Source organism: Bacillus sp. N12A5 (assembly GCF_026790125.1).
GTDB lineage: Bacteria > Bacillota > Bacilli > Bacillales > Bacillaceae > Bacillus.
In genome coordinates this window covers 1-55,509 of the sequence record NZ_JALAMR010000015.1, presented here as the reverse complement: position 1 = coordinate 55,509, position 55,509 = coordinate 1, and the positions used below count along the sequence as shown (strand labels likewise).

The 55,509-nt window shown below is 44.6% G+C and carries 51 protein-coding genes and 1 pseudogene; 19 read left to right on the top strand and 33 right to left on the bottom strand.

Annotated features, from left to right (window positions below):
• Positions 1–47: 47 nt before the first annotated feature.
• On the bottom strand, positions 48–896 hold the full coding sequence (dat, locus tag MOC09_RS15620; protein ID WP_268359181.1) for a D-amino-acid transaminase: 849 nt from the start codon (positions 894–896) through the stop codon (positions 48–50).
• A gap of 284 nt (positions 897–1,180) precedes the next feature.
• Here dat and MOC09_RS15615 point away from each other — a divergent pair, with 284 nt between their 5' ends.
• Entirely contained in the window at positions 1,181–2,029 is an 849-nt protein-coding gene (locus MOC09_RS15615) for a polysaccharide deacetylase family protein (RefSeq protein WP_268371050.1), read from the top strand.
• A 24-nt stretch (positions 2,030–2,053) separates the two neighbouring features.
• Here the strand turns inward: MOC09_RS15615 and MOC09_RS15610 are convergent, their stop codons facing one another.
• The 3 genes from MOC09_RS15610 to MOC09_RS15600 form a co-directional block, all read right to left on the bottom strand.
• Positions 2,054–2,797: an NAD-dependent protein deacylase gene (locus MOC09_RS15610; protein WP_268359184.1), complete on the bottom strand. Its 744-nt coding sequence runs from the start codon at positions 2,795–2,797 to the stop codon at positions 2,054–2,056.
• Positions 2,798–2,869: 72 nt separating this feature from the next.
• Complete coding sequence (mscY, locus tag MOC09_RS15605; protein WP_268359186.1) at positions 2,870–3,985, bottom strand: small-conductance mechanosensitive channel protein MscY; 1,116 nt, start codon at positions 3,983–3,985, stop codon at positions 2,870–2,872.
• Between the two features lie 149 nt (positions 3,986–4,134).
• Positions 4,135–4,242: a YhdX family protein gene (locus MOC09_RS15600; protein WP_003224203.1), complete on the bottom strand. Its 108-nt coding sequence runs from the start codon at positions 4,240–4,242 to the stop codon at positions 4,135–4,137.
• A gap of 233 nt (positions 4,243–4,475) precedes the next feature.
• On the opposite strand from MOC09_RS15600, the gene MOC09_RS15595 reads away from it, so the two are divergent.
• The 3 genes from MOC09_RS15595 to crcB are packed head-to-tail and all read left to right on the top strand — an operon-like array spanning position 4,476 to position 5,942.
• Positions 4,476–5,207 carry a glycerophosphodiester phosphodiesterase gene (locus MOC09_RS15595; RefSeq protein WP_268359188.1) on the top strand — a complete coding sequence of 244 codons (732 nt, stop codon included), beginning with the start codon at positions 4,476–4,478 and terminating at the stop codon, positions 5,205–5,207.
• A complete protein-coding gene (locus MOC09_RS15590; protein ID WP_268359190.1) occupies positions 5,194–5,589 on the top strand; it encodes a fluoride efflux transporter FluC in 396 nt (131 codons plus the stop codon). Before MOC09_RS15595 ends, MOC09_RS15590 begins: the two co-directional genes overlap by 14 nt.
• Positions 5,586–5,942 (top strand): fluoride efflux transporter CrcB, encoded by a 357-nt coding sequence (gene crcB / locus MOC09_RS15585; protein ID WP_268359192.1) that lies wholly within the window; start codon positions 5,586–5,588, stop codon positions 5,940–5,942. Before MOC09_RS15590 ends, crcB begins: the two co-directional genes overlap by 4 nt.
• Before the next feature lie 14 nt (positions 5,943–5,956).
• Here the strand turns inward: crcB and MOC09_RS15580 are convergent, their stop codons facing one another.
• The gene (locus tag MOC09_RS15580; RefSeq protein ID WP_268359195.1) at positions 5,957–7,342 is read right to left on the bottom strand and encodes a hemolysin family protein; all 1,386 of its coding nucleotides are present in this window, start codon (positions 7,340–7,342) and stop codon (positions 5,957–5,959) included.
• Positions 7,343–7,628: 286 nt separating this feature from the next.
• Positions 7,629–8,810: a pyridoxal phosphate-dependent aminotransferase gene (locus MOC09_RS15575; protein ID WP_268359197.1), complete on the bottom strand. Its 1,182-nt coding sequence runs from the start codon at positions 8,808–8,810 to the stop codon at positions 7,629–7,631.
• Positions 8,811–8,965: 155 nt separating this feature from the next.
• On the opposite strand from MOC09_RS15575, the gene cueR reads away from it, so the two are divergent.
• The 3 genes from cueR (at position 8,966) to MOC09_RS15560 (ending at position 11,843) form a co-directional block, all read left to right on the top strand.
• A complete protein-coding gene (gene cueR / locus MOC09_RS15570; protein WP_268359250.1) occupies positions 8,966–9,397 on the top strand; it encodes a Cu(I)-responsive transcriptional regulator in 432 nt (143 codons plus the stop codon).
• A 60-nt stretch (positions 9,398–9,457) separates the two neighbouring features.
• Positions 9,458–10,792 (top strand): hemolysin family protein, encoded by a 1,335-nt coding sequence (locus MOC09_RS15565; RefSeq protein ID WP_268359199.1) that lies wholly within the window; start codon positions 9,458–9,460, stop codon positions 10,790–10,792.
• A gap of 151 nt (positions 10,793–10,943) precedes the next feature.
• Positions 10,944–11,843 (top strand): NAD-dependent epimerase/dehydratase family protein, encoded by a 900-nt coding sequence (locus MOC09_RS15560; protein ID WP_268359201.1) that lies wholly within the window; start codon positions 10,944–10,946, stop codon positions 11,841–11,843.
• 21 nt (positions 11,844–11,864) lie between these two features.
• Here MOC09_RS15560 and MOC09_RS15555 read toward each other — a convergent pair whose 3' ends face one another.
• The 3 genes from MOC09_RS15555 to MOC09_RS15545 form a co-directional block, all read right to left on the bottom strand.
• Positions 11,865–12,992: an NAD(P)/FAD-dependent oxidoreductase gene (locus tag MOC09_RS15555; RefSeq protein ID WP_268359202.1), complete on the bottom strand. Its 1,128-nt coding sequence runs from the start codon at positions 12,990–12,992 to the stop codon at positions 11,865–11,867.
• A 101-nt stretch (positions 12,993–13,093) separates the two neighbouring features.
• The gene (locus MOC09_RS15550) at positions 13,094–13,693 is read right to left on the bottom strand and encodes a 1-acylglycerol-3-phosphate O-acyltransferase (RefSeq protein WP_268359203.1); all 600 of its coding nucleotides are present in this window, start codon (positions 13,691–13,693) and stop codon (positions 13,094–13,096) included.
• A gap of 134 nt (positions 13,694–13,827) precedes the next feature.
• Positions 13,828–14,823: an aldo/keto reductase gene (locus tag MOC09_RS15545; RefSeq protein WP_268359205.1), complete on the bottom strand. Its 996-nt coding sequence runs from the start codon at positions 14,821–14,823 to the stop codon at positions 13,828–13,830.
• A 196-nt stretch (positions 14,824–15,019) separates the two neighbouring features.
• On the opposite strand from MOC09_RS15545, the gene sigM reads away from it, so the two are divergent.
• Genes sigM through MOC09_RS15530 form a run of 3 tightly spaced genes read left to right on the top strand, consistent with a single transcriptional unit; the run spans position 15,020 to position 16,855 of the window.
• Positions 15,020–15,511 carry an RNA polymerase sigma factor SigM gene (gene sigM / locus MOC09_RS15540; protein ID WP_003224177.1) on the top strand — a complete coding sequence of 164 codons (492 nt, stop codon included), beginning with the start codon at positions 15,020–15,022 and terminating at the stop codon, positions 15,509–15,511.
• Positions 15,501–16,577 carry an anti-sigma factor gene (locus MOC09_RS15535; protein ID WP_268359206.1) on the top strand — a complete coding sequence of 359 codons (1,077 nt, stop codon included), beginning with the start codon at positions 15,501–15,503 and terminating at the stop codon, positions 16,575–16,577. The genes sigM and MOC09_RS15535 overlap by 11 nt, the downstream gene beginning before the upstream one ends.
• Positions 16,565–16,855, top strand: coding sequence for an anti-sigma factor (locus MOC09_RS15530; RefSeq protein WP_268359207.1), 291 nt, complete (start codon positions 16,565–16,567; stop codon positions 16,853–16,855). The genes MOC09_RS15535 and MOC09_RS15530 overlap by 13 nt, the downstream gene beginning before the upstream one ends.
• A 34-nt stretch (positions 16,856–16,889) precedes the next feature.
• Here the strand turns inward: MOC09_RS15530 and MOC09_RS15525 are convergent, their stop codons facing one another.
• The gene (locus MOC09_RS15525) at positions 16,890–17,318 is read right to left on the bottom strand and encodes a GNAT family N-acetyltransferase (RefSeq protein WP_268359209.1); all 429 of its coding nucleotides are present in this window, start codon (positions 17,316–17,318) and stop codon (positions 16,890–16,892) included.
• 109 nt (positions 17,319–17,427) lie between these two features.
• Here MOC09_RS15525 and MOC09_RS15520 point away from each other — a divergent pair, with 109 nt between their 5' ends.
• On the top strand, positions 17,428–18,837 hold the full coding sequence (locus tag MOC09_RS15520; RefSeq protein ID WP_268371049.1) for a PLP-dependent aminotransferase family protein: 1,410 nt from the start codon (positions 17,428–17,430) through the stop codon (positions 18,835–18,837).
• 32 nt (positions 18,838–18,869) lie between these two features.
• On the opposite strand, the gene MOC09_RS15515 is transcribed toward MOC09_RS15520, so the two are convergent.
• The 4 genes from MOC09_RS15515 to citA form a co-directional block, all read right to left on the bottom strand.
• On the bottom strand, positions 18,870–20,225 hold the full coding sequence (locus MOC09_RS15515) for a sodium-dependent transporter (protein WP_268371047.1): 1,356 nt from the start codon (positions 20,223–20,225) through the stop codon (positions 18,870–18,872).
• A 117-nt stretch (positions 20,226–20,342) separates the two neighbouring features.
• A complete protein-coding gene (bcaP, locus tag MOC09_RS15510) occupies positions 20,343–21,740 on the bottom strand; it encodes a branched-chain amino acid transporter BcaP (protein WP_268359214.1) in 1,398 nt (465 codons plus the stop codon).
• Positions 21,741–21,993: 253 nt separating this feature from the next.
• Positions 21,994–22,863: an SDR family oxidoreductase gene (locus MOC09_RS15505; protein ID WP_268371046.1), complete on the bottom strand. Its 870-nt coding sequence runs from the start codon at positions 22,861–22,863 to the stop codon at positions 21,994–21,996.
• 74 nt (positions 22,864–22,937) lie between these two features.
• Positions 22,938–24,038, bottom strand: a complete 1,101-nt coding sequence (gene citA / locus MOC09_RS15500) for a citrate synthase CitA (RefSeq protein WP_268359219.1) — start codon at positions 24,036–24,038, stop codon at positions 22,938–22,940.
• Positions 24,039–24,146: 108 nt separating this feature from the next.
• On the opposite strand from citA, the gene citR reads away from it, so the two are divergent.
• Positions 24,147–25,022 (top strand): transcriptional regulator CitR, encoded by an 876-nt coding sequence (gene citR, locus MOC09_RS15495; RefSeq protein ID WP_268359221.1) that lies wholly within the window; start codon positions 24,147–24,149, stop codon positions 25,020–25,022.
• Between the two features lie 70 nt (positions 25,023–25,092).
• Here the strand turns inward: citR and lytE are convergent, their stop codons facing one another.
• Positions 25,093–26,097, bottom strand: a complete 1,005-nt coding sequence (gene lytE, locus MOC09_RS15490) for a peptidoglycan endopeptidase LytE (protein ID WP_268371044.1) — start codon at positions 26,095–26,097, stop codon at positions 25,093–25,095.
• 538 nt (positions 26,098–26,635) lie between these two features.
• On the opposite strand from lytE, the gene MOC09_RS15485 reads away from it, so the two are divergent.
• Positions 26,636–28,012, top strand: coding sequence for an alkaline phosphatase (locus tag MOC09_RS15485; protein ID WP_268359228.1), 1,377 nt, complete (start codon positions 26,636–26,638; stop codon positions 28,010–28,012).
• A gap of 105 nt (positions 28,013–28,117) precedes the next feature.
• On the opposite strand, the gene spoVR is transcribed toward MOC09_RS15485, so the two are convergent.
• Positions 28,118–29,524, bottom strand: coding sequence for a stage V sporulation protein SpoVR (spoVR, locus tag MOC09_RS15480; protein ID WP_268359230.1), 1,407 nt, complete (start codon positions 29,522–29,524; stop codon positions 28,118–28,120).
• A gap of 164 nt (positions 29,525–29,688) precedes the next feature.
• On the opposite strand from spoVR, the gene MOC09_RS15475 reads away from it, so the two are divergent.
• The 3 genes from MOC09_RS15475 (at position 29,689) to MOC09_RS15465 (ending at position 33,353) form a co-directional block, all read left to right on the top strand.
• Positions 29,689–31,200 carry a mechanosensitive ion channel gene (locus tag MOC09_RS15475; RefSeq protein WP_419901067.1) on the top strand — a complete coding sequence of 504 codons (1,512 nt, stop codon included), beginning with the start codon at positions 29,689–29,691 and terminating at the stop codon, positions 31,198–31,200.
• Positions 31,201–31,312: 112 nt separating this feature from the next.
• Entirely contained in the window at positions 31,313–31,753 is a 441-nt protein-coding gene (nsrR, locus tag MOC09_RS15470; RefSeq protein WP_268359232.1) for a nitric oxide-sensing transcriptional repressor NsrR, read from the top strand.
• A 151-nt stretch (positions 31,754–31,904) separates the two neighbouring features.
• A complete protein-coding gene (locus MOC09_RS15465; RefSeq protein ID WP_268371042.1) occupies positions 31,905–33,353 on the top strand; it encodes a peptidoglycan endopeptidase in 1,449 nt (482 codons plus the stop codon).
• 42 nt (positions 33,354–33,395) lie between these two features.
• Here MOC09_RS15465 and MOC09_RS15460 read toward each other — a convergent pair whose 3' ends face one another.
• Positions 33,396–33,719, bottom strand: a complete 324-nt coding sequence (locus MOC09_RS15460; protein WP_268359234.1) for a YqzG/YhdC family protein — start codon at positions 33,717–33,719, stop codon at positions 33,396–33,398.
• A gap of 200 nt (positions 33,720–33,919) precedes the next feature.
• Here MOC09_RS15460 and MOC09_RS15455 point away from each other — a divergent pair, with 200 nt between their 5' ends.
• Entirely contained in the window at positions 33,920–34,162 is a 243-nt protein-coding gene (locus tag MOC09_RS15455) for a YhdB family protein (RefSeq protein ID WP_003224139.1), read from the top strand.
• Positions 34,163–34,176: 14 nt separating this feature from the next.
• Here the strand turns inward: MOC09_RS15455 and MOC09_RS15450 are convergent, their stop codons facing one another.
• From MOC09_RS15450 to MOC09_RS15390, 13 genes are all read right to left on the bottom strand, one after another.
• A complete protein-coding gene (locus MOC09_RS15450) occupies positions 34,177–34,701 on the bottom strand; it encodes an NADPH-dependent FMN reductase (RefSeq protein WP_268371040.1) in 525 nt (174 codons plus the stop codon).
• Positions 34,698–35,345 (bottom strand): response regulator, encoded by a 648-nt coding sequence (locus MOC09_RS15445; RefSeq protein ID WP_268371038.1) that lies wholly within the window; start codon positions 35,343–35,345, stop codon positions 34,698–34,700. The genes MOC09_RS15450 and MOC09_RS15445 overlap by 4 nt, the downstream gene beginning before the upstream one ends.
• A complete protein-coding gene (locus tag MOC09_RS15440; RefSeq protein WP_268371036.1) occupies positions 35,342–36,484 on the bottom strand; it encodes a GAF domain-containing sensor histidine kinase in 1,143 nt (380 codons plus the stop codon). Before MOC09_RS15440 ends, MOC09_RS15445 begins: the two co-directional genes overlap by 4 nt.
• A gap of 150 nt (positions 36,485–36,634) precedes the next feature.
• Complete coding sequence (gene pgcA, locus MOC09_RS15435; RefSeq protein ID WP_268359241.1) at positions 36,635–38,380, bottom strand: phosphoglucomutase; 1,746 nt, start codon at positions 38,378–38,380, stop codon at positions 36,635–36,637.
• 132 nt (positions 38,381–38,512) lie between these two features.
• A complete protein-coding gene (glpD, locus tag MOC09_RS15430; protein ID WP_268371051.1) occupies positions 38,513–40,180 on the bottom strand; it encodes a glycerol-3-phosphate dehydrogenase in 1,668 nt (555 codons plus the stop codon).
• Between the two features lie 140 nt (positions 40,181–40,320).
• On the bottom strand, positions 40,321–41,811 hold the full coding sequence (gene glpK, locus MOC09_RS15425; protein ID WP_268359242.1) for a glycerol kinase GlpK: 1,491 nt from the start codon (positions 41,809–41,811) through the stop codon (positions 40,321–40,323).
• Positions 41,812–41,829: 18 nt separating this feature from the next.
• Positions 41,830–42,654, bottom strand: a complete 825-nt coding sequence (glpF, locus tag MOC09_RS15420) for a glycerol uptake facilitator protein GlpF (protein WP_003233386.1) — start codon at positions 42,652–42,654, stop codon at positions 41,830–41,832.
• Between the two features lie 168 nt (positions 42,655–42,822).
• Positions 42,823–43,401: a glycerol uptake operon antiterminator GlpP gene (gene glpP / locus MOC09_RS15415; RefSeq protein WP_268359246.1), complete on the bottom strand. Its 579-nt coding sequence runs from the start codon at positions 43,399–43,401 to the stop codon at positions 42,823–42,825.
• Positions 43,402–43,428: 27 nt separating this feature from the next.
• Positions 43,429–44,781: an aspartate aminotransferase family protein gene (locus tag MOC09_RS15410; protein WP_268359252.1), complete on the bottom strand. Its 1,353-nt coding sequence runs from the start codon at positions 44,779–44,781 to the stop codon at positions 43,429–43,431.
• A gap of 403 nt (positions 44,782–45,184) precedes the next feature.
• The gene (locus tag MOC09_RS15405) at positions 45,185–46,726 is read right to left on the bottom strand and encodes a bifunctional GNAT family N-acetyltransferase/carbon-nitrogen hydrolase family protein (RefSeq protein WP_268371034.1); all 1,542 of its coding nucleotides are present in this window, start codon (positions 46,724–46,726) and stop codon (positions 45,185–45,187) included.
• Between the two features lie 15 nt (positions 46,727–46,741).
• Positions 46,742–47,404: an HAD family hydrolase gene (locus tag MOC09_RS15400; protein ID WP_268359248.1), complete on the bottom strand. Its 663-nt coding sequence runs from the start codon at positions 47,402–47,404 to the stop codon at positions 46,742–46,744.
• Positions 47,405–47,525: 121 nt separating this feature from the next.
• Positions 47,526–47,948, bottom strand: coding sequence for a CBS domain-containing protein (locus MOC09_RS15395; RefSeq protein ID WP_003239592.1), 423 nt, complete (start codon positions 47,946–47,948; stop codon positions 47,526–47,528).
• Between the two features lie 137 nt (positions 47,949–48,085).
• Positions 48,086–48,481, bottom strand: a complete 396-nt coding sequence (locus tag MOC09_RS15390; protein WP_268366703.1) for a YhcU family protein — start codon at positions 48,479–48,481, stop codon at positions 48,086–48,088.
• Positions 48,482–48,591: 110 nt separating this feature from the next.
• On the opposite strand from MOC09_RS15390, the gene MOC09_RS15385 reads away from it, so the two are divergent.
• Positions 48,592–49,500 (top strand): RluA family pseudouridine synthase, encoded by a 909-nt coding sequence (locus MOC09_RS15385; RefSeq protein WP_268371032.1) that lies wholly within the window; start codon positions 48,592–48,594, stop codon positions 49,498–49,500.
• A gap of 31 nt (positions 49,501–49,531) precedes the next feature.
• On the opposite strand, the gene srtA is transcribed toward MOC09_RS15385, so the two are convergent.
• Entirely contained in the window at positions 49,532–50,125 is a 594-nt protein-coding gene (gene srtA / locus MOC09_RS15380) for a sortase SrtA (RefSeq protein ID WP_268362520.1), read from the bottom strand.
• A pseudogene (locus tag MOC09_RS15375) lies at positions 50,122–53,747 on the bottom strand (5'-nucleotidase C-terminal domain-containing protein). Before MOC09_RS15375 ends, srtA begins: the two are co-directional and overlap by 4 nt.
• An 82-nt stretch (positions 53,748–53,829) precedes the next feature.
• Here MOC09_RS15375 and MOC09_RS15370 point away from each other — a divergent pair.
• Complete coding sequence (locus MOC09_RS15370; RefSeq protein WP_268362519.1) at positions 53,830–54,486, top strand: spore coat protein; 657 nt, start codon at positions 53,830–53,832, stop codon at positions 54,484–54,486.
• Here MOC09_RS15370 and MOC09_RS15365 read toward each other — a convergent pair.
• On the bottom strand, positions 54,412–55,386 hold the full coding sequence (locus tag MOC09_RS15365; RefSeq protein ID WP_268362517.1) for a hypothetical protein: 975 nt from the start codon (positions 55,384–55,386) through the stop codon (positions 54,412–54,414). The genes MOC09_RS15370 and MOC09_RS15365 overlap by 75 nt on opposite strands.
• Between the last annotated feature and the right edge of the window lie 123 nt (positions 55,387–55,509).

The window sequence follows — 55,509 nt, the reverse complement described above, 5'->3', positions numbered from 1 at the left end:
AAAAACGGGGGTCAGTCCCTGCAAAGCGGGCTCTTTTTTATGCCTTACTATAAAATGCTTGCGGCCTGCTGGATGCTTTCCTGAAAAGCAGCCTGAAGCTGTTTTGTCACCGGTCCGGGTTTACCGCTTCCTACCGACTCTCCATCAAGCGTCACGACCGGAATGATCTCTGCTGTCGTTGACGAAATAAAGATCTCTTCCGCCTGTCTCAGCTCTTCCTCACTGACAGGCTTCTCATCAAGCTCGATCCCGTTCTTTTCAATTAGCTCTAAAATCTTCATCCGTGTAATTCCATTGAGAATGAGCCGGTTAGCCGGATGTGTTCGCACCGTCCCGTTGATAACGGCATAAACGTTAGAGGATGTGCCTTCTGTAACAATGCCGTCTCTTAATAAAACGGATTCAAATGCCCCCGCTTCATAGGCTTTTTGCTTCGCCATGACATTATACAGTAAATTCAGACTCTTAATGTCACATCTCAGCCAGCGAAGGTCCTCATCGGTAATGGCTGCCACTCCGTATGCCTGCTCTTGCTCCGGTTTTTTCACAGTAAATGTGTAAGCCGTAGTCTGCGGCTCAAGGCCTGCTTCATATTGGTGTTTTCGCGGCGCAACACCTCTTGTTGTCTGAATATATACCGCTCCCTCACTGACCGCATTCTCTTGTACAAGCTTTTGCAGGTCCCACTCAAGATCTTCTCTGCTGAACGGCAGTGAAATTCCGATTTCGGCAGCACTTCTGAAAAAACGCTCCACATGCTCGCGCAAACCGAACAATACGCCTTTGTACACTCTGATAACCTCATAGATACCGTCACCAAACTGATAACCGCGATCCTCCAAATCAATTGATGCTTCGCTGCGCGGGATCAGCTGGCCATTGACTAGAACCTTCATAAAAGCCCTCCCTTTTCGAGATTTCCCTGATGTCTTTCAAGCTGTCATTGTCACTTATTCTACCATACTGGACAAACTGAAAAACAGAAAGATCAAGAGATCTATAGCGGGAAGGAGTTTATTTTTTCCTTAAAATCTGACATTTCGACAAATTTTCTATGTTCTTTCCAGTTTTGTTCCTGTATACTTGACTGGTAATACATAGGTTGTTAACATATGGCATCTTCATAAGCTGCCTGCTGTACAGCGTTATGTAGAGATTTTATGCCAATGGAGAGATTGTTATGCGACAAACGAGAGGAGACGCTTCTCCTTCTGCCGTTTCGCTTGCTTTTAAATTTGCAAGTTTAGCAGTTTTATGTGTGCTGCTTTTGCTTATGGTGATACTGGGTTATTCCAATAGTTCAACAAAAGCAAAGGAAGTCACTGTCACAACAAACGGCCAGCTTCGTGATGAGAAGAAAAGCCTGAAACTCAAAAATGACTCCCCCGATCTGCTGATCAAACATCTGCAGACAAAGCAAACAATGGGAGATAAGACGGTTTACTTAACCTTTGATGATGGCCCGTCAGCCTTTACAAACCGCTTGCTTGACGTACTGAAAAGCGCTGATGTTAAAGCGACATTTTTTATGCTGTCACCGCGGATGAACGAATTCAAACAAGCTGTGAAAAGGTCAGAAAAAGAAGGCCATGCGCTCGGCTTACACGGCGTCACCCATAATAATAAGTTGTTCTATCAAACACCGACATCTCCGTTAAAAGAAATGCAGGAGGCGCGTGACACGCTGCAGGACATTACAGGATATAAAACCGACCTCGTCAGAACACCCTACGGGAGCAAGCCGTCACTGACCGCCTCACAAATCCGCAATCTAGAAAAAGACGGTTTTGTATACTGGGATTGGACGATTGACAGCATGGACTGGAAATACCGGAATTCAAAATATGTGACGGCCGTATTACAGCAGCTTGAGAATATGGAACACAGCCATTCCAGCCGCCCATATGTGATTCTTATGCATGATCTTCCTGCTACAGTAAATGCGCTGCCGGTGCTAATCAATAAACTGAAAGAAAAAGGCTATTCCTTCGGTGTGTTAGAGGATACAATGATTCCTGTTCACGAATAAAAAAGTGAGGCCATAAGTGCGGCCTCACTTTTTTATTCCCAAACTTCGGGCAAACTCTCCAATTTTTTGGTGGATGACCATGTCAAACAAGCTGTCGCAATACGTTGGCTCAAGGTTAATGATGACTTTCTTCATGCCGGGAATCCGGCTGGCGTCCTCAGGCACAAATCTCGCCGGAGCGACTTCAAGAGACGTGCCAATGACCAATAAAAGATCAGCTTGATCCAGCTTTTCATAAAGAGTGTCAAAGTGCAGGACCGCATCGCCAAAAAGAACAACATCGGTTTTTAATACCGTTCCGCATATCCCGCCATCTTTGGCGGCCGCCGTACACTCCGGCACCTCATGCTCAAGTAAATGCGGAAGCTCATATCGGGCGCCGCATGCCGGACAAGCTGCTGTTTGGATAGAGCCGTGCAGTTCGTATACATGTCTGCTCCCGGCTTTTTTATGAAGCCCGTCAATGTTTTGCGTAAAGAGATCGACCTGTTTTCCTTGCTTCTCCAGCTCAGCTAACAGCAAGTGCCCTTCATTCGGTTCAAAGCTGCCGCTCATTTTCATCTGGAACAATTCTTTGAATTTAGGCCAAAACAGACGCGGATGGCTTAAAAAATAATCAAGGCTCATCGCTTCCATTCTTGAGGCATCCTCCGTCCAAATGCCTCCTGCTGAACGAAAGTCGGGAATTCCTGATTCTGTGCTCATTCCCGCTCCGGTCAGCACGACAATTCGCTGCGCTTCCTGTAGAATATTTCTGAATGCTTCCAATTTAACACCGCCTTTTTTCTCTTATTTTACCACGAAAAAGACTCCGCCTTTATCAGACGAAGTCTTTCCCTTTTAAGCCCGTTCCTTTTCTTCTTTATTAAGATTCACTTGAAACGGATCGTTTTGGTGCTTTTGCTTTACAACAACCATTTGGCCGGGATATGCAAACTCGACACCTTCTGCACCGAGGATGTCAATGATTTTATAGTTGATGTCCTCTCTGATATCGAGGTTTTCAGCCCAAACTGTTGTTTTTGTATAGAAGTTGAAAAATAAATTGTAATAGCTGTCAGCAAACGTATCAAAGTTGACCATGATCGTTTCATTATCAACACCTTCATGCTCCAAGAGCATTGTCCTGAGAGAACGAATGGCCCGTTCTAGGTTCTCAATCGGCGTAGCATAGGATACATGGATGGAAAACGTAATCTGGCGTTTGGTCATTCTTGTCCAGTTCGTGATCGCTTCCATCGACAGCGTAGAGTTCGGCACCGTTACAAGCGCCCCCTGCGCGGTTCTGAACCTCGTGCTCCTGAAGGTAATATCCTCCACTGATCCGGTTACCGTTGACGTCTCCACCCAGTCACCGATCGTAAACGGCTTCTCAGTAATAATAATGATCCCGCCGAAGAAGTTGCTGATCGTATCCTTCGCGGCAAGCGCAAAGGCAAGTCCGCCAAGACCTAGGCCAGCTACAAATCCGTTGACATCATAATTGAATTCCTGAGCGATCACACTGACACTGAGCGCAATGATGACAAAACGTAGCAATTTAGATAAAAACGGCGCCAGAATGTCATCCATGTCAAGCTCGAAGCGCTGATTCACCTTATGGAAGATAAACGACGACGTGGCGGTCAAATTACAAAGCCCCCAGGACAATAGCGCCACAATCAGGGAACGGTATATTTTACTGATGACCGGCATTTGCTCATCAAAAAACGGTGAATAACGGATCGCTAAAAACAGCCCCAAGGCAACAAAAAACCATCTGGCCGGCTTGTCAAACGCCAGAACCACCTGTTTAAAAATTTCTGTTTTCGGGCGGTTTGTCAAATTAAACAGGAGGTTAAAGAAATATCTTGTGAACAATTTTCTAAGTATAAGAAACACCAGCAAAATCGCCAAGCTGATGCCGATTTGTATGATGTTATCAAGCGTGATATATTGCTGCAGATAATCTGGCATAACAGTCTCCCCTCTATCCCAATCGATTGTTTATTATACTAAAAGATTCGTAAAGATGCTCATGTAAATGTCTTTTTGCAGCACAAAACCCCGGCGGAACGCCGGGGCCAGTTCTCAATTCATTTATCAGCCAGATTCAATAGGGACAGTCACTTACTTTTTTTCGTTTGTGTCTGATCAAGGAGAGTTGCTTTTTGCATTTCAGCATCCGTTTCGGCTTTAATTCTTTCCTCCACTCGAATTCTCCCTTTACCCATGATCTCGCCTCCTTTTTTGCTATTATAATGGATCAAAATTTGTTGTGAACATGTCGAAAGACCTAATTTTCTGGCGGAATATGCTCTTATGCGCTGGGTGTCTTTTTTTAGTTATACGCAGTTCTCAGCCCGGACCATTCCGATCTGGCAGAAAAAATTCACCAGTTTGTATCGCCCCGCATATATGGATTTGATACAATAACAGAAATGCCCATACGAGGAGCTGACTAAGCTTGTACACCATTGCCCATCGCGGAGTATCCGGCTACGCTCCGGAAAATACAATGGCCGCGTTTGACCTTGCGGCGAAAATGAATGCAGATATGATTGAACTGGACGTCCAGCTTACAAAAGACAGGCAGATTGTTGTGATTCACGATGACAGGGTTGACCGCACAACAAACGGATCTGGTTTTGTTAAAGATTTTACATTGGAAGAATTGCAGAAACTCGATGCCGGAAGCTGGTACGGCCCCGCTTTTCAGGGAGAGCGTATTCCAACCTTGGAAGCGGTGCTCAAGCGCTATCACAAAAAAATCGGCTTTTTAATTGAATTAAAAGGCCATCCATCTCAAGTCGGAATTGAAGAAGAAGTAGGACAGCTGTTAGGGCAATTTTCTTTTTCTGCCAACAATATTGTCCAATCCTTTCAGTTCCGCTCCGTCCAGAGGTTCCATGAGCTTTATCCATCGATTCCGACAGCGGTCATTACAAGGCCCAATTTTGGCATGCTGTCCAGAAATCAGCTGAAGGCCTGCCAATCTATCGCAAACTATGTCAATATTAAATACACACGCCTCAATCGGCTAATGATTGCTTCCGTCCATAAAAGCGGCTTAAAAGTATTTGCATGGACAGTCAATAATCAAAAGGCAGCAGCAAAATTACAAGCCATGGGTGTGGATGGCATCGTAACAGACTACCCGGATTTCATCAAAAAGGATGGCAAACATGAAAATATATAGCGCGGTTTTTATTGGAGGCGCGCTTGGCGCCTGCCTCCGATACGGATTAAACATATGGTTACACACCGGTCCATTCCCGGCAGCAACCTGGCTGGAAAACGCGGCTGGCAGCCTTCTATTAGGCATTCTGACCGGCTATTTTATGATCAAGGCAAAACGGTCTCTGCTGTCAGCTTTTTTAGGCACCGGCTTTTGCGGCGGCTTTACAACAATGTCTGCGTTTTCTAAAGAAACAGTGATGCTTTTGCAGGCACAATCCACACTGGCTGTTTTGTATATGGCAGCCTCTTTGATATCAGGAATCGTTCTTGCGCTGATTGGCGTTCTGGCGGGACGGCGTATAGCAGGCATCCAGCCAAGAAAGGGGCTGCAGGAAAAGTGACACTAGCGGGTATTTTCATAGCGGGCGGACTTGGGGCGATACTGCGCTTTTGGCTTGGCAATGTCATAACCGCCAAAACCAAAGGCCTCATCCTGCCCATTGGCATATTAACGGTGAATATTGTCGGAGCTCTCGGGCTCGGAATGTTTACAGGGCTTCACGTTACAAATGCTTCGGCCTCCCTCATCATCGGCACGGGATTTTTCGGCGCCTTTACGACCTTTTCCACTTTCAGTGTTGAAAGTGTTCAGCTCTTGCTGGCCAAACGCATAATGGAAAGCATCCTGTATATCGCCCTGACGCTTTGCGGGTCGCTTTTGGCATTTTGGTGCGGCTGGACAATCGCAACGTAAAAAAAACCTTGAGCTTATTTCTCGCTCAAGGTTGCACTGTTCAGCATCACGGGCTCGGGCAGCGGCAGCGTGTGGTGTGCCGTCATCCCGGCTGTACTGCCGGCTTCTTCTTTTATATCGATTTGCTTGATTAATCGGCCGTCCATCTTCAGCACCTTTATCGTATATGAACCGATGCGGATGGATTCACCAGCCTCAATATCGATGTTTTCTTTCAATACCAGCCCGCCGATCGTATCGACATCTTCGTGAATTGCTGCGCCAAGAAGGCTGTTCACCTGATCGATCCGAACCTTTCCATCCATCACATAATGGCGTTCGCCGAGCTGTTGGATTACCGGCTGTTCGTCTTCATCAAATTCATCTCTGATCTCGCCGACAATTTCCTCAAGAATATCCTCTGTCGTCACAAGTCCCGAGGTTCCTCCGTATTCATCCGACAATATGGCCATATGAATGCGTTCGCGCTGCATTTTAATCAGCAAATCATGAACCGGGATGGTTTCCATCACTTCAATTACCGGCCGGATATACGGATGGATTGTCATCTTCATTCGTTCCTCTTCTGTCATAAACAGCAAATCAGAAAACAAATGCTTCGTATTGACCAAACCGATGACACTGTCTTTGTCCCCGTCTGTGACAGGCCAGCGCGTGTATTTTTCCTTCAGCATGACGTCAAGCATCTCGGCCATCGTCATCTCTGTTGACACAGTGGCCATTTCCTTCCGCGGTATCATAATTTCTTTAGCGATCCGGTTATCAAATTCAAAAATCTTATTCACATATTTATATTCAGACGGATTAATCTCTCCGTTTTTTAAACTCTCAGACAACAGCATTCTCAGTTCTTCCTCAGAATGGGACCCGTCATGTTCTGACGCAGGCTTCAAACCGAACATGCCGCATAAAAGCCGCGCCGATCCATTGAGGATCCAAATAAACGGAAACAGGAGCAGATAGAATAAACGCAATGGACCCGCAATCAGCAAGGTCAGCTGCTCTGCCTTTTGAATCGCGACCGTTTTCGGGGCCAGCTCACCTACAACAACGTGCAGGAATGTAATCAAGCCGTACGCAACCGCAAAAGAGACCGCATGTGAAACCGATTCCGGCAGGTCCAGCGGCACAAACAATGGATGCAGCAGCCGTTCAAATGCCGGCTCCCCCAGCACCCCGAGTCCGATTGATGTCAATGTAATGCCCAGCTGGGATGCAGATAAATATTCATCCAAATCTGTAATGACACGCTTTGCGAGTATCGCCCGTTTGTTTCCTTCTGTTATAAGCTGATCAATTCTGGATCTCCTTACTCTAACAATCGCAAACTCGCTTGCAACGAAAAACGCAGTTAAAGCAATGAGCACACCAATTAAAATCAGACTGTCAATATCGTCCATTTAACCTTATCCCCTCTTTAAAGGATAAGGAGTCACCTCCTGATATAATCATTTTTCCTTAACATTGAGGTACGCGGTGTATTGTTGCCTAAGCAGAGGGCCCCATCATACCACCTCCAAGTCAAAGTTTGATTATAAATTGTATATTTTATTGTAACACAACTCATTCCAAAAATGATTTCTAATTTTTAGACTTTTGTCATGGGGCAGGCTTTAATTGAGAGATTTTGTGGATATTAAAAAAAAGAAAACAGCATTCAAAGCCGTTTTCTTTTTCTTTGCTTTCCTACACAAAATCTTTATATAAGGATACAAAAATATCCCGTGACTTTTTGATCTGCTCGATTGGCACGCTGAAGGACAAACGGAAGTGCCCTTTCATTCCAAAACCGCTGCTCGGCACGATTAATAGTCTGTATTTTTGGGCGGCATGCACGCAAAAGGCGACTTCATCTTCAATTGGCGATTTCGGAAAAACAAAGAAACCACCCTTCGGCATTTCAAATTCAAAACCGGCTTCTTTTAAAATGTCGACCATTAAATCCCTGCGCTCTTTATAAGCGCTTGCGTCTACTCTTAAATCATCCATTCTTGCCACAGCCCGCTGCATCATGACAGGGGCATTCACAAATCCAAGCGTTCGATTACAATACACAAAAGCGTTGATCAAAAGGTCCGCATCCGGCATTCGGCTGTCCAATCCGATATACCCGAGCCGCTCCCCGGCTATGCCGAGATCTTTACTGAATGAGCTGGCCAATATCACACGATGGTACGATTGAAACGGATTTGCCAGCTCTTCATCATAGATTAATTGACTGTACGGTTCATCAAACAGCACATAAATCGGCTGGCCGCTCTTCTCTTCTATTTCTTTTAATAAAGCGCCTAAATCGTCTATATTTTTCTGGCTGAGAACAGTGCCTGTGGGGTTATGCGGTGTATTGAGAATCAGCCCTTTCGTCTGTGGAGTGATCGATTGCCTTACCGCTTCAATATCAATCTCAAACCGGGCCGTCAACGGGCAGCTGACAGCCTTTCCCCCGTAGTTCTCAATGTATAATTTATACTCGGCAAAATAAGGCGCGAGAATAATGACCTCCTCACCAGGGTTTACGATACTTTTGAGCGCGACATTTAATGCGCCGCCCGCGCCCACCGTCATGACGACACGTTCTGCCAAGAACTCGGCTGCAAAACGGGACTCCAGAAATTGCGCAACTTTTTCTCTTGCAGCGGGGAGCCCTTGGTTTTGTATGTATCCGTGATTGCCTTTTTCGGCCTCCTCTATTAATGCCCTCTTAAAAGCTTCAGGCGGTTCAACAACCGGATTGCCGATTGAGAAATCAAATACCTGGTCATCCCCGTACTCTTTCTTTAGTCTTGCGCCTTCATCAAACAGCTTGCGAATCCATGATCCTTTATTTAAGTTCTCTTCAATTTCCCGGGATAACCCAGCCAATTTCATCTGTCCCTTCTCCATCAAAAATTTGAAAATTCTATCTTTACATGTTACTTCAATCAGAATATGAATTCCACAGCTCCGGCCCCCGTCTGGCAAAAAACAATAAACTTGTGCAAGACACCCTTCATATATTAAACTATTCTCATAACTATAACGTGATGGTTGGGAGGGATATAGATGGGGCTGAGACTTATCGCATCAGTGAACTAGCGGCACTTGCCGGAGTAACGAAACGAACAGTTGATTATTATACAAATCTCGGTCTGCTTACGCCGGCCAGATCCTGTTCAAATTACCGTTACTACGATGAAAATGCACTCAAACGACTCATATTTATTGTAGATTGCAAGAAGCAGCGATTGGCCCTGTCCGATATAAAAGATCGACTGGAGAACCAGTTTCCCTCTTCAGCTAAACTTGATGATGAAATTGGAAATCTGGCATTAGAAATTGATCATATGAATCAAAACATCTCCGGAATCTTGCATCGGTTTGAACGGCTGAAGCCTGAGGATCGTGACAAGCTGAAAAGCAAGCTCCCGCCTGAAAAGCTCGCCGTGTTCCAATCATTTATGCTGCTGTTACGTTAAAACTAATTTATCTAACAGGAGGTGTTACCTTCATTCTCATTGCTAGAGTGAAGGTTCTAATTGGACATAGTGAATTTGATTTTAGTCGCTGTTTTAATCGCCCTGACGGCATTTTTCGTGGCATCTGAGTTTGCCATTATCAGAATCAGAGGCTCACGGATTGATCAGCTGATCGCGGAAGGAAATAAAGCAGCAATAGCCGTAAAAAAAGTGACCACGCATCTTGATGAATATTTATCTGCGTGTCAGCTCGGAATTACATTGACTTCCATCGGATTAGGGGTTTTAGGTGAATCAACGATTGAAAGGCTGCTTCACCCGCTTTTCGTACAAATGAACGTTCCAGGATCCCTTTCACATGTCATATCGTTTATTTTTGCGTATGCCATTATTACGTTCCTGCACGTTGTTGTCGGAGAACTTGCACCTAAGACAGTCGCTATCCAAAAGGCGGAAGCAGTGTCTATGCTGTTTGCGAAACCGCTGATTTGGTTTTACCGCATTATGTTCCCGTTCATTTGGCTTTTGAACAATTCCGCACGGTTATTGACAAAAGCATTTGGCCTGGAAACTGTTTCAGAAAACGAACTGGCTCACTCTGAAGAAGAGCTGCGAATCATTTTATCTGAAAGCTATAAAAGCGGTGAAATTAACCAGTCAGAGTTTAAATATGTGAATAAAATCTTTGAATTCGACGACAGGCTCGCGAAAGAAATTATGATTCCGCGGACCGAGATTGTCAGTCTTCCGCATGATATCAAGATTTCTGAGATGATGGACATCATTCAGATTGAAAAATATACCCGTTACCCAGTGGAAGAAGGCGATAAAGATAACATTATCGGGGTTATTAATATTAAAGAAGTGCTGACCGCCTGCATCAGCGGCGAGGTTTCTGTTGATTCAACCATTTCTCAATTCGTCAACCCGATCATTCATGTTATTGAATCTGCGCCGATCCAAGATTTGCTTGTCAAAATGCAAAAAGAAAGAGTCCACATGGCCATCCTGTCTGATGAATACGGCGGGACTGCGGGGCTTGTGACGGTTGAAGACATTATCGAAGAAATCGTCGGCGAAATCCGCGATGAATTTGATATTGATGAAATTAACGAAATCCGCAAAATCGGCGAAGACCATTACATTCTTGACGGGAAAGTGTTAATCGACCAAGTAAATGACCTGCTCGGCATTCATTTAGAGAACGAAGAAGTCGATACGATCGGCGGCTGGTTCCTTACCCAAAAATATGATGTTGAAAAAGACGATTCTATCATCGAAGAAGGCTGTGAATTTATCATTAACGAAATCGACGGCCACCACGTCGCTTATATCGAAGTGAAAAAGCTCGCGATAGAAGAGCTGATCGAAGCCGGAGAACCGAAAGAAGCGTAATGTAAAAAGGCACCTTTTATGGAGGTGTCTTTTTTATTATGTTTTGTGTTAACCTCCCTATTCTGAAAACTGCTGCTAATAAAACCGCAATCCCCGGGAATTCTAATCAGGGACTGAATTCCATTTAACAGCGAGAAAAAGGAGTGAAAACATGAAAGTAGTCGTAACTGGAGCAGCAGGCAAAATAGGGCGTTGGGCCGTAAGAGCAATATTGGAGGCCGGCCATGATGTGACAGCGTCAGATCGATTATTAAGAGAAGAATCAGCATCGAAAAAATTTATTCAAGCAGATTTGCGGGATTATGGCCAGGTATGTCAGCTTATTATGGGCTGTGATGCCGTGGTCCACCTCGGGAATATTCCGACCGATGTCAGGAATACCTCCCAAGCGATATTTGAAAATAATATGCTCGTCAATTTTAATGTGCTGGAAGCCTGTAAAGATTTTAAGATCCCTAAGCTGGTATGGGCTTCAAGTGAAACGGTGCTGGGATATCCGTTTGTCCCGAAAGAGCTCAGCTACCTTCCTGTAGACGAGGAGCACCCGACGATCGTAAAATCATCGTACGCCATGGCGAAACGGCTGACTGAAATCCTCTCAGACATGTATTCAAAGCTTACCAATACACAAATTGTCTCTCTTCGTTTTGCGAATATATATGAGCCCGATGAGTACGAAAAAATTCCCGGCATGCACTGGAACGAGCAGCAAAAGGATATTCAAAAGAAAAATGCATGGGCCTATTGTGATGTCAGAGATGCTGCACAGGCTTGCCTTCTTGCAGTCGAAAAAAACAATCTCGGAAATGATGTCTTCCATATTACTGCACCGGATACCATTATGAAAGAACCGAGCGAAGACTTAGTTAAGCGGTTTTTCCCAGATGTCTCTTTAAAGAGAGATATAAAAGGTTATGAAACACTGATGGCAATCGATAAAGCGAAAAAGATCCTTGGTTATGAACCGCGTTATACATGGCGCAATGTGTTAAACAATGATGGCTCACTTAAAGCACTGCCTGAGGATCAGCTGTCATTGTCAAACATTTAAAACAAAAAAAGCAGCAGATGTTCACTGAACTTCTGCTGCTTTTTTGATATCATAATCCTTTAAATTGATATCTACTTCCATTTTGAGAGCCATCTTCGCCAGCTGTTGTCCCATATAGGGTCCCATTGTCAGGCCGGACGATCCAAGGCCATTTGCTGCTATTATCCCTTCCCAGCCGGGAAGAGGTCCGATGACCGGCACATCACCTGGTGTAAAAGGACGTAAGCCGACTCTTGCCTCTAGAAAGGTGCTGTTAGCTAAACCCGGGGCCATTTCTAAACCTTTGTTCAACAATTCCTGCAGCCCGCCAGCCGTTATCCGCACATCATGTCCTTCTATATGATCTTCACGAGTCGCTCCGATAGCCACTCTATTATCAGCATAAGCTAACAGATATTCCTTAGAAGGCGGCATCACAGCAGGCCAAGTGTCTATATCGTTTGCCTCCGGAATCTGCACATATATGATTTGCGCTTTTTGCACACTTACTTTAAAACGAATGCCTAAAGGCGCCAGCAACTCGTCTGCCCATACACCGGCACAAACAATCACCTCGTCAGCAGCATAACGATCATCACCGACGGTTACTCCTGTCACTCGTTTCGAATGATATTGGAGCTTCGCATCGCCTGTTAAAAAAACGGCGCCCATTCTTTGAGCAGAACGCACTAATGCATCTCGGAGCACTTCGCCGTCTACTCGGGCGGCGCCGCTTATATGAATGGAATGGTATTGTTTAGCCAGCAGCGGAAACATGCGGGCGGTTTTTATTCCAGAAAGAAAAGAAATCTCACCGATTTCCGGGGCAGCTCGTTTACGTTCTTGCACCCGTTTTTCAATTTTCTCAATCTTTTCTTTCTCATGATGAATACTCAAAGCACCAACAGGAGCATAACCTGTTTCTTTCCCGCCTTCTTTTCTGAGCTCCTCTATGAAACAGGGATAAAAGTGTGCCCCTGCCCTTGCCATCCTGTACCACGCCTGATTTTGCCTCGGTGACAGCCACGGACAAATAATGCCTTTTGCTGCATAGGTGGCCTGTCCCTTATCTTTCCGATCGATCACAAGAACCTCGGCCCCCATTTTGGCTAACTGATATGCTGTTGACGCTCCCAGAATTCCAGCCCCTACTACAATGATTTTTTTCATTTTCTGTAACCTTTCCCAATAATCAATTCCTCAATTAGTATAGCTCATTGAAGAGGAACTTATTAACAATCGGGAAACCAGTGTGTGGCAGGACTGATGGATTATAGCTGCTCCAGTTTCTTTTCGAGCTCTTTAATACTGTTATTCAAGGCCTCTGTCATCGCTGCCAGTCTTTCCTTTGACGGCAGGTGGGCAAAATCAGCTTGCTGCAGAGGCTCACCGATAATGAGCTTCATTTTTCCTTTCTTGAACAATTCCTTTCCGCTTGAAGGCCCTTTATAAGCAGCGGGAACGAGCGGCGCTTTTCCCATTTGCGCAATTGTCACCGCGCCTCTTTTCAAAGGCACGTCCTCAGAGGTTCTTGTTCCGCTTGGAAAGATGCCGACAATCTCTCCTTCTTTCAGCAGCTTAATCGGTGTTTTAATACTGCTTGGCCCGGGATTTTCCCGATCTACCGGAAAGGCATGAATTTTTTTCAGAAAAGCGCCGATCCATTTATTTTGAAACAGCTCTTTTTTTGCCATGTAATGAATTTGATAAGGAAGAATCCCGACTCCGAGAGTGATAACATCAACCCAGCCCGAGTGAGTACACGCGATGACAAAACCTGAATCTGCCGGAAGGTTTTCTTTGTTATATACCTTCACTCCTCCGCGTAGAGAAAGAATAGCTTTTAGAACATTTGCACAAAACTTATACATATCGCACTTCCTTTGCCGTAATCAATGATTCTTTCTGCTATCTATTATAACAATATTTTTTATTACCTGGTACTAATTTTTAAGATTTCTCCGGTTAAAACGCCAAAAAGCTGAGGATCGGCCCTCAGCTTTTGTTATATTTCCTCCCTGGTCGGCGGTGCCATAAACTCCGGCCCGACCGGGTCTGATATCGTATTTTTTAATATGGTATCGATGTCTTTTTGATCCTCGCTGCTTAGCGTCCAGCCTGTAATTTCAGCTACAGCTTCTACCTGCTCAGGCTTTCTTGCCCCCCAAAGGGCGATCGACGCGCCCGGCTGATCTAAAATCCATCTGACGGCTAAGTGAATCACTGATTTTCCATAGCGTGTCTTCGCCAGCTCATCCAATTGATTAACAGCAGAAAGATACTCTTTAAACCGCGGCTTCTGAAATTTTGGATCATGATTACGCAAATCATCACCCTCAAATGTATACTCTTCTGTCATTTTGCCTGTTAACAGCCCTCGGCATAGACTGCCATATAATAAAGTTGTGATCTGTTTGTCTTCCGCGTACGGAAGGACATTCTCTTCCATTTCTCTTTCAAACAGATTATAGGGCGGCTGAATCGTATGAAGCGGTGCAGCGGCGCGAAATGTATCCATTTGCTCAACTGAAAAATTGCTGACGCCAATCGCGCGGATTTTCCCAGCATCATATAATTCCTTCATGACTTCCGCCGTTTCTTCAATTGGCACAAGCGGATCGGGCCAATGCACCTGATAAAGATCAATATAATCTGTTTGAAGCCGTTTCAAAGAATCATCGACTTCCTCTATAATTCTCGCCCTGTTCGCATGGCGGAACAGTTGGCCGTTCTTCCAGTCCAGAGCCGTTTTCGTTGCGAGAATCACCTGGTCTCTTTTGCCGTGCTCCTTTATCGCCTTCCCGACGATTTCCTCGGACTGCCCGAAGCCGTAAGCCGGCGCGGTGTCAATCAGTGTGATTCCCTGATCAAGAGCGGCGCGGATTGTGTTGATTGATGTTTTTTCGTCGGTGCCTCCCCACATGGTTCCGCCAATTGCCCATGTGCCAAGGCCGATTCTTGAGGCTTTGAATCCTGTGTCTGCTATACTGGTATATTCCATTGTGCCACTCCTTCACTTTTTCACTATCTATTCCCCGCTGGTAAAAATGTTAAACATTTCTCAGTACTATCTTTTGCGGCCATTTTTGGTTACTATATATAAATGGTGTTTGATTAGGTATAAAAAAGCCGTTTGCATGTAATGTGCAACTTTAAACCTTTCTTATGCGTGTATAACATAGAGGGGAGAAAAGGCAGTGACGATCGATGAAATTTACCAAATGTACATGAATGATGTTTACAGGTTCCTGCTCTCCATGACAAAAGACAAGCATCTTGCCGAAGACTTGCTGCAGGAAACCTTTATGCGGGCATACATACACATTCACTCCTATGATCACAGCAAAGTAAAGCCCTGGCTTTTTCAAGTGGCGCGAAACGCCTTCATTGATTACGTCAGAAAGCATAAGAAAGAAGTAACCATTTCTGATGATTTGATCGGAAGCCTCTTTCAAAATGCTGTTCAGAGCCCTGCCCATCAGGTAGAGATAAAGGAAGTGCTGACTGGTTATATGTCCGAGCTCCCCGATAATTATCGGGAGGCCTTAACGCTATATTATTTAAAAGAGCTAAATTACAAAGAAGCATCCCATATTATGAATATTTCAGAGGCGAATTTTAAAAGTGTTTTATTTCGTGCCAGACAGCGGCTGAAAGCACTTTATAATAGAGGTGTTAATGATGAATGAAGAATTTAAAAAGCGTTTTGATCAATATAAAAACGGAGAAATGAGCGATCAGGAAATGACCGCATTTGAGGAAGAACTTGAGAAGCTCGAAGTGTATCAGGAGCTGATTGACAGCGAGCTTGAGGACGATAACGAATGGGATGTCAGCATCAGTCCCGAAAAACAAAAAGCGATTTTAGCCTATGGAAAACGCAAGTCTTATTTGCGAATTTCTGTGCTAGCCGTTATTTCGACCTTAATGATTTTGCCGTTTTGCACGCTGGGAAGCTACCTCTATTACGGAATGGGAGGTAAACACAGCACCGGCAATGAGTTTATGGAAACCGCCGCAGTCACTGTAGCCCTGACCATGCCGAATGTACTTGTTGATACATCCGGTTTGAAAAGCCAAGTGAAGCTGTTTGGCATGAATACGGAATTCCCGCTGCAAAAACAAATTGGCACGAAGACGGTCGCAGTGGGAAATGAACGGGTGGAGATGTTTTATAATAAAGTGAAGGCGCCGGCTGTTAACTATTATGACTTAGAAGTGAATAAAACCGGCCATTACTTTACACATCCATCACATGCGTCTGAACAAACAACGGCAAAAGCAGAAAAAACATTAAAGACATTGCCTGAAGGAACGGTATCCGAGGTCTATCTTTCATATGACCGGGCATATCCGACAAAAGAAGTGTATAACAAGTTCAAAGACTATGATGTGAGCTTTTTGTGGAATGCAATTGAAACGGAGAAAAACACAAATGAGACAGCTTACTCAGAGCCGCTTGGCTATCCTGGAAAGGATTCAAAGTTCTTGGCTGCGCTTAATTCAAAAGGCAAGTCAAATGGCGATCAGTTTATCAACGCCCTGACGTTCATGTCCAAGCACGAAAAATGGGCGCAGGTCATTTCAAAACGAAAAGACCTGAAAGTGGATAACCGATTGGATTATGTAGAGAAAAACGGTGTCAATGTATACGGTTCGGTCGTTACAGGGCCAACCAAGGAAATCCAGCGCATGCTGAAAAACAAATCTGTAAAATCAGCGAATGTCGGCGAGGTGGAATTATGGAACTGGTAAGAATTTTTAAAGAACACAATGTATTCGGCTGGATCTCTGTCGGGACAGCGGTTCTGTCCCTGCTCTTGCTGAATTTGGCCATTATCAGCAATGTCACATTTTATTCCTATCAAATGCTTCCGTTCGCCATGGCTGCCGTTCCGTTTGGCATTATTGAGCTTTTCATCAAGAGAGGGCGCACAGGCCCCGGCCTGCTCGGTGTCGTCCTTAATCTCTTTGTGATTATTTGTGTGTACACCATTGTTTCTGTAGATACCAATTTACAGTTTGGCTTTTAAAAGCAAAAGACGCCTGAAGAGGCGTCTTTTTTGATTACACCTGCTTTCTGAACAAGTAGCTTTCAATAGTAAAACCCATTTTGTCTGTATAAAATCGGTGTGCGTCTTTGCGCTGAAGGCCAGATGAAAGACTGACAGAGCCAAATCCGGCTTTTCTCGCCCAGTCTGCAGCATAATGCAAAAGCATTTTGCCGTAGCCCTTTGATCGGCAAGGCGCAGTTGTAACAAGATCCGCAACCCATAGGTACTCTCCTTGATGAATGGAAACCCTCGGCAGCGCGCCGCACAGCGCTCTTATTGCTGTGTCCTCATATAAAGCAAACAGCATATAAGATTCTTTCCTCACACAGGCTTCAAGTCTTTGTAAATACGTTTCTTTATCCAAATCTGTTCTCAATTCATTCATGACCGGATACGACTCGGCCCATTCTTCTTTTGTGGTTAATTGTTTCATATGAATCATCTTCTCATTCCCCTCTCCTTTCGTTACAATGATCATAGCTGATAAATGGCATTTGCCAAATAGCCAATAACAGAAAAAATGACCATGCCAGATAAAAAGGAGACATGCAATGGATATCACGCCGTTTCTAGATAAAAAAAGCAAAACACCGTTGTATGAGCAGCTTTATGCTTTTTTTAAACAAGAAATTTCACATGCGAGAATCACGAAGGGAACAAAACTTCCGTCAAAACGCAGGCTTTCCGGCTTGCTCGGTGTCAGTACGGCAACAATCGAACGTGCTTACGAACAATTAACAGCTGAGGGCTATGTCAAAAGCAAACCAAAAATCGGCTGGTTCGCGGCGGAAGTTGAAGCTGATTTCCCGGCTGCTCCTGCACATTTTCAGCAGTCCATGCAGCAGGCTTTACATAAAGAGAGCGCGCCTGCTATTGATTTTCACCAAGGCAATGTTGACCCTGCAAGCTTCCCCTTTAATGCATGGGGAAAAAGCATAGTAAAAAGTCTGGATCGTTATTCGAAATCGTTTCACACTTCCGGTGATCCTCAAGGAGAACCTGAACTTCGGCAGATGATTGCCCGTTTTGTCAGGCTGTCACGAGGAGTACATTGCGAGCCCGGGCAGATCGTCATCGGCGCAGGAACCACCGCGCTTCTGCAAATTCTTTGTCTAACGCTTGATCCAGGAACAAAAATCGGTTTTGAAGAACCGGGATTTCACCGGTCAAGAAGGATGTTTGAAGCAAATCACATGAATGTGATTCCTATATGTACTGATGAAGAAGGCGTCCTGCCGGATGAACTTAAACGCCAGAATCCATATCTTATGTATACGACTCCTTCACATCAGTTTCCGCTCGGGAGCATTATGACGATAACCCGCAGACAGGAGCTGCTGGCATGGGCAAAAGAGGCAAATACGTTCATTATAGAGGATGATTATGATGGAGAATTCCGTTACAGCGGCCAGCCCATTCCGTCTTTGCAGGGGCTTGATCCAAATGGCAGAGTGATATATCTCGGCACGTTTTCAAAATCACTGCTTCCTTCCTTGCGGCTCAGCTATATGGTTTTGCCTCCTGCACTCATGGAACCGGTCAGAAAAAACGCTCATTTATTGAAACAAACGGTCTCTTCCCACTCTCAACTGGCACTGGCAGACTTCATCGAAAGCGGAGAGTGGCAAAAGCACGTAAATAGAATGAGAGCCTTATACCGAAAAAAACATGCTGTCCTGTTAGAAGCCATTCGGTCTGAATTAGGAAGCAGCGTGGAAGTTCTCGGAAAAAACTCCGGGCTTCATATCCTGCTGCGGCTTTTGTTTCCGGCAAGTGAAGAAGAAGCAATTAAAGCTGCCGCCGACAACGGCGTGACGATCTACCCCGTATCCCCTTCTTATAAAGGAAGGCCGCCATTTGTTTCTGTTTTAATCGGTTATGGCGGGTTGTCTGAAGAGAATATCAGGCTCGGCATTCAAAAACTGCAAACAGCATGGACTCCGCTGATACCGTCTTGTTAATCAAAACAGGCTCCTGGAACGGAGCCTGTTGTTTAAAATGATAAAATTCCAATTAAATTTAAAAATACGATAATAATGGCCAGCGGTACGATAAAACGAAGCAAATAAAACCATGTATAAAAGAATGCTTTTCCTGCATGCGATCCGTTTCTCATTTCTGCCAAGAGCTCATGTTTCGGAATTTTGAGCGGAATAAATAGAGAAATTAACAGAGCGCCTAATGGCATCAACACATTGCTGACGGTAAAATCGGCAATATCAAAAAACGTTTTATCAAAAATGACGGCATCGCTCAATACGCCATAAGACAAGCAGCAAGGGATTCCGACCAAGAAGATCAAAAGCCCGCTCGTCCATGAAAGTTTTTTTCTCTTCTTTTCGTCCCCTTTTCCAATCGTGGCTACAATAATCTCCACCATCGAAAAAGCGGAGGTTAGGGCTGCAAATAAAAACGCAACGAGAAAGCCAATAAAGAACAACGTGCCGAACGGAAGCTGTTCAAAAACTGCCGGAAGCACCGTAAACAGCAATGTCGGACCTTCGTTTGGCTGAAAACCGAAAGAGAAAACCGCCGGAAAAATGGCCAAACCTGCCAATAAAGTCACAATGATATTCATCATGACAATGGAGGCTGCCGATCGAGGGACATTTTGTGTTTTCGGCAAGTAGGAGCTGTAAGTCACCATCACCGAGACCCCCAGCGTTAACGTAAAGAAGGCCTGTCCCAGTGCGAATAATACGGATTCCGGAGTCAGATCGCCGAAATGAGGCACAAGCAAAAATTTCACGCCTTCCATCGCATTATCAAGCGTGAGAGACCGAAGAACGAGCAGAATAAACAATAAAAACAAAATCGGCATCATCACCGCGCTGACCCGTTCAATCCCTTTTTGGACCCCTCTGGCGACAACGATGACAGTCAGCACCATAAAAACAAGCTGAGCTGCGAGCGTCTGCACCGGATTTTGGATAATAGAAGCAAAAAGAGCGCCATACTGTTCTTGGGTAAGCCCGGACAGTGAACCTGACGCTGTTTTTACGATATACAGCAAAATCCATCCTCCGATTACACTGTAAAACGACAGCACTAAGAAACATGCGGCTACGCCGACCCATCCTGTAAGAAACCAAGCGGTTCGCGGCGCTTCTTTTTTATATGCATCAATGGCATTCGTCTGGTTCCGTCTTCCAAAAATAAATTCTCCCACTAATAGCGGATAGCCTAAAAGGACGGTAAATAACACAAAGATAAGAAAAAAGGCGCCTCCTCCATTGGTCCCCGCTACATAAGGGAACTTCCAAATTGCGCCCAAGCCGATAGCCGAGCCGGCGGCTGCCATGACGAAACCGATTTTCGAAGCCCATTGGACTGGTTTTTGCTCAGACAATAAAGTCACTTCCTTTCCAGCCTATATTATCTCTTATTTTTGTCTTCATTTCTATAGATTCATTTGCCAAGAACATAAAAGAGAGCAGCCTGATTGGCCGCTCTCTTGATCACAAGATTATTGATTTAATTTTGAATGCTTTCTTGAATACAGAAAATAAATTGCCAAGCCGATTAACAGCCACACAAGGAAGCGGACAATCGTCACCCATCCAAGATTTAAAATTAAGAACAGGCAGAATACAATCGCAAGGCCTGGGATAACTGGAACCCCCGGGCATTTAAAGGCTCTCGGAAGATCAGGCTGTTTCTTTCTCAAGACGATGACCGCCACAGAAATCAGCACAAACGCTGACAGCGTTCCGATGTTTACCAGCTTTGCAAGTTCATCCAGCGGAACAAGTGAGCCAAGCAGCGCCGACATCGTTCCGAAAAACCAAGTGGCCACATACGGCGTTTTGTGCTTTGGGTGCACCTTAGAGAGTGAGCCCGGCACCAGTCCGTCACGCGACATGGCAAACATGACGCGTGTCTGCCCATAAAGCATCACGAGCATAACTGTTGTCATTCCCAAAACGGCGCCGATATCAATGATGCCTGCCACCCAATTTTGACCTGCGCTTTGAAGGACGAGAGAAACTGGATGATCCACACCCGCAAACTGGGCAAACGGGATAACCCCTGTCATGATCGCTGATACAGTGACATATAAAATCGTGCAAACCAATAAGGAGAAAATAATACCTTTAGGCAGATCCTTCGCAGGGTTTTTTGTCTCTTCCGCAGCAGAGGATACAGCGTCAAATCCGATAAAAGCAAAGAATACGAGTGCCGCTGCACTGAATACGCCGCCAAAGCCCATCGGCATAAACGGCTGCCAGTTATCCGGCTTCACATAAACCGCTGCCACCGCGATAAACAGAAGAACGACCAGCACTTTCAAAATCACCATGATGTTGTTGACTCTTTTTGATTCTTTAATGCCTAAATAAAGCAAAAACGTTATCGCCATCACAATCACGAATGCAGGCAGATTAAAAATGGTAAATGTGCCTTTTACCGCCCCAGGCGCCGCTGTTAAAGCAACCGGTAAATGAATGCCGAGCCCTGATAAAAACGATTGAAAATAACCGGACCAGCCGACCGACACCGCGCTTACCGCCAGCATGTACTCTAAAATTAGATCCCATCCGATGATGAAGGCCAAAAGCTCTCCCAATGTGGCATAAGTGAATGTATACACCGAGCCTGAAACCGGCACACTTGAGGCAAATTCCGCGTAAGACAGGGCCGCGAATAAACAAGCCAGGGCCGCCACAACAAATGAAACGGTCAATCCGGGACCAGCAGTGACTGCACCCGTCCCTGTCAGTACGAAAATCCCTGTGCCGATAATGGCTCCGATTCCAAGCAATGTTAAGTCGAAAGCCCCTAATTCTCTTTTTAAAGATTTCTCACCGCTTGTTGCAGCAATTAAATCCTGAATGCTTTTCTTCCTAAATACGCTCCCTTTCATTCCCCTTCAACTCCTAGACTGATAATCTATTTCTATATATTTTATTTGAATTTTCTGAATTCATGAGCAACAATGGTCATTTTTCTTTTTTTCTACTATATTTGTACCAGCGGCGAATCATTCCTTTCTCCTACTCAATATTATATATAAAAACACAAAAATGAAAACAAAATTTTTAGAAAAATCGACAAATTTTTTATTTTGAAATATTTACTAACACAAAAAAACCAGCATGATTGCTGGTTTTCGTTCATTATGTTGAAATAAATCGCCCGCCATTCACATGAATGGTCTGGCCTGTCATATAGGAAGATTCATCAGATGCCAGCAGGACATAGGCGCCTGCATGCTCAACTGGCTGCCCCGGTCTTCCCATTGGAGTATCTAACCCGTGCTGTTTCACTTTTTCCTCCGGGAATGTAGCCGGAATAAGCGGTGTCCAAATCGGGCCGGGCGCCACCGCATTCACTCTGATGCCTTTATCCGCAAGCGACATCGCCATGGATCGTGTAAAGGAGACAATCGCACCCTTTGTGCTGGAATAATCAATTAACGCCGTATCGCCTTCATAAGCGGTAATCGATGTCGTATTAATAATGGCACTTCCCTCTTTCAGGTGAGGCAAAGCTTTTTTCGTCATATGGAACATGGAAAAAATGTTTGTGCGAAATGTTTTTTCCAGCTGTTCTGTTGAAATATTGAGAATGCTGTCCTGCGGGTGCTGCTCAGCGGCGTTGTTCACTAAAATATCTAGTTTACCAAAATGGTCCACTGTTTGCTGTACAGCTTGTTCACAATGATTCTCGTCTCCAATATCTCCCGGGATAAGCAGGCAGCTGACATTCTCCTTTTCGATCAGCTTACGTGTTTCCTCTGCGTCCGAATGCTCGTCTAAGTAAAGAATGGAGACGTCAGCGCCTTCTTTAGCAAACGCAATAGCTGCCGCTCTCCCTATTCCGCTGTCGCCTCCGGTAATGATCGCGACTTTTCCTTTCAGTTTTCCGCTTCCTTGATAATCCTCATCCTCATACAGAGGCAGCGGATTCATTTCTGACTCAATGCCCGGCTGTCTGTCCTGATGCTGCGGTTCTTGTCCTTCTGCTTGTCTATCCATTGAATTCATAATTCTTCACTCCTAGACATGTGGTTGATATAAAACGTTACCACGTCATAGAAGCGGCTAAACGGGAAAATATGTTATGAAAGAACTTCTTCAGGAATGGCGCCAGTATATTTCGCTGACGGACGGAAAATCATGTTGTTTTCTGCCTGTTCGAGCACATGGGCGCACCACCCTACCATTCGGCTTGCTGAAAAGGTCGGTGTAAACAATTCATCGTCAAAATTAATTGCCTTCATGACAGCCGCCGCATAAAATTCAACATTTGTATAAAGCTTGCGTCCCGGTTTATAGATTTCAAGCAAACGAATCGCTTCTGCTTCTACATGCAGCGCAAGATCAAGATCACGGTCATTGCCAGCCACCTCTTCTGCTTTCTGTCTCAATGCTTCTGCCCTCGGGTCCTTCGTCTTGTACACCCTGTGGCCGAATCCCATCAGGCGCTCTCCTTTTTCGAGTTTTTCTTTCAGATATGCTTCAGCATTTTCTTTTTCTCCAATGTCTTCAAGCATCTTTGTCACCGCAGAAGGTGCCCCTCCATGCAGCGGCCCTTTCATCGTGCCGAGTGCAGCCGTGACGGCTGACACTAAATCACTCTCTGTCGATAATGTGACCCGTGCCGAAAAAGTGGATGCGTTCATGCCGTGCTCCATGGCCAGAATCATATAGGTTTCAAGCGCTTTCTTTTTAGCCTCTGAAGGCTGTTCACCTGTAAGCATATAATAGTAGTTTTCGACATGTCCGTACTGGGAAGATGGCACAATTGCTTGCTCACCGCGCGTCCATCGTTTTCTGTATGCAATGATGGAAGGCGTGATTGCAATCAGCCGGATCGCTTCTTCTGTTTTTGGATGAAACGTGTACGTATTTTCCCCTAATGCAGAAACAACCGTTCTCAGCACCGACATGTCGTCCATGTTGTTTGGCAGTGACTGAATCAAACGCTCAATATGTTCAGGCAGATGCCGCTCCGCAGCCAGCTTCTCTTCAAATGTCTGCAATTCTTCAGATGACGGCAGTTTCCCAAATAAAATCAAATACGCTGCTTCCTCAAAGCTGTGATTCAGTGCGATGTCTTTTGCATGATGCCCTCTGTAAATCAGACGGCCTTTTTCACCATCAATATGGCTGATGGATGTTTCTGCACATGTAATTCCCTTTAATCCGTAATGTACCATTTGTATTCCCCCTATCCTTTTCTGTTATTATAGTAAATATAATATTTAAAAAATAATGAATATTTTAAAGGAAATTAATTAAAAATATTAATCAGAGGGAGAATAGACATGGATTTCAAATGGCTTCATACTTTTGTGAGCGCTGCGAAATATGAAAACTTTCGAAAAACAGCGGAAACGCTTTTTTTATCTCAGCCCACTGTGACCGTGCATATCAAGCAATTAGAAAAAGAAATCAGCTGCAAGCTGTTCGAGCGAAAAGGCAGACAGATCCAGCTGACTGATGAAGGAAGGGCGTATTTGCCGTATGCACTCAGGCTTCTTGACGATTACGAAAACAGCATGGCAGAGCTTCATAGAGTCAGACAAGGCTACTCTCAAACCTTACAGCTCGCGGTTTCTCCGCTTATTGCCGATACTGTGCTTCCATCTGTTATGAAACGGTACACTTCAATGAATACCGAGACAGAAATTGCTGTAAGAATATTTGAATCTACAGAAATCGCATCACTGATTAAAGCCGGGGAAGCAGATATCGGGCTGAGCTGTTTAAAGGTACAGTCTTCCTCCTTAACCTGCCACTGCTTATATAAAGACCCTGTTGTCCTTGTTGCCCCGCCCGATCAGCGTTTCATGGCAGACAAAGAAATTGATGCCAAAGAGGTGCTCGATCAATACCTGCTTTTGACCCACAATCATCCTGATTACTGGGACGACCTGCTCCGTCAAGTCAGAGTGACATTTCCATTTGTGAGAACAATGAAAGTCACTCAAACACATATAACGAAACGGTTTATCAAGGAAGGACTCGGCGTTTCTTTTCTGCCTTTATCCACAGTAAAGCGTGAGCTGGCAGAGAAACAGATGATCAGAATCCCCTATCAATCTGTGCAGCTGCCCTATGCCGGCGCTTACGCGATTGCCCTTTATGAAAATAAGAAAGAAAAAAAATTCTTGGATTTTTTGTCACATTTTCATTTTTAGGAGCAACCAAAACGGCTGTGATTCGTCTAATGAAAAAAACCCGTTCCAATGAACGGGTTTCTTCTAACAATTAGAATCTTTTCGCACCGAGGTAACGAGGCTTCCAGTAGCTGTTGTTCAGGCTGCTGATTTGTACGCCGTCAGATCCTGCATGAATGAAACTATTGTTTCCAATGTAAATCCCCATGTGAGAAGGGCCGGATTTATATGTTGTAAAGAAGACGAAATCACCAACAGACGGGCTGGCAATGCTCTTCATAGAACTCCAGTATCCCGCAGTGCTTGTTCTGCCCACACTTGTTTGTTTATTCAGTACGTACCAGATGAATCCGCTGCAGTCAAAGCCGGAAGTTGTCGTTCCGCCCCATTTATATGGCGTGCCGACTAACGCTTTTGCATCAGAAACCAGCTTGCTCACATTAAGTGATGTAGTAGATGATGCTTTGCTGCTTGAAGATGATGAAGAAGTAGCAGGTTTTGAGCTGCTAGTGCTTGTTCCTTTCACCTTCAATACTTGGTTGACATAGATTAAATCTGATTTTAAGCCGTTTAAGCTTTTTAATTTGCTAACTGTCGTGCCGTATTTGCTCGCAATTTTAGAAAGGCTGTCTCCGCTCTTCACTTTATATGTAGAAGTTGAAGATGATGACACTTTTGATGAGCTGGAGCTGCTTGAACTTGTTGAACCTTTCAGTTTCAGGACTTGTCCAATACGAAGCAAATCAGATTTTAAGCCGTTCAGTTTTTTCAGTTCATTGACTGTCATGCCGTATTTTTTTGAAATTTTCCAAAGGCTGTCTCCGCTCTTTACTTTGTATGTAGAGGAAGAAGAAGAACTGCTGCTTTTGGAACTTGAAGATTTGCCGTTAATCGATAAAGTCTGGCCTACGTAAATGATGTCTGAACGAAGGTGGTTCTCTGATTTAATTTTACTGATCGTTGTGTCGTATTTTCTTGAAAGATCCCATAATGTGTCGCCTTTTTTCACCTTGATGCTTTGTGCAGATGCCGCTCCTGCAAATAATGTCGATCCTAAAACAACTGCTGTCGTAGCTGTAATGATTTGCTTTTTCATATGTTCCTCCCCAAATATTTATATCTCTATATATTTGTCTCTTTTTTTAATTAATCTTATTGCTTTCTATTATAAGGATAGATTCCCAACAGAAATAGTCTTGACTTCATGTGACAAATTTCTTAATTATTCGTTCTAAAAAAAAGTTTTTAAGGGTATAAAATATTTCATTTTCGTTTCAAAGGTGACAAAAAACGAGTCGTTTTGTCATGTGATTTGGGTGATTTTTCAACTTAAAGGAAATAAATGAATAACTTTCGGAGTTAAATCTCATATTGGAAGAATGGGTGTTAAGGAGTATTCGAGGAAAGCTGCGGTGAACCGCAGTTTTTTTATTTAAACAAACATATCATGCAAGGACAGAGAGGTAAAGATTTTTCTGAAAAAATGAATGCTTTGAACCAAATAAGGCAAAATAACGAAACGACGTTTTCTTTTCCTAACAATGCTTTACTTAATGTTTACATGATCAATAGCTGATGTTAACAAAATTTCCCTAACATGATAAACAGAACACATTAAAGGAGGCCTTCAAAAAATGAGTTTGTTTCAAAACATGAAATCAAAACTTGTGCCCATCGCAGCTGTTTCCGTGCTTACAGCCGGCATATTCGCCAGTGCAGAACTGCAGCAGACCGAAAAAGCCAGCGCAACAAAACAAAACAACGATGAGATCAGAAATGTCATTGTGATGGTTGGTGACGGCATGGGAGCATCATACATAAACGCCTACCGCTCCATGAAAAATAATGGCGAAACACCGAACAATCCGAAACTAACTGAATTTGACCGGAACTTGACAGGCATGATGATGACGCACCCGGATGACCCTGACTACAATATTACTGACTCAGCTGCAGCCGGAACTGCATTGGCAACAGGTGTTAAGACATATAACAATGCAATTGGCGTCGATAAAAACGGAAAAAAGGTGAAGTCTGTGCTTGAAGAAGCCAAACAGCAAGGCAAATCGACCGGGCTCGTCGCAACATCTGAAATTAACCATGCCACCCCTGCCGCATATGGCGCCCACAACGAATCACGGAAAAACATGGACCAAATTGCCAACAGCTATATGGATGACAAAATAAAAGGCAAACAAAAAATAGACGTTTTGCTCGGCGGCGGAAAATCTTATTTTAACCGTAAGGACAGAAATTTGACGAAGGAATTCAAACAAGCTGGCTACAGCTATGTGACAACAAAACAAGCGCTGAAGAAAAATAAAGATCAGCAGGTGCTTGGGCTTTTCGCAGACGGAGGGCTTGATAAAGCGCTCGACCGTGACAGCAAAACACCGTCTCTGAAAGACATGACAGTTTCAGCCATTGACCGTCTGAACAAAAATAAAAAAGGATTTTTCTTAATGGTTGAAGGCAGCCAAATTGACTGGGCAGCCCATGACAATGATACTGTAGGAGCCATGAGTGAGGTTAAAGATTTTGAACAGGCCTATAAAGCCGCAATTGATTTTGCGAAAAAAGACAAGCACACGCTTGTCATTGCAGCTGCTGACCATACGACCGGCGGATTTACCATTGGCGCAAACGGTGAAAAGAATTGGCACGCGGAGCCGATTCTCGCTGCGAAAAAAACACCTGAATTTATGGCAAAGAAAATCAATGAGGGCAAACCGGCAAAAGATGTGCTTGCCCGCTATACTGACCTTGACTTCACAACTGAAGAAATCAAAAGTGTTGAAACAGCAGCCCAGGCTGACAAGAACAAAGGCGCCTACAAAGCCATCATCAAGATTTTGAACAAACGATCTAACAGCGGCTGGACGAGTACCGATCATACCGGCGAGGAAGTGCCGATATACGCGTACGGCCCCGGAAAAGAAAAATTCCGCGGACTGATTAACAATACCGACCAGGCAAACATCATCTTTAAGATTTTGAAAACAGGAAAATAAAGAGGATGAGGAAACTCATCTTTCCAACATGATTGAACAGCCTTGACCACGAATGCGGGGGTTTATCGCATGCTGAAGAGGATGCAGAATACTGCATCCTCTTTTTTATAGGTACCTGCGGTGAACGCCTTTTCCGTCATATGAAAACACGACTTCCTTATCCTCAAGCACAGACTCGATGTGCACGCTTCTTCCCCAAAGCTGAAATAAATAAGGGAGAACTTTCTCCAAATATTTCAAATCCAGCTCTATGCCCTCATACCAATGTTTAATATAGAGCTCATTATTTTTCATATAATCGCCGTCGTTTACTGTCAAATATGGAAAACCGCCGTTTACCCGCATGCTCACAAGCTGGTCTCGCACCGATTTCCACTCTTTATCAACGACTTTATAATCTCTGCCCTGCTTTTGAAATAAATAAAGGTCCTCGCGCATCACCAAGTCTTTCGTTAAATAATTGCGGATGAAAGAGATATCTGATTCAATTTCCCTGACCTCAAACATTTTCTCCCGGCCCGAGTCAGGCTGCACGCCCATTTTCTTCATTTCTTCCGTCGGGTTGTTATACCGCTCCTCAATGTCTTCAAAAATTTTCAGCCCTAAATAATAAGGATTGATGCCTGTTTTGGACGGCTGGACGACACCTGCATTCAGCTTGGCGAACTCGATCGCTTCATCTGAGGTTAAATCAAGCTCACGTATGATTCGCTGGTGCCAATAGGAAGCCCATCCCTCATTCATTATCTTTGTTTCAAGCTGAGGCCAGAAATAAAGCATTTCCTCTCTCATCATCGTTAAAATATCACGTTGCCATGGCTCAAGCTCCCTGGAATGCTCCTCGATAAAAAGCAGAATATCCTTTTCCGGGTGAGGCGGGAACGATTTTTTCGATTTCTTCACTTGTTTTTTTGGTTTCTTCTCATCCAAAGCCCATAAATCATCATACGGCGTCGCCGCCTCTTCAATCTCCTCATCTTCATCATCCACGCTCCATAAGAGCTTCGGGCGGACCAAAGATGGATCGATATGCTCCTGAATCGATAGGATCGCATCTAAAAAAGCCTCGACTTCCTTTATCCCGTGAACCTGTTCATAGTGCTTAATCCGTTCAGCCGTTGCCGCCATGCTTTCCACCATATCGCGCTTCGTGTTTTGGAAGCGGCAGTTGTTTTTGAAGAAATCACAGTGGGCGAGAACGTGAGCGACTATTAATTTATTTTGGATCAATGAGTTGCTGTCCAGCAAAAAAGCGTAGCATGGATCTGAGTTAATAACCAGCTCATAAATCTTGCTTAATCCAAGATCATAATGCAGCTTCATTTTGTGAAACTGCTTGCCGAAGCTCCAGTGGCTGAATCTTGTCGGCATCCCGTACGCGCCGAATGTATAAATAATTTCAGCCGGGCAGATTTCATATCTCATCGGGTAGAAATCAAGGCCGAATCCCTTTGCAATTTCGGTAATTTCCTCAATTGCCCGCTGTAATCCTTTTTTCTCCTCCGCGTTCAACCGAATCCCCCCTACTTGGACTTATCTCTAATGTATGAGTCCGCCTGACAAAAGATGATAGCCGCACCTGGGCAAGAAAAAAATCCGCCCGGCACATTCAGCTGTTTGCCGATTATGTCAGTGGGTAATAACACACCATATTACGAAAAAAGGAGCGATACCAATTGAATGTAGCAGACATGCTTTCTTCTTATCTCAGTAAGCTGCCGAACTTAATCATTGCTTTACTCGTCTTATTAATCGGATGGGCTATCGCTAAAATCATTGAAAAAGCGGTATACAAGGGGCTCAGCAAAACAAAAATCGACGACAAGCTCTTTGCTGGGAAAAAGCCATCACGCTATTCTTCGGAAAAAGTCATAAGCAAGGTCGTTTATTTTATCGGATTGATTATCGTCTTTATTTTATTCTTTAACATTTTGCACCTGACAACAGTCGCATCACCTTTTGTCAGCATGCTTTCTGCAATTACAGCGGCTATCCCAAGCATACTGAAGGCCGGACTCATTCTGCTCTTAGGATGGGCTGCAGCCTCTGTTTTGAGCTTCCTTGTCAAAAAAATCGGGATGAAGCTGAACACAAGCGACAAGCTGCGCAAGTGGAATTTGGTGTCTGAAGGAAAAGATATTCATCAGGCAGTTAATGCCGCTTCACAAATTGTCTTTTATCTCGTGCTGCTCGTTTTCCTGCCAGGGGTGTTGTCTTCTTTGAAAATCAGCGGGATTTCAGGCCCGTTTACAAATATGATGGAAAGCGTACTCGCATTTCTGCCAAAATTATTTGCTGCGGCGCTTATCGTTTTAATCGGCTGGCTTGTTGCCCGCCTTGTACGTGACATTATTACGAATTTCCTTGCAAGCATCGGCACAGAAAGATTCGCTGCACGTATGGGTTTATCTATTTACTTAAAAGATACAAGCCTTTCTGCTGTCATCGGAACAATCGCTTATGTGCTGATTTTAATACCAGTTGTCATTTCAGCGCTTGACCAGCTTGATGTTGCTGGCATTTCGAAACCGGCTGTCTCTATGCTGAACACCATTTTAAATATGCTTCCGAACATTATTATTGCTATTGTGCTTGTTTTAGCGGGTATGTGGACAGGAAAATGGGTAAACACCATGGTGTCCGGACTGCTCCATCGCACAGGCTTTGATTCTGTGTTAGGAAAAATGGGAGTGGAAACTGGAACGCCTGCAAAGCTGTCCCTGTCTCAAGTTGTCGGTATGATCGCGCAAATCATTGTCATTCTGCTATTTACAGCCGAAGCGCTGCAAATTGTTCAGCTGCACTTCCTTGTAGACATTGCAACTGGCATCATCGCGTATCTGCCGAATGTCCTTGTGGCCGTCTTTATACTCGGAATCGGCCTTTACGCCGGAGAATTGGTAAGAAAAGTGCTTGCGAGCATCATTAAAGGCCAGGAATTCAAGTCTTTAGCAGCGATCGCTAAATATACCATTATCGCACTTGCTTTCTTTATGGCCTTGGATCAGCTTGGTGTAGCTGACACAATCGTCAATTCCGCGTTCATTATCGTGCTTAGCGGCTTCGCACTCGCTTTTGGTTTATCCTTCGGCCTTGGCGGAAAGGATTTTGCATCACGTTATCTGTCTGCGTTTGAACGGAAACTGGATAAGAACAAGACAAACCAAAATCCGCCGAATAACATGTAAAAAAAACCATGCACCCAACAAGGTGCATGGTTTTTGTCGATTAATTCCTTTTTTTTATTTTTCAATCGATTATGATAAGATAAAGGAAAATGTCTTATTCCGAGGTCTTATTATGAAGTTAACAAATTATACAGATTATTCATTAAGAGTGTTGATATTTCTGGCTGCAGAACGTCCCGGAGAGCTTTCAAATATAAAACAGATTGCCGAAACCTATTCTATTTCAAAAAATCATCTTATGAAAGTCATATACAGGCTCGGCCAGCTCGGCTACGTAGAAACGATACGCGGACGAGGCGGCGGCATACGTTTAGGCATGGCCCCCGAAGACATCAATATCGGTGCGGTTGTCAGAAAAACGGAAGATGATTTTAATATTGTTGAATGTTTTGATGCAAACAAGAATCTCTGCATTATTTCCCCGGTGTGCGGCTTAAAACATGTACTTAATGAAGCGCTTATGGCCTATCTTGCGGTTTTGGACAACTACACGCTGCGCGACCTTGTTAAAAACAAGGAAGATATCATGAAGCTTTTAAGAATGAAGGAATAGATCATGATTCCTTCTTTTTTTATGCCCTTTTTCCCCCTTTTTGTTAAGATAATATGGCTGTTTTTTAAAAAAGGCAAAACGATGAGACAAAACTGCCGATATAAAAAAGAAACAGCAATCTAAAATTATTGGGGGAAAAAGGAGAGCTAAGATGAAAAAGAAATTAGCAGCAGGGCTGACAGCATCTGCGATTGTCGGCACAACTTTAGCAGTGGCACCAGCTGAGGCAGCAACGATTAAGGTCAAAAGCGGAGATTCTTTATGGAAACTGGCCCAAACCTACAACACAAGTGTGGCGGCCCTCACATCCGCCAATCATCTTTCGACTACTGTTCTGTCGATCGGCCAGACGCTTACGATTCCAGGCAGCAATTCCGGCACTTCATCTACTTCAAGCTCAACAACCAAGAAGAGCGGAAGTTCTGTTTACACAGTGAAAAGCGGAGATTCACTTTGGCTGATCGCCAATGAGTATAAAATGACGGTGCAGGAACTGAAAAAATTAAACGGGCTGAGCAGCGACATGATTCGTGCGGGGCAGAAATTAAAGGTGTCCGGTACGGTTTCTTCAAGCTCAAATTCAAGCTCTGGTTCCAGTACAAAAAGCAGTTCCAATAAGAGCTCCAGCTCTTCATCTTCTGCCGGAACATATAAGGTGCAGCTTGGGGATTCACTTTGGAAAATCGCTAACAAAGTCAATATGTCCGTCGCTGAATTGAAGGTCTTGAACAACTTAAAATCAGACACCATTTATGTGAATCAAGTATTAAAAACAAAATCAACTGGTTCTGATACGTCTTCCAAAGTCTCTTCATCAAATTCGAACAAAACTTCGGCAACAACGAAATACACTGTAAAAAGCGGAGATTCACTTTGGAAAATTGCAAACAAGTATAACCTGACTGTACAGCAAATCCGAAATAGCAATAATTTGAAATCAGATGTGCTGTACGTCGGACAAGTGCTGAAGCTGACAGGTAAAGCACCTTCAGGCACTTCTTCTTCATCATCGTCGTCTTCGTCAAATACAAGCTCGGGCACGACGACTACATACACGGTGAAAAGCGGCGATTCCTTGTGGGTAATTGCTCAAAAATTCAATGTGACTGCTCAGCAGATTCGGGAGAAAAACAACTTAAAAACGGATGTCTTGCAGATTGGCCAAAAGCTGGTCATTACAGGAAAAGCGTCATCTTCATCCTCTTCCTCATCCGGGTCTTCAAGCACCTCCAGTTCAACCAGCGCGAAGATTAACACAATGATTGCCGCCGCTAAAGCGCAGCTTGGGGTTCCATATCGCTGGGGAGGCACAACACCGGCCGGATTTGACTGCAGCGGATTCATTTACTATGCACTGAACAAAGTCACATCCGTATCAAGATTAACAGCAGCCGGATACTGGAACACAATGAAATCAGTCAGCCAGCCTGCTGTCGGAGACTTCGTCTTCTTTACAACATATAAAGCCGGCCCTTCCCACGTCGGAATTTATCTTGGAAACGGAGAATTCATTAATGCCAATGATTCCGGAGTTGTCATTTCCAGTATGAACAACTCTTACTGGAAACAGCGCTATCTCGGTGCAAAACGATATTTCTAAAACAAAAACTGTATGGCCTTCAAGGCTGTACAGTTTTTTTGCTTAGAGCCTAAAGACGTTGATGCTGATCATATGTTTTGTCACTGGATGAAAATAGACTTCGGCCCGGACAGAGAAGTTGTCGCCATTCTGTCTGACCGTCACCCGAAAGACATCCTTCGTCTGCTGATCATTTACCTCGGTGCGCCCCATATAAGCGTAATCAGAAAATGAAGCACCCTTATATTCTTCCTGAATTTTGCTCCAGGCAAGCTTTTCCCACTTTTGGACGGATTCGTTTGAGTCCGCTGAATGCCCTTTTGCAGCCATTGACACAATGATCAATCCGCAAAAAAGAAACGCAATGGTATACGGCAGAGATTTCATGTTTTTAGTCTCCTGTACCCAGATTATATTCACTCATAGGTTTTCCAAAAGAGATTGCTTCATTCAGGCATTTTGATTTTATGTCTCCCTCATATTGCTATCCCCGTACTGCCGCAGACGCCAAGTTTTGCCCCGTCACTAACATAGGATGCAGCATAAACTAAACACGAACTTCTCACACAAGAAAGGAGAAGCGATTCATGGATTATGCCGATTACGATAAAGCGCTGTATTACACTCATCGTTCCCAATGGGATAATTTATTGATTTTAATGGTGCGTACAGAGGATGATTTGTTATCAAAACGAATCGAACATTTTCTGCATGCATATCATTTTGAACAGGATTACGCCGTTCTTGAAAAGATGCTGTATTCCCTTCTCCGTTATATTGATCATGCCACAGAACTGACTTATGAAGATCAATTAGCCCTGCTCACATAAACAAATCCCGGCGTTCAGACGCCGGGATTTCCTGATTTTACGAACATGGTGAGCTCATCGACAAGCTCCTTCAAGCCAACCTTTATATTTTCTGTCAGTGCAGCATGTTCAGCATCAATATGCACCGGGTCAAGCACCAGCTGCTTCGGGATGACATTGGCGTAGACACCCCGCATGACCGTTCTCATATTGTTCAGCGCGTTGATGCCGCCTTTTCCGCCTCCCGCCACTGCCAATGATGCAACGGGCTTATATTTGAATTGTTCACTGCTTAGAAAATCAAGTGCATTTTTTAATGCGCCGCTCATGCCGCTGTGATATTCAGGAGATAATAAGATAATCGCATCTGCTTTAGTAACGCGCTGCTTGAGCTCCTGTACATGCGACAGTTTTGATTGCTCCGCTTCCCCATTAAACATCGGCAGTACAAATTCGCTTTGATCGATCAAGTCTGTTTGATACAGTGCGGAAATATAGGATGCAGCAATTCTTGTTCTGCCTTGTTTTCTGGGTGTGCCACTTATGACTAACATATTCATGTCGTGATCTCTCCATTCAGGTTATATTTTACTGCGAAAAGCGCTGCTTGCGTGCGGTCGGCCACTTCAAGCTTTGCTAAAAGATTCGACACATGGGTTTTCACTGTTTTTACTGAAATAAACAAGGCTGCCGCGATTTCTTTGTTGCTTTTCCCGTTCGCAATTTCGTTCAGAACGTCCTTTTCCCTTCGTGTTAATTGATAATATTTTTCTTTTTCCGGATCGTGCTGATTTTTCATATGTGTCAGTACATGGGGCATAATAGCTGAAGAAAGCCTGTATTCGCCTTCATATACTTGCCTTAATGTTTTCACCAGTTCCTCTGGCTCCGTATCTTTTAATTGATACGCCTTTGCTCCTGCCTGAAGCGCCGGAATAACGTGCTCCTGATCGGAGTAGCTCGTCAGGACAATGATATGGATCCCGGGAAATTGCCGTACCGCTTTTTTTATAGCTTGAATGCCATCCATCTCGGGCATAGACAAATCCATCAGCACAAGATCAGGCTTTGTCTCTTCGATGACACGGAGCGCTTCTGTACCGGTTGCTGCCTCTCCGGCAACTTCAATATCATCCTGGGTGGCAAAGAAAAAACGAAGCCCCTTTCTGACAACATGGTGATCATCCGCAATGACAATTTTCATTGCACTGTCCCTCCTTTCTTGCTGGTTAGCGGCAGACTGACGGACAGCTTTGTCCCCGCACCAAGCTCTGACTCAATCAAAAACACCGCACCGGCTTTTTCTGCCCGTTCTTTCATCCCTTTGATGCCAAGTGAAGGCAGCCCCGCATGCGCTTCATAGCGAAAGCCTGCTCCATGATCGACTATATCCAGCTCCACATGGCTCGAAGATGCAGTCAGGCTGACATACGCCGTATCGGTTCCTGCATGCTTTTTGCAGTTGTTTAAAGCCTCCTGCCCGACCCGCCACAGCATATGCTCCTGCTCATCAGTGAGAACAAGACAGCCTTTTTGCGTAAAAATGACATTCAATCCGATGAGCGCGCCATAGCTCTTAATGGCTTCAGACAGCCCTTTTTCCAAACCTCCGGGGCGAAGCTGCCAGATTAACGCCTTCATTTCTGCAAGCGCGTCCTGTGATAAGTTTTGAATGAAATCAATCATTTGCTGCAAATTCTCATCCTTCGTTAGTGTCTTTGCCGCTTTAGCTGTTAAACTGACGGAAAACAGCATTTGGTTGACAGAATCGTGAAGCTCCTGTGCGAGGCGGTTGCGCTCCATTAAAAGAGCATTTTTTTGTTTATATTCAGAAAGCGTCATGCGCTGGATTGCCGTTCCGATCTGAAAGGCGACAGACTCAAGTAAATGCAGATCTCCCTCATCAAACATGGTTTTACCGGCTGCCGCTACATTTAACAATCCGAACCTCCTGTCCCCATCTTCTAAAGGCACAGTTGCATGATGCGTAATCCCCTCTGTGTCAAAACAGCGCAGTTCCTTGGCTGATTCTATGCGTTTGCAGTTCATAATATTAGCCGCCCTTCTCAGCCCTCCATTATTGAATTTCGTGAGGCAGTAGCACTCCCCTTCGCACATCAGCACTTTTTCCTTGCGGCTTAAAGCCGGGGGCAGATAAGCGTCGGCGGCTAACGTATAGGAGCCATCTTCTTCTATCAGAAAAATCCATCCGGATTGAAGGTTCGTCAGACTCAGCAATTCTTTTAAAACCTCATCCAGTGTCGCTTTGACATCGTGGCCTTGATTTAAGGTTTCCGCAATCGTTTTCAGCGTTTTTAATTTTTCCATCCTCGTTTTGCTCACGTTTCTCACTCCGGCATTGATCATGTTATCTAAGATTATACCAGTTTTTTGTATTTCATTACTTCGTTTGAGGGATGATTTTCTTTCAGACTTTTGGAGGAGAAAAAGAAAAAAGCTGGATCATTTACAATGATCCAGCTTATGCCTGAATTATTTTGCTGTTGCCTCTACGATTTCGTCTACCGTCTTCATTACATCGTCAGAAAGCGCGGCAAGACGCTTTTCGCTGTCTTCTAAAGAGGTGCCTTTTACGGCGAAATAGAATTTGACCTTCGGCTCAGTTCCGGAAGGACGGAGGCAGAACCACGACCCGTCTTCCAGGAAGTATTTCAGAACATTTGATTTTGGCAAGTCAATGGTTTCTTCTTTATTTTCTGTCAGAAGCGTCCGTTTGCTTACAGCGTAATCTTCTGCTGTTACAACTTGTTTGCCGGCCATTTTTTGCGGCGGATTTTGTCTGAAGGATGCTAAAATCGCTTCAATCTGTTCTGCTCCCTGTTTTCCTTTCAGCGTTAGGGATTTCAGCCCCTCACGATAAAAACCGTACTCATTAAAGAGACTGATGAGCGCTTCATACAATGACATTCCTTGTTTTTTATAGAACGCGCAAACCTCTACTGCCAATAGCGCTGCCTGAATGGCGTCCTTGTCGCGGGCAAAGTCCCCGATTAAATAACCGTAGCTCTCTTCATAACCGAATTGGAAGGTGTACTGGCCTGATGCCTCGTATTCCTTAATCTTTTCGCCGATAAATTTAAAGCCTGTCAGTGTATCAATCGTATCAAGACCGAACGAAGAAGCGACAGCACGCCCAATTTCACTTGTAACGATTGTTTTGAGCACAACGCCATTGTCAGGCAGGCTGCCTTGCTTTTTCTTTTCTGAAAGCAGGTAATGAAGCAGCAGCGCACCGGTTTGGTTTCCCGTCAGCACTGTATATTTGCCTTGATCATCTTTCACCGCAATACCGAGGCGGTCAGCGTCAGGGTCTGTTGCGATGAGAATATCAGCGTTCTGCTCCTCCCCTAGCTTAATGGCATATTCAAAAGCCGCATGCTCTTCCGGGTTTGGAGAGCTAACCGTAGAGAAGTTTGAATCAGGCAGCTCCTGTTCTTTTACAACGGTTACATTTTTGTAGCCGAGTGCATCAAGACCGCGTCTGACCGGCTTATTCGCAGTTCCGTGCAGCGGTGTGAAAACAACGCTAACATCTACTTCTCCGGATAACTCAGGATGAACGGAAATGGACGCCAATTTTTCTGTATAGACCTTATCAATATCTTCACCGATGATTTTGATCAAGCCTTTTTCTTTTAAAGCATTTTCATCGTCTACTGTGATTGTCAGCTCATTTTCAATCGCGTTTACCTGTTCAATGACGATATCCGCTTCCTTAGGAGGCAGCTGGCCGCCATCATCTCCGTATACTTTGTAGCCGTTATATTCAGGCGGGTTATGGCTTGCTGTCACCACTATTCCCCCATAGGCGTTCAGCTGTCTGACAGCGAATGACAGCTCCGGCGTCGGGCGAAGCTCATCAAATACGTATGTTTGGATGCCTTGTGTAGCAAGTGTTTTCGCCGCTTCGATCGCGAACTCCGGTGATTTATGGCGGGAATCATAAGCAATGACAACGCCCCGTTTTTTCGCTTCCTCCCCTTGCTGCGAGATGTATGCCGCAAACCCGGCTGATGCTTTGCGCACCGTGTAGATATTCATCCGATTCGTCCCGGCGCCGATTTCTCCGCGCATCCCGCCGGTACCGAATTCAAGGTTTTTATAGAAGCAGTCCTCGAGAGCCTGTTCGTTTCCCTCTAATTCAGTGAGGCGCTCTTTCAGTTCCGGATCTAAATGGTCTGTCTGTTTCCAGCGTTCATAGCTCTTTCTCCAAGTCATATTCGTCCTCCTATGTATCAGCTTATGCCATTATTTTATATGAAGCGGGTGCCTCTGTCACTTGTTAACCTGAAACCCGGCACTTTCGGCACGTAAAAAGAAATAACGGGCTGACAGACAGCCCGTTATGATTTATTGTTCGAGCGGCACAACCGCATCGTGTAAAAGCTTGTTAAGGTTTTCTGTATGTTTGTTTTTCGCCTGCTCATCCCATTGGAATCGCTCGCTCATATAATCAATAACGGCATCTTTATATGTTCTTACCCAATTGATATCAAAAAATAAACGTCCCGTTCTGCGGACAAAGAAGTCAGCAGGTGTTGCAGTCATCTCTTCTTCAATACTGTATTCTGCTTCAGCAAGAATATGAACCGGAATATTGCGTTTCGCTGCCTCTTCCTTCAGCGCTTCCACTCGATTAAATACCCGCTCAACGTTAGAGCCGTATCTGATCGCCAGCTGTTTGGCATCTTTTTCTGATAAACCGGCCGCGACTCCCTCTTTTGTTTTCGCTGTAACGAAAGACATAAGGTTTTTAGAACCGCCGACGTGTCCACCTGAGATTGGCATATTTTTCGTTTTACAAGGTCCGAAATCCTTTTCGCCTTCTTCTTTTAAGCGGTCGCGCACAAGATCGACGATGTGCTCCGCCATTTTTCTGTATCCGGTCAGTTTTCCGCCGGCAATGGTGATTAATCCTGAGTCCGATGTCCAAATCTCGTCCTTCCGTGAAATTTCAGAAGGGTCTTTGCCTTCTTCATGTATCAGCGGACGCAGCCCAGCCCAGCTTGATTCGATGTCATTCGCTGTGATATTCAGTTCAGGGAACATGTAATTAATTGAATTGATGACGTAATCACGATCCTCTGTTGTCATTCGCGGATGCTCCAGCGCCTCTTTATAAACCGTGTCTGTTGTTCCCACGTATGTTTTGCCTTCGCGAGGAATTGCAAATACCATACGGCCGTCAGGTGTATCGAAATATACCGCCTGTTTCAGCGGGAAGACTGACTGGTCAAACACAAGGTGAACGCCTTTTGTATGCTGCAAATGCTTGCCGTTCTTCGAATGGTCTTTTTCTCTGAGCTGATCGACCCAAGGGCCTGTCGCGTTGACGATTTTTTTCGCGTACACTTTGTATTCTTTCTTCGTTAATACATCTTCAATTAACACACCGACTGCTTTGCCTTTTTCGTAAAGGAGCTCCTTCACTTTGGAATAATTCACAGGCTCTGCCCCGAATTTGACCGCTTCCTTCATCACTTCGATTGTCAGTCTCGCATCGTCAGTGCGGTATTCCACATAATACCCGCCGCCTTTTAAGCCGTCTTTTTTGACTAATGGCTCTTTTTGCAGCGTTTCTTTTGCTGAAAGCATGCTTCTTCGTTCTGATTTTTTCACACCTGCTAAGAAGTCATACACTCTTAACCCGATAGAGGTTGTGAATGTGCCGAATGTGCCGCCTTTATGAAACGGAAGCAGCATCCATTCCGGTGTGGTGACGTGCGGACCGTTTTCATAAACAATCGCTCGTTCTTTCCCTACCTCAGCCACCATTTTCACTTCAAATTGTTTTAAATAGCGCAAGCCGCCATGAACCAGCTTCGTTGACCGGCTTGATGTTCCCGCCGCAAAATCCTGCATTTCGCTGAGCGCGACCTTCATTCCCCTTGATGCCGCGTCAAGAGCTGTTCCCGCTCCTGTAATTCCTCCGCCGATAATAAATAGGTCATATGTTTTTTTCGTCATGTCTGTCAGCATGCGATCTCTTTCAAGACTTGAAAATTGATGTTTCATTATTACGTTTCCTCCTTGTTGTCACGGTAAATAGAAAAAGAGACCACAACAGCCAAAGTGCGTGCTTACACTTTGGTGCTGTGGTCTCTCCTCATCTCAGGACCGTTCTTATTAACTTGTAACCATTATATCATAGTATGATTTTATTTAAAAGCCATAGCTGCTTTCACGGCTTTTTGCCAGCCTTTATACAGCTCATTTCGTTTTTCTTCTTCTAATTCAGGTTCAAACCGTTTATCCAGCTTCCACTGGTTCGCGATTTCAGAACGGTCCTTCCAGAATCCCACAGCAATACCTGCCAAATAAGCCGCGCCAAGTGCAGTTGTCTCATTAATTTCCGGCCGTTCCACAGGAACATTCAGCAGATCTCCCTGGAACTGCATCAGGAAATTATTTTTCACGGCACCCCCGTCTACACGAAGCGTTTTTAATTGAATATTTGAATCAGCTTCCATTGCATCAAGCACATCTTTTGTCTGGTAAGCCAATGACTCCAGTGTCGCGCGGATAAAATGTTCTTTTGTTGTGCCTCTTGTCAGGCCGAAAACCGAACCGCGCACGTCACTGTCCCAGTATGGCGTTCCCAAGCCGACAAATGCAGGAACAACATATACGCCGTCAGTTGAATCCACTTTCTCTGCGTAAGATTCGCTTAGCGAAGAATCCTGGAACATTCTCAATCCATCTCTGAGCCATTGGATGGCAGAGCCTGCGACAAAAATACTACCTTCTAAAGCATATTCAACTTTTCCATCAATGCCCCATGCAATTGTCGTCAAAAGGCCGTGTTCGGACTTAATTGCTTTTTCCCCGGTATTCATCAGCATGAAACATCCTGTGCCGTACGTGTTTTTTCCCATGCCTTCTTCAAAGCACGCCTGGCCAAACAGTGCGGACTGCTGGTCGCCTGCCGCTCCTGCAATCGGGATATTTTTTCCGAAGAAGTGATAATCAACAGTTTCTGCATACACATGGGAAGACGGCTTCACCTCGGGCAGCATGGATTTCGGTACATCTAAAATGTCGAGAAGCTCATCATCCCATTTTAGATCGTGAATATTAAACATCAGCGTTCTGGAAGCGTTGGAATAATCCGTCACATGCGCTTTTCCGCCTGACATTTTCCAAATGAGCCATGTATCAATCGTTCCAAACAACAGCTCTCCTTTTTCCGCCTTTTCTCTCGCGCCTTCCACATTGTCTAAAATCCACTTCACCTTCGTGCCAGAGAAATAAGGATCGATTAAAAGTCCCGTTTTTTCTCTGAATACATCATTATATCCTTTCTCACGAAGCTCCTCACAAATGCCGGACGTCTGTCTGGACTGCCAAACGATTGCATGATAGACAGGGTTTCCTGTATCCTTATCCCACACTACCGTTGTCTCGCGCTGGTTTGTGATACCGATGCCTGCAATTTGAGAAGCACTGATCCCTGATTCAGAAATGACTGATGCAATAACAGCGAGGACAGAGCCCCAAATTTCATTAGCATTATGCTCAACCCAGCCTGGGTGCGGGAAGTATTGTGTAAATTCCTTTTGAGCAGAGTGAACGATTTTGCCTTCTTTATTAAACAGAATCGCTCTTGAGCTAGTCGTTCCCTGATCTAAGGATAAAATGTACGTTTCCATAAGATGTCTCCCCTTTGATTAAATATATTTTGAATTTGATAATGTTTTAGCTGAATGTGATTTCGTATAAACATAGAGTCCTAACAATACCACAACCAATATAACGCTTACAATCCAGAAACTGCTTGTGATGTGCCCTTTAAATGCAGCGTTGTAAAATACGCCGCCGAATGATCCGCCTAAAATCGGGCCTACTACCGGAACCCATGCGTATTTCCAATTTGATGAGCCTTTCCCCGGAATCGGAAGAAAAGCGTGGGCAATCCGCGGGCCTAAGTCACGGGCCGGATTAATCGCATAGCCGGTGGTGCCTCCAAGAGAGATACCGATCGCCACAATGAGGAAACCGACGATTAAAGGATTAAGACCTTCTGTAAATTGATTTGCCCCAATAGCCAGGATTCCAAGCACAAGGACAAAAGTCCCGATCACTTCACTTAAAACGTTTGCAAATGTATGCGGAATGCTGGGGCCTGTTGAGAAAACACCCAGCTTGGCAGCGGGATCATCCGTTGACTTCCAATGCGGAAGGTAATGCAAATAGATAATCACCGCACCGATGATCGCACCGATCATTTGTGCTGCAATATAAACGGGAACCTCTTTCCACGGAAAATCTCCAACAAAAGCAAGCGCTATCGTTAGCGCCGGATTCAAGTGTGCTCCGCTTATGCCGCCAACTGCATAAGCCGCCATGGCAACACCCAATCCCCACCCAAATACAACAACAATCCAGCCAGACTGGAATGAAAGCGATTTCTTTAAATTGACACCTGCACAAACCCCTGCTCCAAAAATGATCAGCAGCATCGTACCGATGACTTCTCCCCAAAATGCTGTCATAGCACATTCCTCCTAGAGTCACGATTAAGAAGTATGATAGAAGAAAAAAACCACAACAAACCGCTTTACGGGTGCATAGACATTTACCGTAAAGAGCTGCTGTGGTCTCCGAGTTCTCCATCACAATGTATTAACCTAGTGCAATTGTATCAGTGGATGAAAGCGGTGTCAATCACTTTCTGTCAAAAAGTTTTCATATTTCTTCCATAATTTGGTGTTTGACGTTGTGACAGCAACAGCCCCCGCTTTCAACGCCTGTTCTACATCCTTTTCCGTACGGATGAAACCGCCAGCAAAGATAGGAATTCCCGTTTTCTCTTTTATTTCTTGAATGAGTGACGGAACGATGCCGGGCAGCACTTCAATAAAGTCAGGCTTATGCTTGCCGACAAACTCCATGCTTTTCTCCATCGCACTTGTATCCAGCAGAAACAGACGCTGAATCGCATAAATTTTCTTCTGCTTCGCTTTGGCAATCACGTTCGATCTTGTTGAAATAATCCCAGCGGGCTTGATGTCCTGGCAAATAAACTCTGCTCCGTATTCATCATGCTTGATCCCTTGGATGAGATCGACGTGCACCATCATGTTCTTTCCGTGCTTTTTTGCCTCTCGGATTACGCCCTTCAGCTGGCCGAGATGAATATCCAGAATAACACCGTAGGAAAATGAACTGTTCAAAAACTCATCAAATTGCTTCATATTTCGAATAGCCGGTAAAATAGGCTGATTGTGAAAACTCATCATGTGCTCCTTTAATCAATCACTTTTATATTAAATCGTCTGAAAGCTATCTTTCACCGTTTTCACGATAAAGGAAAGGTCCTCTTCTGTCAGGCAAAACGGCGGCGCTAGCTGAATAACGTTGTTGTAGCCGGCAACTGTATCGCCGTTTTTGCCGATGATCAGCCCTTTTTCTTTACAAGCCGCAACCACCTGGTTTACTTTTTCGGCATCAGCCGGCTCTTTTGTCAATTTATCTTTGACGAGCTCGATTCCGATCAGCAGTCCTTTTCCTCTAACATCCCCGACTGCCGGGTGTTTTCTCAAGGACTGAAGCTCACCCAAAAGCTTTGCTCCAAGGTCGCGGGATCGCTGAATCAGCTGTTCGTCCTCCATAATTTGCAGGTTTTTTAACGCCAATGCACAGGCAGCCGGGCTTCCGCCGAACGTGTTCACATGGCGGAAACGGTCATAAGGCGCTTCCCCTTGGTACGCTTCGAAAATGTCCCGTTTTACAGCAGTTGCTGACAAAGGCAGATACGCGCTGGTGATTCCCTTCGCCATCGTAATGATATCAGGCTTCACGCCGTAATGCATAAATCCGAATGGCTCGCCTGTCCGTCCAAATCCGCAGATGACTTCATCGCAAATCAAAAGAGCTCCGTGGCGGCGGCAAATGTCTTCCACCTTCTTCATATATCCCTCAGGCGGCATTAAGATGCCTCCGCCTGTTATGATAGGCTCCATGATGACCCCGGCAATTGTTTCGCTTAATTCCCATGTCATGATGCGGTCAATTTCGTTTGCGCTTTCAAGCGTGTCAGCATCCTCAGGATTCCGATATACATCTGGCGGGGCTGCATGCAGAAATCCCTGGCTTAAAGGCTCATATTTATACTTCCGCTGCGCTTGCCCTGTTGCTGAGAGCGCTCCCAATGTGTTTCCGTGGTATGCACGATATCTTGAGATGAATTTGTAACGGCTGTGGTCGCCGTTTTGAAGATGGTACTGGCGGGCGATCTTAAAAGCCGTTTCGTTAGCTTCCGATCCGCTGTTGGAAAAAAAGATGACATAATCACCGCCAAGCCATTCATTCAGCTTTTCCGCCAGTTGAATTGCCGGTGCATGACTTTGCGTTAACGGGTAATAAGGCAGCTCCTTTAATTGCTCATAGGCAGCCTCCGCAAGCTCCTTTCTGCCGTAGCCGATATTGACGCACCACAAACCGGACATGGCATCCAAATAGCGGCGTCCGTCTATGTCGGTCACCCAGGCCCCTTCAGCCTTTTGGGCAATCAGGCTGTCCGCTTGATGCGCTCCCTTCATGGCATGCCACACAAATTGCTCATCTTTTTGCTTTAATCCCTGATTTTGCTGAATGTTTTCCATCCCCATCATCTCCATTTCATTAACGTTCACTAAAGCGCCAATCCAGTTTAACCAGACCTTCTCTTATGTGATGTCTTGGTGATGATTTCCCTGCCTTCAATATAAAGCCAGACGGGGTTGGAGTCAATAAACCCCCAAAATAATAAAACATCCCCTCCATTAAGAAGATGCAGCATCCAAAGCAAAACAGGCAAGGTGACAATACTCAGCATCGTGCTGATAAAGGTCGAAACAACTTGGACAGCCATTGCAATAGCAGTTGAAGCCTAGCCGTTTTCTGTATGATATAGGAAATGGCGAAAATACAGAAACTCCATAAGCACCTCCACTATACAATTTACTTTTTTTAAAAGAAAGCACCTAAACAATTCCGCTTTTGTTTAAAAAAACCCGCCAATTCAGGCGGGTTTTTTGGGAATTATTTTTTATATTGAATATGATAAATATCACGCCGTCTGTCTTTGAGCTGGCGCACTGTGCCGTTTTGGCGCTGTCTTCTGAGAATTTCCAGGTCAACATCGCCGATGACGACCATTTCGATATTCGGATTTGTTTCACCGACAATGCCGTCTCTGGCAAATTCAAAATCAGATGGTGCGAAGATGCCTGATTGAGCGTATTGTATATCCATATTTTCCGTTTGCGGAAGGTTTCCAACCGTTCCGGAGATAACCGTATAAATTTGATTTTCAACCGCTCGGGCTTGCGAACAGTATCTGACACGCAGATAGCCTTGGCGGTCTTCTGTACAAAACGGCGTAAAAATAATTTTTGCACCCTTATCCGCCGCAATCCGGGCAAGCTCAGGAAATTCAATGTCATAACAGATCTGAATCGCGATTTTTCCGCAGTCCGTATCAAACACGCGAACCTGGTCTCCAGCGCTGATTCCCCACCATTTGCGTTCATTCGGCGTAATATGGAGCTTATATTGCTTCTCGATCGTTCCGTCCCGTCTGAACAGGTAAGCGATATTATAGATCTTGCCTTCCTCTTCGACAAAATGAGATCCGCCGATAATGTTGACATTATACTTCACAGCCAAATCAGTAAACAGGCTGATGTAATCTTCTGTATACTCGGTAATTCTCTGTACCGCCAAGCTCGGTGACCGTTCCTCAAGGAAGGACATCAGCTGGGTTGTGAAAATTTCCGGGAACACCGCAAAATCAGATCTCGCGTCAGAAGCGACATCGACATAGTATTCTACTTGGTTCGCAAATTCCTCAAAGGAATAAATTTTCTTCATTTCGTATTGAATCACACAAATTCTAACAGGGAACGCCGATTTATAATAGCGTTTTGTCTGCTGAGGAAGATAATCGACATTGTTCCATTCCATCAGCGTCGCATACTTGATCGAAGCTGTATCGTCCGGGAGATAATTCGGATTAATCCGCATAAGCGTAAAGCCATTCATCAGCTGAAAAGATAGGACCGGATCGTAAATTTGGTGGCGAGTCACCTGTTCAACATACTCTCTCGCCGTCATTTCTTCTGCATATTTGTGATAGTTCGGAATTCTTCCGCCTATGATGATGCTTTTCAGATTTAAGCGCCGGGCCAAGTCCTTTCTCGCCTCGTACAAACGGTGGCCAATCTTCATTCGTCTGTATTTCGGATGCACCATGACCTCAATTCCGTACATGTTCAAGCCGTCGGGGTTATGGTTGGTGATATAGCCGTCATCTGTAATGTCCTGCCACGTATGGCGGTCATCATACTCATCAAAATTAATCAGGAGACTTGAGCACGAACCAATAATTTCACCTTCGAATTCAGCACAAAACTGCCCTTCAGGAAAATGTTCCAAATGGCTGATTAAATGCTCCCGCATCCAAGGCTCCATTCCCGGAAAGCAGTCCTTTTGAAGATCGATAATCTTGTCAATGTCTTTCTCTTCGATATTGCGAATGACCATTTTCTTTTCAAAACGGGTCAAATCTAATTTCTCAGACAATCTACTCGCTCCTTTCTAGTGTTGTTTGTTCAGCTGATCAAGCAATAGGGCGAGCTCCATCTCCGCCATTGATTCCAGCCTGTGATCATAATCTTCAAACATCAAGGTGCTTGTTACTTTATTCGGGACGATGACACACTTCATTCCCGCTCTTTTCGCAGCAATCGAACCGTTGACAGAATCCTCAAACGCGAGACATTCAGACGGCGATACGCCGAGATTCTTTGCTGCCAATAAATATAGTTCTGGATTTGGCTTTACCTCTTCCACATCATCCGCCGTTTGAATGACCTCAAAATCATCAAACAGGCCGATTTGCTTCAAATGGCCCGATACCCATTTATAATCAGAGCTGGAGGCGAGGCCTACTTTTAAGCCTAAATCCTTTGCCGCGTTCAGATACGCCTCGACACCCGGTCTTGCTTTTTCTGTTTCGATGCGTTTCGCAAACCGTTCTCTTCGCAATGTTGTCAGCTCTTCATGATTCAGCTTTTTGCCGATCTGCTCTTCTAAATATTCAAACGGCTTAAATCCCGCGGCTGTTCCAATGACCTTTCCCCAGACGGATAGCGGCAGGACTGAGCCGTGTTCCTCAAATATTTCCTGAAGGACTTCATATTCGTGTGTTTCTGTATCGAGAATAAGCCCGTCAAAATCAAAAATTAACGCTTTAATCACTGCGTACAACTCCTTTAGTCCGAATTGAGACATATGTATAACTATACCCCTAAACGTGCCTGCTTTCAAAAAGTAAGGGGTTATGTGAAGAAAGAGCCTGCACACAGCAAGCTCTTTCTTATTAATGAATGTTTTGATGAGAAATGTTTGTCAGTGCTTCTCCAGCAGACTCGTTCGACATCTGATTGACTGCCAGGTCTCCAAGCGCAACGATCCCGACTAGATTGTTTTGATCTACAATAGGAAGGCGGCGGATTTGGTGCTGGGCCATCAGCTGCGACGCGTCTTCCAGACTCATATTAGGATTTCCTGATACGAGGTCTGTTGACATCACTTCTGAAACGGGTGTCTGGCCATCTCGGCCCTGAGCTGTAGTTCTTAATGCAATGTCACGGTCAGTCAGCATTCCTTTTAAAGCACCTTGCTCTACAACGGGAATCACCCCAACATTATGCTGTTTCATGAGAGAAGCCGCTTCCTGAATCGTTTGATTCGGTGAAACGGTTGCCACCTGCGTTGTCATTGTATCTTTTACTGAACTCATTGTCAGCACCCCTTTCAAACATTAGTATGTTCAGACACGTGCCGATTAAAAAGGGAGTTAGAGGAAAGGTTTTATGATATGATTTCCCTGATGCATAAAAGAGCTTTTCTGAAAATGGAAAAGCTCTTGCAGCCGGATTATATCAGCCTTCTGTGACCGAAAAAGGCTTTGTTGGATTTCAATTGAAAGTCAGAAAAAGCAAACGGAAAATAAATTCCGAAATCATTCAGCATCTTGCTGTTTTTCTCAAAAATCGCCTGATCACTCACATCAAAGTGCGGCGAAGGCTTTGTCAGGATAATATGTATCATTTGCAGACAAGCCATAATTTGAAACGCTTCTTTTAAAGTTCCTTGGTAATAATGGTTATTTAAAGACAGAACGCCTTTCTTTTTAAAGCGCTGAATATCCAGTTCGGAGAAATAAAGAGGAAATACATCATGGAAAAGCTCCATTGACAGCTCCTTGATAAAGCTCTCCTGTTCTGCAGTTGCTGCGTTCACAATTCTCACGTCAATCACCTTTCTTGCCATCGAATATCCTAAGTCTTAATCAAGAATAGCACAGAAAAAAACTCGAAAGCTAAGGTAAGTGTTTCCTATGAGAAACAACGGACTTTCGCTTCGAAAAGGAGCCACTTGACATGAAACAAAAAGGCAGAGGGCTTGAGTTCCTCATCAATGACAAACAGGATGGACAATGGCTGTTTTCTGTATTGAAAACAGCACTCAAAGCCTCTAAACCCGTGATCCAAGCTTGGGTAACCAACCATCAGATAAAGGTCAATCACGAATCCGTCATTACCAACGTCATTCTAAAAAAGGGAGACCGCGTCTTCATTGATCTTCAGGAAATTGAAGAATCTTCCGTCATTCCGGAGTATGGAGAGCTTGATATTTTATTTGAGGACAGTCACATGCTTATCGTCAATAAACCCGCTGGCATAGCGACACATCCGAATGAGGATGGGCAAACCGGCACACTGGCTAATTTGATTGCCTACCATTATCAGGTGAATGGCGAAGCATGCAAGGTGCGCCACGTCCATCGACTTGATCAGGATACATCTGGCGCAGTCGTTTTTGCCAAGCATCGTTTGGCACACGCCATCTTAGACCAGCAGTTAGAAAAAAAGACGCTGAAGCGTACATATACGGCCATTGCTGAAGGAAAGCTTAAAATGAAAAAAGGAACAATTGATTCACCGATCGGCAGAGACCGATCACACCCGACAAGACGCCGGGTTTCACCAGGCGGGCAAACAGCCGTCACTCATTTCAAGGTGATTGCCAGCAATGCGAAAGAGCGGCTGTCGCTCGTTGAATTAGAGCTAGAAACAGGCAGAACGCACCAAATTCGTGTCCATATGGCGAGCATCGGCCATCCGCTAACAGGAGACTCACTTTACGGAGGGGGAAGCAAGCTGCTAAACAGGCAGGCGCTGCATGCAAAAAAAGTACAAGCGGTTCACCCGATAACAGGCGAGCTCATTGTTGCTGAAGCTCCTTTCCCAGCTGATTTAGAAAGCCTTTGCCACGCATATTTCTCATAAAGACAAGCCGCAGGCACTGCCTGCGGCTTTTTTAAGTCACTCGTTCTCCGTATATAATATAGCGCTTCGGAGCATTGCCCACATATGAAAACGGATAGCAGGTCGTCAGTATGAGTTCTTCCTTCTCATGCTGAAGCGTAATGATGGAAGTGTCATCTTTATCAACAATCTTTGTTTTTACAATTTCATATGTGAAATCTCCATATGACAGCAGAATACGAAGCCGGTCCCCCTTTTCCAGCTCTCCCGTCCGGCGAAACACGGTATCCCGATGTCCCGACAGCACAATTTGTCCGTTTTCATCAGGATAATAGCTGTCCTTGTAATGTCCGACCCCTTTTTCTAAATCATCTGCATCTGTGCCCTCCACGATCGGAAGCTCTGCGTTGATTTTCGGTATTTCCAAAATGCCGCTGGCTTGGCCTGTCTCAGGCTGAAATGATGCTTTCTTTGCTTGATCTGCGCTTTTTTTCGCAGCCGAAGCTTCCTGGGGCTTTTCAGCCGCCAGTTTTGCTTCTTTTAATGTTTGTTCAGTCTTCATATTCGTATCGATCAATTTGTAGCCCCCAAAGCCTGTGATTAAAAGCCCGGCTGCAATGATGACGAGTGGAATAACCTTTTTCACGTTCTGGAGGCGCTCCTTTTTCTTCTGACATATAGATAAGTACCGGACAGCGTCACCGCCGCACCGATCACCATAATGTTATAGTAGCCCGCTGATGTATCTGGAAGCTGATGATCAGACCCGTTTTCTGCAGTCTCGTTTTGTAAAGGCAATGTGCTGATCTTGCCGGAAATGTCAGCATTTTTTTCATCACTCGGTAATTCGCCTAATTTCAAAATGTCTGAAGGCGTCAGCTGATGAACCGGCACAGTACCCGGAGTCTCTTTTATATCAGTCTGGTCTTCCCCGGGCTCTGGATCCTCTTTAACCGGCTGCTCCGTCGCCGGATCATCTCCAGGCTCTTCTGTTACTGGGTCTTCATTGTCACCGGCTTTTGCCAGCTGAATTCTTCCCTCTTTTGTATAAGCAATTGGCTCATCAAAGCTTTTCACGTACTCAACGGTCGCGTCCAAATCCTCAGGGCCTGTCACCGGATTTTTCCCAAGCAGTCCGATTGGCTGATATTTGGTTCCTGTCGCCGTCGCCATAAAATTGTTGACGGTCAGTGTATATGTGGCATCGGGCTCAATCTCGGTGCCATCTGCCATTCTCAGCTCGACAGCTTTTCCGGTTTCTTTATCCCAAGTATACGTAAAACCGCTTATGCTGTAATCAGGCCCAAAAACCGGCGAGATTTGCGCATTGATAATCTCTCGTAAGTCTTTTCCTTTAATCTCAAGCTTCGTTAACACATTTCCGAACGGCTGGATATTGTAAAGATCTCCCCACGTAATGGGGCCTTTCTTCAGCGCTTCCCGTATTCCGCCTCCATTCATAAGGGCAAAATCAGTTTTCATGGCCGCTCGCATGCCATCCGCAATCAGGTTTCCAAGAGGTGTATCGCCGTCATTCGAGTACCCGCCTTCCATATCAACAGCCGCTTCGCCGACAACCTCGCTGATAATCGGTTCAGCAAGCGTTTGGTATTTCTTTAATATGGCTGCCGCGCCGGGATCTGGTTCTATTTTGCTTTGATCGACATATTCGATTTCTGCTGACTTTTTAACGATGTCTTTAGTTGTTTTATCGATCTCTACATCAACAACACCTATCGCTTTTCCATATTCAAATGCCTGAACAATCAGTTTTCCATTCACTTCACCGTTAACAACCTTATGATTGTGCGCTGCAAAAATCACATCAATTTCAGAATCTGTTTTATTGGCAAGATCTGCAGATTCACCGGTAATTGCGGTGCCATTTTGTTCGGCTGACATATGTGCGAGAACTGCGATGGCTTTCACGCCTTTTTTCTTTAGCTCTTCGGCCGCCTCATTTACTGCTGTCACCTCATCTGTAAACTCGATGTTTTTTATTCCGCCAGGCATGACCATGCCAGCTGCCGACTGGGTGACAACCCCGATAAAAGCAACGGGTATGCCCTCCACGTTTATGATGTCATATGCCGGCAAAAAAGGCTCTCCGGTCGATTTCATTTTACAATTGGCGCATACAAGGGGAAAGTTCTGTCCATGATATCCGCTTGTGCCTTTCGGGTGATCTCCGCCATTTAGGATCCTCAGCAGTTCATCCGTACCTTCATCGAACTCGTGGTTGCCGACAGTTCCGACATCAAATCCGATATCCTCCATGAGTTCTACAGTCGGTTCATCTTGAAGAAGGGATGAAACTGGAGAGCTGCCTCCGATCATATCTCCCGCATGCACAATCAGTGTGTTTTTCTTTTCGGCCTTTTTTTCTTTCAAGTAAGCGGCCGCATAGTCCATCCGCCCAAAGATGCCATCTGCAGTACCGTCTCCATCAAGATCAAGCTCATACTGCTGATCGATCTTGCCATGCAGATCATTCATGCTAAGAATTCGAAGCGGCACATGTTGTTGAGGGGCCGTTTGCCTCTTATGATATCCTGCGTCCTCCGCTTCACTTGATGAGGCGAAGAAAATTCTGTTTTCCACAGCTACCTGTTTCCATTCTGCCGGCTGCACGTATGTTTTATTTGATGAGTCTCCCACATATCTTGTCAGGCCTTTCCCCTGCTCTCTGGCTCTAAATTCAAACGGCATTTCCATGAGGGGATCTTCTTCATTCCAAATTCCTTTTTGATCTTTTTTCGCAGTCGCTACAGCAGACTGAAACTGCTGATAATCCTTTTCATTGTCAACTGGCCAAATAAAGTACGTCGGAGCATAGCCATTTTTCACAAGCTCTAAGTTCACGTTTAAACCCGACTCGGTTATGACCTGTCCGAGAAGTCTGCCATAGCTGTCCTTTGCTTCCCTTCCGACCTTAACCGTAATTTTATCTCCTGGGGACAGAACCGTATTTAAATAATCAGATGCTTTTTTGCCAAATCTTAATTGATTTTCGTCTGCTTCATTTTTTGGTGTGTGGTATGTTTCAGGTGTATCTACATTTACAAACCGGATTTTTGTCGTTCCAAGAACCGGAGATTTGAGATGAATGGTATCTCCGTCAACAACCCGATCAACAACACCTTTATACTCACCCTCCGCAGATGGAGGAGCTGGCTGTTCTTCAAGAGGCTTCATATCAGACGATTTTCGCGGAAGCAGCTGAAAGGACTGGTATCTGCTCAACACACCGGTAAATTCATACCATTTTCCCTTATCAAGTTCGTCTATTATCCCTGTTTCATTCATAATCCGGAGAGTCATCGCATGATGGTCTTCATCAATTATCGTAACATTGTAACCGCCGCCGGCAGGCGAATTTGGGATTGAAGAAACAAACGCTTTTAGTGTTACAAGGCAGCCTTCATACTGATCACCTAGACTGCTGTTAACCAGTTCATTGATTGTTGAATGTTTAGGAGCGGGGAGAGGTTGATTTGACTGGTTGATCTTGATGCCTGATGAGTTTGGAACGATCTCTGTCAGCCCTTGGTATGTTGTGATTTTCCCTGTCACCGTGACATCCATACCTTCTTTTAATTCGGGAAATTGTTCAGGGGCAGGCGAATAAATGTTAATGCCTCCGGTTTCGTCCTGCATAAAGGTTGACAGCTTCCCGCCTCCGACCGCACTTTGGTCAGCAGTAACCATCCCTTTTATTGTGACTTCCTCATTCAGCCGCCCCCGCGCTTCATTTATCGTCACTGGCTTTTCAGCCGGCGGAGTTTGCGTGCCATCTGTTAACACCATTGACTGAACGTTCTTAAGTCCAGTGGTGTTAAAGTAATCTTCGAGTTTTCCTTGAACCGTGATCTTTTTTCCAAGAAGAAGCGGATTGGTTTGCAGCCCGAATTGGCTTCTGAAGGCGGAGGGGACTTGCACAGGGAGAATATGATCGGGCGAACTCTCGTTTTTGCTGTCTGCCAGCGCAACATTATAATTATTTGAAAAAGGGCTTGTCAGCTTATAATGCTGCGGGGAAACAGCCTGGCCGACAGCATACCCTTCGACAAGCGCCTGTCCTTCTTTTTGCTGTATCGCCTTATCAACCGATATCGGCTTTTGCGGTTCAGCTGCCTTTACAGCTTCGCACGTGTACATCGCATTCAAGAACATCAATACCGTGATCAGCACAATATGCAGAATACGCCTCATCATTTTTCCTCCTAATATAAACGACTTTGTCTGCTAATCATTTCGACAGACAGCATATAATTCCTTTCAGTCTTCTGCATAAAACGCGGCAGACTGACACAAAATACAGATGATCTGAAAAAAAAGGAGGAATTCGGTTTGGATCAGTTAAATCAGCAGCAATCTCAAATGAACAAAGGCATCCCTGGCAAACCGCATAAAAACCACGGCGGACATGAAATGTTTGATATGCACGAGGTACTTTCCGGAACACTTACTGTGCTTGATCAGTTTATGATGCTGAGACAATTTTGTAAGGATCAGGAATTATTAAACATCCTTGATCGTCAATATCAATTCATTACGTCTCAATATAACTTAACTGCTGAATGCTTCAAAACAGGAAGCGAACCTTCTCAAAAAACAGCAACTTATATGATGAAGGAAGACAACCAGACTGTTTACGGCATGCAGCCGGCACAGCCTAAAAAACCTGTTCAATCCATGAATGATATTGATGACAGCATCATCAGCAGACAAATGCTTTGCGCGATTAAAGCACAGGCTTCCATGCTGACAATGGCCTCTCTGGAAATGACAAACCCAGCCGTAAGACGTGTACTGTCTGCGCAAATTCAGCAGTATGTTGAAATGGCTTTTGAAATTTTCCTATACCAAAACAAACACGGCTATTACCAAGTTCCTCAGCTAGATGCGCAGGATATGGAACAATTGAGAAATTCATTTGCTCCGGCACAAGGGCAAATGGCTCCAACTCAAGGCGGTATGGGACAGCAACAGCAAGGACTTCATTAATAACAAAGGCATTGGATAAATCCTATCCAATGCCTCACTGTTTTCTTCATATGTTTTCTTAAAATCCTTTTCAAATTGATTAAGGCTTTCCTTTGTTGCCGATTTAAATCCTTTTTTAAAGTCCCCTTTTTTTGCCGTTTCCTTTATCATTTCTGAAATAATGCCTTTCCCGTATTTGTCAGTCAGCTCATTGATCATATAAAAGCTTTGCATATAGACGTCAGTGTCATATTGAGCTCGTGCTTTCTGCCAATCTTGATCTGTCTGCAAACGGTCAAAGGGCACGACAGAAAACGTGATCGGATCTATAAGCAATTCATAGTTCGCGATCCACTCACTTAACCCTTCATGAAACCATAACGGAAACTCATCGGGATCTGCTTCCAGCTCCTTTAATTTCTGGTGAAACGCATGGTGTGTGTATTCATGAATCAACAACCTCTGGTACAAATAAACCGCTACTTCGTCGCCTTCTAAAAGTTTCTTTTTCTCTTCAGGCAATAATCCAATCAGCTGCTCCCTTTCAGAATAAAAACCGACGACATCCAGTAAACCGGAGTACGCCTCCATCTGTTTTTCATTAGGAAAAAAAATAATATCAATAGGCTTCTGATTCGAATATCCAATCATAATCTGGTTAATACTGACCGCATATTCAAGCGTTTCTTTCGTCAATGGCAGTAAGGACTTTTCCTTAGAAGTGTAATAAATATCGGCCTGTTTGATTGACTCTTTCTCCATGTGCTTCGTCACTTGTTCTTTTGTTATACCAGATGCCTGCCCTGGCAAAGACAGGATATACATCGTGCTTGATACGATGGCCGAACTAACAGCCAGCATCACAAGGACTCCGCACAGGAATAGAGCGGATGCCGCACGCTTTCCTATGCCATCCCGCAAACGTCTCCCTCCCTGAGCCGGTCCGTCTTGTACCTTTTATTTTTACTTTATGCAGCCTGAGTTCGCGGTGTGCCATTAACGCAAAGAAAAAAGCCGCACAAATGGGACTGACCCCATAAGATG

Bases quoted from the DNA above. Each gene is read 5' to 3' on its own strand.
- dat (WP_268359181.1), bottom strand. From the start codon at position 896: ATGAAGGTTCTAGTCAATGGCCAGCTGATCCCGCGCAGCGAAGCATCA.
- MOC09_RS15615 (WP_268371050.1), top strand. From the start codon at position 1,181: ATGCGACAAACGAGAGGAGACGCTTCTCCTTCTGCCGTTTCGCTTGCT.
- mscY (WP_268359186.1), bottom strand. From the start codon at position 3,985: ATGCCAGATTATCTGCAGCAATATATCACGCTTGATAACATCATACAA.
- MOC09_RS15600 (WP_003224203.1), bottom strand. From the start codon at position 4,242: ATGGGTAAAGGGAGAATTCGAGTGGAGGAAAGAATTAAAGCCGAAACG.
- MOC09_RS15590 (WP_268359190.1), top strand. From the start codon at position 5,194: ATGAAAATATATAGCGCGGTTTTTATTGGAGGCGCGCTTGGCGCCTGC.
- MOC09_RS15580 (WP_268359195.1), bottom strand. From the start codon at position 7,342: ATGGACGATATTGACAGTCTGATTTTAATTGGTGTGCTCATTGCTTTA.
- MOC09_RS15575 (WP_268359197.1), bottom strand. From the start codon at position 8,810: ATGAAATTGGCTGGGTTATCCCGGGAAATTGAAGAGAACTTAAATAAA.
- cueR (WP_268359250.1), top strand. From the start codon at position 8,966: ATGGTTGGGAGGGATATAGATGGGGCTGAGACTTATCGCATCAGTGAA.
- MOC09_RS15560 (WP_268359201.1), top strand. From the start codon at position 10,944: ATGAAAGTAGTCGTAACTGGAGCAGCAGGCAAAATAGGGCGTTGGGCC.
- MOC09_RS15555 (WP_268359202.1), bottom strand. From the start codon at position 12,992: ATGAAAAAAATCATTGTAGTAGGGGCTGGAATTCTGGGAGCGTCAACA.
- MOC09_RS15550 (WP_268359203.1), bottom strand. From the start codon at position 13,693: ATGTATAAGTTTTGTGCAAATGTTCTAAAAGCTATTCTTTCTCTACGC.
- MOC09_RS15545 (WP_268359205.1), bottom strand. From the start codon at position 14,823: ATGGAATATACCAGTATAGCAGACACAGGATTCAAAGCCTCAAGAATC.
- MOC09_RS15535 (WP_268359206.1), top strand. From the start codon at position 15,501: ATGATGAATGAAGAATTTAAAAAGCGTTTTGATCAATATAAAAACGGA.
- MOC09_RS15530 (WP_268359207.1), top strand. From the start codon at position 16,565: ATGGAACTGGTAAGAATTTTTAAAGAACACAATGTATTCGGCTGGATC.
- MOC09_RS15525 (WP_268359209.1), bottom strand. From the start codon at position 17,318: ATGATTCATATGAAACAATTAACCACAAAAGAAGAATGGGCCGAGTCG.
- MOC09_RS15520 (WP_268371049.1), top strand. From the start codon at position 17,428: ATGGATATCACGCCGTTTCTAGATAAAAAAAGCAAAACACCGTTGTAT.
- bcaP (WP_268359214.1), bottom strand. From the start codon at position 21,740: ATGAAAGGGAGCGTATTTAGGAAGAAAAGCATTCAGGATTTAATTGCT.
- MOC09_RS15505 (WP_268371046.1), bottom strand. From the start codon at position 22,863: ATGAATTCAATGGATAGACAAGCAGAAGGACAAGAACCGCAGCATCAG.
- citA (WP_268359219.1), bottom strand. From the start codon at position 24,038: ATGGTACATTACGGATTAAAGGGAATTACATGTGCAGAAACATCCATC.
- citR (WP_268359221.1), top strand. From the start codon at position 24,147: ATGGATTTCAAATGGCTTCATACTTTTGTGAGCGCTGCGAAATATGAA.
- lytE (WP_268371044.1), bottom strand. From the start codon at position 26,097: ATGAAAAAGCAAATCATTACAGCTACGACAGCAGTTGTTTTAGGATCG.
- MOC09_RS15485 (WP_268359228.1), top strand. From the start codon at position 26,636: ATGAGTTTGTTTCAAAACATGAAATCAAAACTTGTGCCCATCGCAGCT.
- nsrR (WP_268359232.1), top strand. From the start codon at position 31,313: ATGAAGTTAACAAATTATACAGATTATTCATTAAGAGTGTTGATATTT.
- MOC09_RS15465 (WP_268371042.1), top strand. From the start codon at position 31,905: ATGAAAAAGAAATTAGCAGCAGGGCTGACAGCATCTGCGATTGTCGGC.
- MOC09_RS15460 (WP_268359234.1), bottom strand. From the start codon at position 33,719: ATGAAATCTCTGCCGTATACCATTGCGTTTCTTTTTTGCGGATTGATC.
- MOC09_RS15455 (WP_003224139.1), top strand. From the start codon at position 33,920: ATGGATTATGCCGATTACGATAAAGCGCTGTATTACACTCATCGTTCC.
- MOC09_RS15450 (WP_268371040.1), bottom strand. From the start codon at position 34,701: ATGAATATGTTAGTCATAAGTGGCACACCCAGAAAACAAGGCAGAACA.
- MOC09_RS15445 (WP_268371038.1), bottom strand. From the start codon at position 35,345: ATGAAAATTGTCATTGCGGATGATCACCATGTTGTCAGAAAGGGGCTT.
- pgcA (WP_268359241.1), bottom strand. From the start codon at position 38,380: ATGACTTGGAGAAAGAGCTATGAACGCTGGAAACAGACAGACCATTTA.
- glpK (WP_268359242.1), bottom strand. From the start codon at position 41,811: ATGGAAACGTACATTTTATCCTTAGATCAGGGAACGACTAGCTCAAGA.
- glpF (WP_003233386.1), bottom strand. From the start codon at position 42,654: ATGACAGCATTTTGGGGAGAAGTCATCGGTACGATGCTGCTGATCATT.
- glpP (WP_268359246.1), bottom strand. From the start codon at position 43,401: ATGATGAGTTTTCACAATCAGCCTATTTTACCGGCTATTCGAAATATG.
- MOC09_RS15410 (WP_268359252.1), bottom strand. From the start codon at position 44,781: ATGGAGATGATGGGGATGGAAAACATTCAGCAAAATCAGGGATTAAAG.
- MOC09_RS15395 (WP_003239592.1), bottom strand. From the start codon at position 47,948: ATGAGTTCAGTAAAAGATACAATGACAACGCAGGTGGCAACCGTTTCA.
- MOC09_RS15390 (WP_268366703.1), bottom strand. From the start codon at position 48,481: ATGGCAAGAAAGGTGATTGACGTGAGAATTGTGAACGCAGCAACTGCA.
- MOC09_RS15385 (WP_268371032.1), top strand. From the start codon at position 48,592: ATGAAACAAAAAGGCAGAGGGCTTGAGTTCCTCATCAATGACAAACAG.